Genomic DNA, 57,671 nt, shown 5'->3' on the forward strand with positions numbered 1-57,671 from the left:
AGCTCCAATAAAGCCGATCAAACTAATCAGGAGCATAACCATATGGCATCTACCACTTGGACCTGTTCAATGCATCCTCAAATTCGTCAAAATGAACCAGGAGATTGTCCGATATGTGGTATGGAGCTTATTTCGGTTTCAATGGATAATCTCCACGAGGATCCAGCGCTTGTTGTAATGTCAGAATATGCTCAAAAATTGGCAAATGTTCAAACGATGGTAGTTGGGGAAAAAAATGATGCTGGCCAAATTCGTCTTAATGGGAAAGTAGCGGTGGATGAACGTCGCTCCTATGTTCAGTCAAGTCATATCGCTGGAAGAGTAGAACAATTAATGGTCAATTTTACAGGAGAAACCGTATCTAGGGGGCAGGCCTTGGCACGGTTATATTCGCCAGAATTAATGACAGCTCAAAAAGAGCTTTTACAAGCATATTCGATTCGAGCGAGTAATCCAGTATTATTTGAAGCGGCTAAAGAGCGACTTAAGCAATGGAAAATTACCGACAGACAAATTAACAACATTATTGAGCGAGGCCAAGTGAGCGATCAATTTACTATTTATGCCGATGTTGGAGGAGTTGTTACTGAAAAACTTGTGGAGCTAGGGGATTATATTAAGCAAGGTGAGGCGATCTACCAAATTGCAAACCTGGAACAATTATGGGTGCAATTTGATGCTTATGAGAGGAACATCAATTGGATCAAAGAGGGTAGTACCATAAGCTTTACAGTGGGGTCACTTCCAGGGGAAACCTTTGTGGGTAAAGTGGATTTCGTTGATCCCCTTTTAAATGATCAGACGCGGGTATCTTCGGCCAGGGTAGTGGTGGATAATTCAGAGGGTAGATTAAAGCCTGGCATGTTTGCCACTGGAATTTTGGAAATACCTGTGCAAGAAGAAGGGCAGTTAAGTGTACCTAAAAGTGCGGTTTTATGGACAGGAGAGCGCTCTATCGTTTATGTAAAAGAACATGGCGGTTTTAAACTGCGAAATGTTGTTTTAGGAGCAGAACTCGGGGGGGCTTATATGATTGCTCAAGGTCTTAACCCAGCGGAAGAAATTGTGGTCAATGGGACCTTTACGGTTGATGCCGCAGCTCAGCTTGCAGGTAAACCCAGTATGATGACGGCACCGAAAAACCAGGCTTTAGGAGCTACAGAAAGCACGCTTTTTGAACTTCCCAGTGTTGAACATAAAATGGATTTAAACCAGCGGAATCAAATGGCCATTAAACAACTCATAGATACCTATTTAAAGCTAAAGGATGCTCTTGTTGAGGATGATTTCCAGAATGCCAAAGCCTTTACCTCCCAACTATGGGAGGCGGTGGAGAAGGTAAATCTACCTCAAGAAGATGCGAAAACGCAACAGGTATGGGAGGAGGTGGTTTCCCAGTTTGACAAGGCCAAAAAAATGACCTTAGCAAAGGACATTGATGGGCTACGGGCTTATTTTGAATTAGTCTCCGAACTGATGATCTATACCCTTGAATCCTTTGAGTTAAGTATACAAACCATCTATCTACAGCATTGTCCGATGGCAAATAGCGATCAAGGCGCCAATTGGCTTAGCCGTTCTAAGGAGGTTATGAATCCATATTTTGGGAGCCAAATGCGCTATTGTGGTGAAGTGGTAAGAGCGATTAATTAATCACTAATTTTTAATTATAATACGATGAAAAATTTAAATGTTATCAAGGTTGTATCACTGTTAATGATAGGGATTATGATCCTATCAGCCTGTAATTCTGAGCCTAAAGAAAGCAATACGAAGAACCAGGTAGTCAAATCGGAAGAAGCTTCAAGCAAGCCCGAACAAGCCACTGAGAATCAGTCTGGAGAAGTAATCGCACAATACTTGGAACTAAAAGATGCTCTAGTTGCCGATAATCCAGAGGCGACTGCCTTCTTATCCAAGGAACTATTAACTGCTCTTGAAGGCTTTAATCTAAATCATTTTAAAGCAGATGACAAGGTTGGGTTAACTAAAATTATTGAACAGTCTAAGGAGCTAGCAAAACAGCTATTAACAAGTGATATTGCAAGGCAAAGAGCTCAATTTCTTCACCTGAGCAAAAATTTAATTGAATTGGTTGGTTTAACTGGTACCCCTGGGCAGCTTTATCAGCAGTATTGTCCAATGTACAACAATAACCAAGGAGGGGTGTGGTTGAGTGCTCAAAAAGAAATTAAAAATCCTTATTTCGGAGCAAGCATGCTACATTGCGGGGTAATACAGAAGGAGATTAGGGGGTAAGGTTTACTTTCGTAAAGGAGGCTACTGTCTTTTTTATTCCCTTTATTTTGGTAGGTAATTGTGTTGAAATCAGTACCTTTGTAAGGAAGCCTAGGAAAAATTATGGAATCGCAATGGATTCCATATAGCACAGGAGCATAATTGTTTTACCTTTTAAATTTACAACGGTTTTTGTGGTTTAAGAATTAAAAAGAATGGTATGGATACAGGCCTTATTGAAGATCGATTACAAGAGAAAAAAATACGTCCAACGGCAATGCGTCTTTTGGTATACAATATTCTAAAAGAGGCTAAAGGCGCCATTTCCCTTACCGATATCGAGACGGTATTTTTAACCAATAGTTCGTTAGAAATTCCAGTGGATCGAACCACAATTTACCGAACGGTAAAAACGTTTGAAAAAAAAGGGGTAGCACATGCCATCGAGCAAGGCAATGGTGTAATGGCCTATGCACTTTGTCAAAGTAATTGTCAGGAGAACCATCACAGAGATCAGCACTTGCACTTCTATTGTGAACGCTGTAAAAAAACAAGTTGCCTTAGGGACCAGCAAATTCCGAATGTTTCATTACCAAACGGGTATGAAATACATGATTTAAACTTTATCGCCAAAGGAATCTGCGATCAATGTGCCTAGATATAACAACCCCAATACATTCTTGAATTAAGAAAGTATTGGGGTGTCTGTCCTCCCGTATATGAGTATTTAAAATCCTAACAATCTTGATAAGGAGGAGGTTGTTATATTGGTTTTAAATTAGAGGTTTGGAGTTGTTGTTTTCCATGTATTCAAGTTTCATTTGAAACATTTCAGCCATTTTGTGAGCTCTCCAACTTGCTTCTTCGGCAATTTCACCGTCAAATTCAGTTTTTAGCGTTTCATTAAAAAGCAGTAACCACTGCTGAAAGTGTTCTTTTTTAATGGGGAGCTTTGTATGTGGAAGAAATGGTGAACCGTAATAGGTGTGTTCCTCTAGTAGCACGGTTTGCCAGAACTGATACATCTTGTTTAAATGAGTATCCCAATGATCTCCTATAGCCTTTTCGAAGATGGGAGAAAGCAGCGTATCTTTACGAACTTTTCCGTAAAATACATCCACTAATCGCTTTACATCATCGAGGTTTGTAATATCAGATTTACTCATAATTTTATTATCAAAAACAATTATAAAAACGCTACTTCTACAATGATAGTTAAAAAATATTCAAAAGTATAATAAGGAGGTTAACTCCAACGCTTCCTAATAAAATATTATAAGTGATCCTGGGTTTTAAATTGGCTAATACAGCGGTGTTATAACCCATCGCTACACATGTGATAAGAAATAATTCAAACATTTCAATTGGTCCACTTCCATTCATTAGTACAAGCATTGCGGCTACCCCTCCAACACAACTGGAGAGTAATATCCCAAATGAAATATACAGGTAAAAGGACTTCTCGAAAATTTTTAGATATTTGTTATATAGTGTCATTGTATCGAATATTAAGTTGGTGTAAAATTAGGATGCATTTACCTCCTTTTTTATGATTTGAATCATAATGAACAATTCCTTAATAATCGCCTTAACTCAAAAATTAATTATCGATAAATCTTTCTTTTTTTAATCTTTATTTCATTTTTCTTTTCTAAGGATTTGGTTGCTCTGATAATAGTTTCTACGCGTAACCCAGTTAGATCCGCAATCTGCTGTCGGGTTAGATCAACTCTAAAAGAAAATGGTTCTGTTAATTTATAAACATCTTCCTTTAGGTAATCCAGGATACGAAGGATACAATGTTCTGGTTCTTGAGAAGAAATCTCTGAGGCCATTATAGCCTTATAATATAGGCGAGATGCAATGGCAGTGGTTACCTCAAGATGTATTTTAGGATTCTCTAGAAGAAGTTCTATAAATCGTTCCTTTTTAAGACATAGTATTTCAGAATCTTCAGTGGCCAAAGCATTTGCGGGATAGGTGATATCTGAGAAAAGTGGTGGTTCTCCGAAGCTTTGCCCAGCAGCGAAAAAGCTTTGTATAAACTCTTTTCCGTTCTCCCGATAGTTGTTCATTTTAACTTCACCTGAAACGATTTGATAATAAAAATGTGCGCGCTGCTCTTGTTGAAAAATGAATTCATTTTTCCTGTATAGTTTGTTGTGAGCACCGTAGCGTATCAACAATTCCTCTGGTATCATAAACAACTATTTTTTTAAGTGTTCGTTTCTTGCTTTTCTTTCCATAGGTAACAGACATTGATAGATCATTTCATTTACGGGTACCGAAATCCCATACTCTTTCGCCTGCTTGACAATGTAACCATTAAAGGTCTCTAATTCTGAAGGTTTTCCTGCCATTAAATCCCGTTGTGTGGAGGCGGTACTTAAGGCATCTAGCGCATCAATAGTCTGAAAAACCTGTTCAATATCCTTTGCTCGTAAATCCACTTGCTTTGCTTTTGCTACCGTAAGGATTTCTTGGGCGGTACCACGCATGAGATTATTAATATACGAACTTTCACGCAGCTCTCCAATTGGAACTCTACATAAACCACCGATAGCACTAATGGTGGTGATGAATAAAAATTTCTTCCAGAGCTCACGATGAATGTCCTTTGGAATGATACTTTTTATTTCGGCCTGTTTAAATACCGCATCAATCTCTTGTATCCTTTTAGAGTTTGTATTATCGAGCTCTCCAAAAGTCAGGGTTGGATTAAAAGCGAAATGACAAACAACCCCAGGGGATTCGATAAAACTAATAAGATTACAAAAACCACTGAGCACATGTTTTTGGTCAATATACTCCATAAGTTTTGTGGGATTGTCTACACCATTTTGAAGTGGTAACACTAAGGAGTTCTCACTGAGTATAGGCGCTATTTGCTTAGCTGCTTGAGCGAGTTGCCAACTTTTCACTCCCATGATCACCAAATCGGGACTGGGTGCTTGTGTGAGATCGTTGGTTACCAGGTTTGGTGTACAATGGAAATCTCCTAAAATACTTTTTACTTTAAGCCCATTCTCTTCAATGGCTTTTAATTGTTTTCCTCTGGCTATAAAAGTAATATGATGATCTGTAAGAGCTAATTTCCCTCCAAAATAACCACCAATTCCTCCAATACCATATATTAGTATATTCATTCTATATTTAATGTTGAGCCGTAAAGTTAACAAATCATTTAGTTTATAGCATTAGGTTGCCCTGCTAGGTTTATTATTCCAGGACTGGAAAGGCTTTGGATCCGGTAAAAAAAAATCAATGGAAAAAGTAAAATAAAACCTCCGCTGAGCGACTGAAAATAGAGATGTTATAGTTTCAAAAAAAATTAATATATTTAGAAAAACAAATAATTCATATGGGAAAATTTGAAATAAACGTAGACAAGGGAGGCAAGTACAGATTTAACTTAAAAGCTTCTAATGGACAAGTGATTCTGAGTAGTCAAGGATATACTACCAAATCTGCTTGCGAAAATGGTATTGAATCTGTAAAGACGAACTCTCAGAACGATGATTTATTCGAACGTCTAGAAGCAAAAGACGGTAGTCCTTATTTTAATCTAAAAGCATCAAATGGACAGGTAATTGGCAATAGTGAAATGTATTCTTCCAGCAGTGCCATGGAAAATGGAATTGCCTCCGTTAAATCCAATGCACCCAGTGCAGATGTGGTAGATAACTCTTAAAATTTACCTCAAAACGTATTGTGAACGCTATTAATTGGGTTGTGTTATGACACCTCAATTGGATAGCGTTTTCTTTTTTTAGCATATTTGAGTTTTGAAAAACTGCTAATCGTTTCTAGATTAGTGAGATATCCTATTGCGCTTTAGCGGGATAGGTATTGATGAGCCTAATTAGGGAATTGACCTAATCCAAAAGAAGATTTGGATTCATAATGGTTATGCAATAGCGCCAAAAAGTTAAAGCTTTGAAAAATATGGATTAATTTCTTTTTTAAAGAGTGCAAAATGAATTTAAAAGAATAATTTTGCAGAAAAAATATCAGCAGTGATTCAAGATATTATAATTGCAATGTTATGGAGTATTTCGCCTTTTGGAGAGGCGAAGGTTGGTATTCCATATGCTATTTTTAATGAAGTTAATATATACGTCGCTTTTTTGATTTGTTTTGGTGCAAACATCCTAGTGTATCCTTTGATGTTGTTTTTCCTTGATTCCATTAATAAATACTTTTTGAAATGGCGGTTCTACAAAAAATCAGCGCTTTATGTAGCTCGCAAAGCAAAGTTTGGGGCCAAGAAAAATGTGACTAAATACGGGTTTTGGGGGCTGCTTATATTTGTTATGTTGCCTGTACCAGGGACAGGAGTATATGCTGGGACTATCGCAACTTACCTGTTTATGTTGGACAGAAAGCAAGCCTTTATGGCCAACACAATCGGAATTTTTCTTTCTTGTGCCATTGTTTGGGGAATGACCATTGCAACAATTCAAGGACTTGATCAGTAATGGTTACTTTCCGTTGATAGGTTGACTGGATTTTTGATACTAATTTTGAGTTGATTTTCATGAGTTTGGCTTAGAGTCGGTTTGACGAAGCATCGATATTTTAATGAGGTATTCCCATAGTATTTGATATTTAATGCAGTAAAAGATTCTCAGATACTTCACTATATTTGAATAATTATTAAAATTTATATGGAACTCATTATTATCTTTATCTTAACATTACTCAATGGTTTTTTTGCCCTATCAGAAATTGCCCTTGTTTCTGTCAATAAAAGCCGAATTCAGCATAGAGCAGATGAAGGTAATAGGAATGCATTATTGGTGCTTAGACTTCTTGATAACCCTGAAAATTTTCTTTCTTCTGTGCAGGTGGGGATTACCTTAATTGGGATTGTAGCTGGTGCTTACGGAGGGGCTACGCTCACAGATGATATGGTTGAATTTTTATCACAATTCTCCTTTTTGAGTGGTGCAGTGGAGTCCATCTCTATGATTGTGGTTATAGGCTCAATCACTTATTTTACTATTGTCCTAGGTGAGTTGGTTCCAAAAACCATTGCTATGAACAGTCCAGAAAACATTGCTCTTTTTTGCGTGCCAATTGTGAATATTTTTACTAAGATAACCTATCCTTTTGTCAAGTTATTATCCCTATCCACCAAGCTTATTCTACGTATTCTTAGAATTAAGGAAAATGATTCGGAAAGAGTAAGTGAAGATGAACTTCGATTTATCCTAAAAGTAGCTGGAAAGCAAGGTGTATTGGAAACAGAGGAAAGTCAAGCGATGCAGAATCTGATTTCATTTACCGACCAGACCGCCAAATCCCTTATGACCCACAGTTTTGAAGTCGAATGGATTGATTACCATTCTACCAAGGAAGAAATTTTTGATAAAATTAAGGAAAGTGCGCACTCTAGGTTTTTAGTAGGAGAGGGTAGTTTAGATGTTTTAAAGGGTGTTGTATATGTAAAGGACTTATTGGATAGTTACACCGATCCAGACTTTGCACTAGATAAAATTTTGACACCTCCTATTTTTATTATTCAAAACACCCCAGCATTTAAAATTTTAAATCAATTCAAGGTTGAAAAACAATACCTTGGTGTTGTAGTTGATGAATTTGGTAGTGTTCGTGGTATTATTACCCTTCATGATCTTATTGAGGCGGTGATGGGGGATTTACCTGATGAGGATGAGCACGAAGAAGAAAAACACATCACCAAGCGTAAAAGTGGTGATTACTTTCTTAGCGGAAGAACTCCAATTTGGGAGCTCAATCAATATTTTTCTCAAAAGGTGATTGAGGACAATACTGGAAGGTATTCTACTATTTCAGGTTTCCTTATAGATCAATTGAAAGCAATGCCACACTCAGGCGATATCGTTGAAACCAGCTCGTATTCATTTGAAATCATCGATATGGATGGTGTTCGGATTGATAAGGTTTTAATGAGCTTAAAATCGGATTCTTCTAAGTCCTTTCTTGAATAAAATTGTTGATGAATATATTTTTGATCAAGGTAGATCATTGGAAATATTTATCACTTTTTATGCCTATTCTAGTCAAAAAATCCTATTTTTAAAGCTATTTCATACCCCTATTGGTTGTTGAACTTGTGTGATATAATGTATCAGTTTACATAAAATTGTTGGGTTTTTTCTAATAAAAAAGATCCATAATTGTACGGCTAGCATCTTATGGTAGGTGTATCAATGGCATGGATTACTATACCCTATTGATATGAACTGTTTTAGCTAAAAAATAGAGTTGATCATAGGAAAAACTAAAATAGTATGCATCCATATTATATGTTAAAAAAAGTGATGTATCTCCATTTAGTTTGAATACTTTATTGGTATTTTTGGCGTAAATTTGAAAACGCAAATTTTCGGAGTAATTGTGATTCTAATGTTAGATAGAAGGGATGTTACTTATTGTAAATAGGCAAGATACTATGATTTAGAGTAGCGTCTAAACTAGTAGTATCTAGGACCCACAGATAAGATGAAGTTTAATCTCGATTTAGGGTTTGCAGAATTTTTTATAGATTTTAAAATTTGATTATATGGGAATATCGGTTGAGCTTGTTTTATTTGGAATTTCAATTCTTTTCTTCTTGAGTATTTTAGCTGGTAAGGCTGGATATAAGTTTGGAGTTCCTGCTTTACTTTTATTTTTGGGTGTGGGAATGCTTTTTGGTAGAGATGGCTTTGGTATAGAATTCGACAACATAGAACTTGCTCAAACTATTGGTACAGTTGCCCTGTGTATTATTTTATTTTCTGGGGGAATGGATACTAAAATTGATGATATAAAACCCATAGCAAAACAAGGAGTGACATTGGCTACAGTGGGTGTTTTATTAACGGCTATTTTTACTGGTTTAGCCATTTGGTATGTCCTTGGATTGACCATGCCTGCCGCTGGGATTGGTCTTTTGGCGTCCCTGTTACTGGGCTCCGTAATGTCCTCGACGGATTCCGCATCCGTATTCTCTATTTTAAGATCAAAAGGATTGCACTTAAAGAACAACCTCCGCCCAATGCTAGAGCTAGAGAGCGGAAGTAACGACCCGATGGCTTATGTGTTAACCATAACTTTAATAGGCATTGTGGGAATGGATTCGGAACCAAATTACTTGTTTGCCTTTGGTAATCTTATTGTACAACTAGCCGTGGGATGCATCGCAGGGTACTACCTTGGAAAACTTGCTGTATTTGCCATTAATAAAATGGATATTGATAACAAATCGTTGTATCCTATTATGGTCTTTACGTTTTGTATTTTTATATTCTCATTTACTTATTTTGTAAAAGGAAATGGTTTTTTAGCCGTATATATAGGTGGACTTGTCCTTGGGAACTCTCGATTTGTTCACAAACGTTCCGCACTTAATTTCTTTGATGGTATGGCTTGGATGAGTCAACTGCTATTGTTCTTAACGCTTGGGTTGTTAATTAATCCCTCAGAATTACTCCAAATTATCGTTCCAGGTCTTATTATAAGTTTAGTTATGATCCTATTGACAAGACCCCTGAGTGTATTTATAAGTTTATTACCCTTTACAAAGATGTCTTTAAAGGATAAAACATTTATTTCCTGGGTAGGTTTGCGTGGCGCTGTTCCAATTATATTTGCTATCATGGTATTGGCTGCTGATGTTCCTAACGCTAGATTGATGTTCAATATCGTTTTCTTCTGTACCTTAGTTTCGTTAATTATACAAGGGACCACACTTTCACCTATGGCAAAATGGTTAGGTCTTGTAGAAGAACCGTCGAGAATAAAGGCTTTGAAAAATTTCGATGTGGAGTTTTCAGATGAAATTAAGTCAATTACTTCTGAGTTAAAGGTGACAAAAGTTGCTTTAGAGAATGGTAACCATTTAATGGATCTACGTTTGCCAGAGAAAACCATCGTAGTAATGGTCAAAAGGGGATCGCTGTTCTTCGTTCCCAATGGTAAGACTCAACTAATGGAAAATGATAAGCTTTTGGTAATTACAGACGATTATCAGGCGCTAAGTGAGACTTATGAGCGATTGGGAATGGTGTAATGGGAACCACATTATAATTTTTCACATCTTTTAGTAAAGCCCTTTAATTAATTATTCTTTTCTAAGTTGTTCAATTTAGTATATAGCCCCTTTAGATTTCAAATTTATGAATCATACTAGGGTGACTTCGTATTGCGTTAACTTTTTTCATTTTCAAAGCCATTTCTATTAATTACTTAGGTTAATTTAGAGGCGGACCTCAGCGGAGGTTCAGTAACCAATCTAAGCGATATGATTCTCAACAAAGAAGAAACAATTACGCTAAAGGAATATGGGAGGGGAGTTATCGGGGGGCTTTTATTCAGCCTCCCTTTATATTATACCATGGAATTATGGTGGGTTGGAATTACGGCTTCTAATGAAAAATTGCTAGTTTTTATAGTATTTACCTTTGTTATGCTACTTGGTTACAACAAATATACAGGGTTGAGGCCAGATAGTAGCTTTAAGGATATCGCGAAAGAGTCTGCTGAAGAAATAGGGATCGCTTTGATAGTCACCATCTTATTTTCAAGACTAGTTAACAAGATAAATTTTCAAATGTCCATGGATGAAATTATGGGTAAAGTAATTGTAGAATCTATGATAGGTGCCATTGGAATTTCGGTAGGTACAGCGCAGTTAGGCCAAGATAAGCAGCGCGATGAGGAACAATCGGATTGGCAAGTAAAAGAAAATAAAAAAGAAAAGAAAAACCAGCCAAAGAATCCTTCAACCCTGCAATTATGGATACTTTCACTATGTGGAGCTATTCTTTTCTCTGCACCAGTTGTTGCGACAGAGGAAATTTTAATCATTGCCATTACCAGTAAAAATTTTCATCTACTACTGATGGTGCTTTTGAACCTATCATTGAGTGTTGTTATTTTTTATTTCATTGATTTTAAAAATACTCAAACTTTCAAAAAGGGTGTTAGGGAAGTATTATTACATCTGGTGATCGCCTGTTTAGCTGCCCTTTTTGTCGCGTTGTTATTGTTATATTTCTTTGAATTTGGCAAATGTGGTCAGTGTAATTTCGATATACTCCTAGCTAAAACCATAGTACTTTCAATACCAGCTACCATTGGAGCTAGCGCAGGAAGACTTTTAATTAAGTAATCTTAAGATGGATGAAAATCATAAAAAAAGGAATCTTGTCAAGGCTGTAACAGTCCTATTGGGAGTAATCGCTATACTGGGTCTAATGGGGTATCTCATTTATAATATGTTCAACCTCAGTAGTGCTCCGCCAAACATTAAGGTAAGTACCTCCTATGATTCGACCACTAAAATGCATAGAGTAGTGGTCGAAAACACTGGGGATACCACAGCACAACAAGTGGTGGTCAGGTGCCAGATAATAAGAGGTAAAAAAGTAATTGATACCATTACCATCACTATGGAATATCTTCCATCCAAGTCAAAAAAAGTGCTACGGTTGCTGCTTTGCCCAATGAGGGTCTTTCCGTTAATATCCAGATTATTTCGATCCATTATCAAACCCCATAGTTTATCTCAAACCCAAGTGCTGTTATAAGTTATATTCAAGGATTTAAATAGATCTCGAGGTGGTTATTAGCTCTTTTGATGACAAAATTAACCTTATACCTTCGAAGGATCAATTTTATAGGTTTGTTAAGATTCTTTTTCTAGTGGTTTTAGTAACTTTTGATAAACTATTGATTTTAAATGTTTTAATTATGGATATTGACACCTACAATAAAAAAAGAGATTTTACTAAAACAAAGGAACCAAAGGGGAGTAAAGCTGATAGCTCTCAAAATGGGCAACGTTTTGTCATACAAAAACATCAAGCGACAAACTTGCATTTCGATTTTAGGCTGGAGGTTGAAGGTGTCTTAAAGTCATGGTCTATTCCAAAAGGTCCCAGTACCGACCCAAATGAAAAACGGATGGCTATCCCAACAGAGGATCATCCATTGGCATACGCTGAATTTGAAGGAACTATTCCTGAGGACCAGTACGGAGGCGGCACTGTGATGATCTGGGATAAAGGAACCTACAGAGATATCTCTGATGACAATAATTCCCTTGCAACGGCCTATAAAAATGGCGTTATGGAAATCTTACTAAATGGTAATAAAATTCAAGGAGGGTATTCTCTTGTGAAAATGAATTCTGGAAGCCAAAAAGGGAACTGGTTGATGATCAAAAAGGATGATATGCACGCTGACGGTCGTAAAAACCCCGTAAGTACCCAAAATAAAAGCGTTGTAAGTGGTAGGACGCTCCAAGGAATAGAAAAAGAGCAATAAAGATGAAAATACACGGTGTAGCGATTACTAATCCTGAAAAAATTCTATTTCCAGCATCTAATGCTTCTAAGCTGGATGTTATTAACTATTATAAAAATTTTGCTGGTCAAATAATGCCTTTCTTGAAAGGACGACCATTGACCCTGCGCCGGTTTCCTGACGGGATTGACCAAAACGGTTTTTTTCAAAAAAATGCATCAGATTATTTCCCAGATTTTATCAAAACGATAGCGATAGAAACCGAAGGTGGAAAAAATACAACGGTAGTCTGTAACAACATAAAAACTTTGCTTTACCTTGCCAATCAAGCTACCATTGAATTCCATATATGGTTATCGAGGATCGATAAACTAAATAAACCAGATAAGGTAGTGTTTGATTTAGACCCTGCAGTTGGATCCTTTGAATCACTTAAAAAAGCAGCAGAGGTTATTCGGGAATTTTTAGGGGAACAAGGAATCCGTTGCAAATTAACCACAAGCGGTAAAAATGGACTTCATTTATGGTATACCAAACGTAGAACCCAAACCTTCGATCAATCAAGGGAAGAAGTAAAGGGCTTTGCAATAGATTTGGCTTCTCGTTATCCAGAGCTTCTAACCATTGCAATGAGAAAAGAAGATAGGGATGGCAAAATATTTATCGATTACCCTAGAAATTCTTACGGTCAAACCGTGATATGTCCCTTCTCCCTACGAGCAACACCCAAAGCGAGTATTGCCACTCCCATATCGTGGAAGGAATTGTCAAACATTGAAAGTGCTCAAGAATTTAATTTAGGAAATATATCCAAATGGAGAAATCACTAAAGTGCTTTCGCGCGTGTTGTAGTTAAGTAATTTGCGGAATGAGTTAAAGGTTGGTCCTGATATAGAATACATTTGAGCAGGTGAGAGCTTAAAATTTCAACAAGTATTAACGTACTTAAAAAAAGTATATTATGAATTCTATTAATCTTCCAAGAAATAAAGTAACAAGAGCCATTAAAGAATTTATTGTTGAAGGAGATCATCCATGCTTAATGGCGCAGTCTGTGATTGAAGAAAATGCGGTGGATACTATTGTACTTCAGGGCAGCTCTTTTAACGAAATCAAAAAATTGTATACTTTTATTGAAAATTCAGTGTTGACCAAAAATCCCAATTCCAATGTCTTTACCTCTTTGATTGCTGTATTTCCGGATCTTGTAATGGAGGATGTTGAAGAATTTGAATTATTTCTTTGGGAAGTGCTTTACAAGCTCAATGCAATGGATGCTTATGATTGGGATCCATCCGTAAGTGAAAAATTACATGATAATAATTATAGTTTTAGTATTGCTGGTGCTGCGTTTTATATTGTGGGAATGTTTCCAAATAGTCCCAGGAAGGCTAGACGAATGCCATTTGTTTCACTGGTATTTAACTACCATAGCCAATTTGAAAAATTGCGAAAAATGGGAGCCTTTGATCATGTAAAAAAGCGTATAAGACAAAGAGATAAAAGACTACAAGGTTCGATCAATCCGATGCTCAAAGATTTTGGAAAAGAGAGTGAAGCCATGCAATACAGTGGAAGAATAGTTGATAAACGATGGAAATGTCCATATTTTGAAAAACCCGTGAAATGACCAATCATTTACCGCCTCGTACCGGGGTCTCTTTTAATTTAAAAAAGGATCAACGTCTTTTGGTTCATAATCCAGAAGGAGAACAAGTTTCTGATATGATATTGATAAACGCCCATGACACGGATGAAAAATTATCCTCGGGTAAAACCTTTGATTATGAAGAAACTATTTTAATTACCAAAGGAAATTATATCTGGAGCAATCGAAGCAATAAAATGGTCTTTATAGTGGAGGACACCTGTGGCAGGAATGATTTCTTATTAGCACCTTGTGATGCCAAAACATTTGCTCATTTTTACGATTCTCATGATCCTTCGCCAAGTTGTTTGGGAAATCTTAGTTACGCCTTGCAAAAGTACGGCATTAAAAAGGATGTTATCCCAACAGCATTCAATCTATTTATGAATGTCGACATAGGTAAGGATGGTTCCATAAGGGTACTACCACCAAAGGCTAAAGCAGGAGACTATATAGAATTTAAAGCAGAAATGGATTTAATTGTCGCATTAACCGCCTGTTCTGCTAAAGATAGTAATGGTGGAAGCTTTAAATCCATTACCTACGAGGTGAGGTCATAATTTGCCAGTGCAGAGAAGGATAGGAAGTAGTTAGTTTAGTTAATTTTTAGAGGTTTATTCTTCCCATGGTCTCATTGTCATTGTCATTTGAAGAATCGGAACTAAATAAATTTTTTAAAAATTCTACAAATTTATTCTGTTTTTTATCCCAGTAAAAAGAGGAGGATGGCTCGACTTTGATTCCAATTAATTTGACATCGTGTACGCCATCGAACCACTGGTCTTCACTGGCGGTGTAAAGTTCTTCCAAAAGCGTTCTATTGGTGTAAATTATGGCATGGCCATAGATACTTAAAAATTGCATTTCATCTGGATGACTAAATACTAATTGCACTCTTTTGTCAGACATTATATTACTGTAATGATCACTCTCAACTGAACTTAAGAACCAAATACCCCCATCGTTATCCACCGTTTTAACTTCCATTGGATTCGCGCCTAAGGGTAGACTTGTTAAGTTCGAAAGCATAACTCCCACTGGTACGTTCGCTACAATTTCTCTGAGCTTGTCAATAGATTCTTCTCTTGTTAAATACGTTGTTTTCATAATTTTTCGATTTATTGTTCAGTCAAAGCTATTGCTTTTATTAGCTTTTTAATGATTCAAATAGCGAAAATATTGACGCTTTTAAAGGCATTTCAAATTAATTTCTCTACCGATGCATCTTAGGTGGAAATACCGCTGACTTGATGAAATACGATCACAATTTTTGGATTAGAGCTAAGGAAGGATGAGCCGTTTTTGTAGCTTATAAAAGAGGTTTGTAATTTAAAAAAAGCTAATTATGAAAATTTTAGTGACCAATGATGACGGTATTTATAGTCCTGGATTGGCTTGTTTGGCAAGAGTAGCCTCTTCCTTTGGGAAGGTTGTTGTTATGGCTCCAGATGTTGAACAATCTTCAATGGGCCATGCCATTACAGCCAATAGGCCAATTTCATATAAAACTTCTCCAATAGTTTTTCAAGACATAGAGGCCTATAGGGTAAACGGCACCCCGGCTGATTGTGTAGCTATGGGGATACATTTGTTTAAAGATTTTGACCTTGTATTATCTGGGATTAATATGGGGGCCAATTTAGGCAATTCGGCATGGCACTCTGGAACATTATCTGCTGCCAGACAAGCAGTGCTATTTAATCAAAGAGGAATTGCATTGAGTGTTTCTCTCAGTAGTAAAGAAGTCGATTTTGCGCACCTAGAGGCCTATGTTCATAAAACATTATCAAATGTGATTCACCTAGAAAAGCCCGATCTACTAAATATAAATTTCCCGTTTGCACCAGATGGGGAGATTATCTGGACCAAACAAGCCGTTCTTCACTATGATGGAAAGGTGATCGCCAGTAAAGACCCAATGGGGAGAAATCACTATTGGTTTACTGTTTCACCTATTGAAGCGGAAGAAAAAGGTTCAGACCGCTGGGCAGTAAAACAGGGAAAAATTAGCATTACTCCTATGCTCTTAGATTTGACAGATAATCGATTTTTAGATAATGAAGAGCGTATCCATTAAGCTTAATTGAAGTAGTTTAGAGGTGTTTATATGTTATAAAATTGCTGTTTGACTTTTTTTAAGGTATGAATATTCGCAATAGGATTAAAAACACTGCAGGGTTGTTTCTATTTTCACATTTAAACCCAATAAAAGCAATATGGATGAGAACGATCAGTGAATTATATGAATATCACCTGCACTATATCTACAGTGCAGAGATACAATTGGTAGAAGGGCTCTCGATTATGGCCAGTAAAGCCACAAACCGACTCTTAAATGAAGTTTTAGAGATACAACTCGAAAAAACCAAGGATAATAAACAAGCCCTTTCTAAATTAGTTCAAGGGTACTTAGAGAATAATAGGGAAGTTACCTGTTTGATGGTACAAGCTTATTTGCGAGAAACCCAAGAATTCATCAAGGGAGCGACCCAGGAAGAGGTACTCAATGTTGGACTGATGGTCGAGACACAACGGTTGGTCCATTTTAAAATTTCAATTTATAGCGCCGCTTTGTATTATACCAATATATTGAACTATCAAGAAGATACTAGAGTACTTAGTGAGATTCTAGACGGAGAGCACCAAAATCTTATTACTGTTGCAAGTTTAGAAAAGGATCAGATTTATTAAATTTTTAAAAAAGGCACTTATATTAAATGATTCGAGCGGAATTAATCTATTTATGGAGCCCTGGCATGTCTACTGGATTAAAATTCTCTTAAAATCGTATAAGTTCCTGTAATTGTGATAATTAATTTGTAACTTGAAAAGCACAGGTCAATTTTGACCTTTAAATTCCCTCCAAAATCTACTATTAATTTAACTTATTTAAGATGAAGACAATTAGATTGTTAGATCATAGTATGGATAGTATATTTAGGCAACTCACCTCCCAATTGGAAGGGGAACTTACGCAAGAAGGTGGAGGCTATAACTTAAAAATCCGAGATTTTGATACACAGGGAATTTTTACAGGAAGCGAGTTTTCAGATTCAATTTCTTTTATACGGTGCCAGATTTCGGTAAAGGAGCGCTTTGCTATGGTTTTACAACCAGTACAATCTTCCACATCACTCTATTTTATATATTGTAATAGGGGAAAAATAACTCATGAAATTCGAGATAGAGGTTTATATCGTCCTATATATGAGAATCAATCCGTGGTTATTAGCCCTGGTTTATCGAATATCAGACTTCATTTTCTGGAAGATTACACACAAGAAATTTTATTTATCAAAATGGATCCTGTCCATTATTTAAAAAACAAATCGATCAATTCTGAATTCAACGATTGTTTAACGGCTATCTACAAAAAGCTTAATAAACGTGATGGAAATGCTCATTATGGAAGTTTAAATTTATATGTGTGTGATCATTTTAAAGAACTGAACGAATTAAAACACGAGGGGTTATTAAGAGAGGTTTTCCTAGAAGGACAAGTAAAACTCATATTAGCAAAACTGCTAAAGCAATGCGATAATGAATTATTTCAGAGTACTAAACCATATGATCTTAATAGTTCAGATTTGAGAAAAGTTAAACAGATTTCAGATTATATCGACCAGAATTACGCCCTTCCTCATACGGTAAAGGACTTAACCGAGAAATTTAAAATCTCACCTTCCAAGCTTCAAAAAGGATTCAAAATTTTATTTAATCGTACGGTATCAAATTACATTAAGAACTTGAGAGTAGAAATAGCCGAAGAGATGATAAAAAGTAGGGAGTGTACGATCTCAGAAATTGTATATGAAATAGGATTTACCTCCCGTAGTTATTTCTCCAAGATCTTCAAGGATAAGTATCATTGTAGTCCTAAGGATTATCAAGACTTAATTAGGTCAAAAAGACAATGTGTTTGATAACTAATTGTATTAAACTTAAAATCATTTATAATGGCTCTTAAAGCACTTTTTTTAAATTGTACATTAAAAAAATCACCAGAGGTATCCAATACTCGGGCATTTATTGATAAATCAATTACTATTTTTAAGGAACTTGACGTTGAAACAGAGGTCATACGAGTCATTGATTATACTATAAAGTTTGGTAATTCAACCGATATGGGAAGTGGTGATCAATGGCCTGCAATTCACAATAAAATTAAACAAGCTGATATTGTTATTATCGCAACTCCAGTTTGGAGAGGTGATAGAGGTTCCATTGCTAAGATGGTATCGGAGCGAATGGATGGCTTGTTTTCAGATGATCACAACCAAAATGATCAGTACATGACCTACAACAAAGTAGCTGGTGCGCTAGTGGATGGCAACGAAGATGGAGCTAAAAAGGCTATATCAAGCATTCTTTTTGATCTATCAGAACATGGCTTTACCTTAGCGGTAAACCCTTTTAGTTATTATGTGGGCGAAGCAGGACCTGGGCCTAGTTATATAGAGGCAGAAGGAGACAAACATGAGTTTACAAATAATATGCTCCTCATTATGGTGCACAATATGGTACATTTGGCCAAATTACTCAAAGATAACCCTTATCCAATTAAACTTTCCCAGGTTAACCAGAAGGCCAAAATAATGAGTAAGTAAAAGCTAAAAAATGGCATTATTTATTTTATGTAAGGAGGCCATCCAAAAATATAGGTTAATATGCAATAGTTAGAAGTTGGATAATTTCAACTTCTCCTGATAGTGCTTCGGGCTACACTTGTATTTTTCTTTAAATATTTTAGAAAAGTAACTCCTACTACTAAACCCGATGTCGTAAACGATTTCAGAAATGGTGCAATTTCTGTTCTTAATCATATTTTCCGCCGCTTCAACACGGACATTTTTTATATAATCGGCCACGGTTCGATTATATAAAATTTTGAATCCTTTTTGAAGTTTTGATGGTGATATTACGAATGTTTTTGTTAACTTTTTAATAGAGTAGCAGGCCGCTGGGTTCTCTTTAATGTGCTCCGCTACCGCTGTTATCGTTTTTAATTCATGAGTGGTGAGACCTTTTATTTTTTTGCGATTTTTAAGATCATCTTTGTACTGTTTGATTAAAACGGCCAAGAGAAGTTTAATTCTACCTTCCAACATGATATCTTTAATAGAACCTCGTTCTTGGATATTGTCTATTTCATTAAAATAATCCCCAATTTTAAGGTTGTAATTTCCATAATGGGAATAGTCTTCTCTGGCGTCGAATTCTTGATAAATGTTCAGTAGTTTTTGATTGAGCTTGTAATTGAATTTTTCCTTTTTTAAATATAGTCTTGGATGAATTTTAAGAATAATGAGCTGGGTATTCGGACTCTTTGGAATTAAGAATTCAAGTCCATGTTTGTTAGGTTTTATAACAGCCGTTTGATGCTGGTAAATCGGGCTGAATGCGCTCTCGGTGGGATTACGATGCATTAGATTTCCCTGGTTGCAAAAGACAAAATACAAAAAGGAAGGACAGTGATCGGATGCGATTTTAAATTGAAACTCCTGGTGAACCCTTATGGAACATTTAATAAACGATATGGCATTGGAATAGCTCTTACCATTAATAGTTCCTTTGATTTTTTCAGACAGCGTACTTAGTTGAAATTCACCCTGTTCTGAGGTCAATTCTCCAGAGAAGCGTTTAAGAAGAAGGCTAAATATTTCATTTATGTCATTGTCATTTAAAATCGAACTTTTCATAATAAAGCTTTTTAAAATTTCTATATACATCGGTTTAAATAGGTCATATGTTACCATGACCAATAACTAACTATATTAATAAAGTAACAGTTTATGGCTGTTACAAAAAAGCTTCGTTGTTATTAATTACCATCTATTTACATGCCTTTTATTCAGTAGCTGGGAGGACGGATGGTATAGATTATATCTATCTAAGTCAACAAGTTAGTGAAAATTATATTTATTTCTCTTTTAATTTGCTTTAATTTAACAATTGTCAATTCCTTCTTTTTATGGAGTAAATTCATAATCACTACATATTTGGATGTAAAAGAATTCGCTAAGTCGCCTCGAGTAAATTTTTCAGAGGACAACTTTTGGTCATAATTTGGGTGTATTCCAAGTTTTTTACAAAGATCATCTACCTGTCTATGATGCTTTTCGAATTGCTCCATGTTATAATGCTGGCCCACTTCGGACCAAGACGCACCATAATGCTGCATGATAATTTTAAAGATATCTCTTAAGGGTTTTGTTTTTCCTTCGCGCTGATAGTTGTGGTGTAAATTTCCCATAAACCAAATTTTATGTTTAAAGTACTTTACTCCACTAGGAGTCATTACCCCATTTGGAAAAAATAGTGACCATAAACATACCACAAGGATTTTTTAATTCATTTAGACTTATTGTTAACCCTATTAAGGGAAACGTTCAATTTCAGAAACACATTTTAGTAAATTCCCATGGAATACACATCGAGATGTTAACCTTAAAAAAAAAGCAATTATGAAATATCCTAAAGTTTTTCCAAAAGAAGATTTAAAAAAGCAACCCGGTCTTCAGTCTGATATGAAGACCCAACCCATTATGGTTCGAGAGGGTTATAAGGGAAGTGATAAGTTAAAGGGAAAAGTAGCCCTGATTACAGGTGGTGATAGTGGTATAGGAGCAAGCTGTGCATTGCATTTTGCTATGGAAGGGGCAGGAGTTGCTATTTTATATTTTAATGAGCGGCAAGATGCGCTCAAGCTTCAGCGTGACATTGAACAAATGGGCGGAGCGTGTTTCCTAATTAAAGGAGATATCAAGGATTCACAGTTTTGTCGTGACGCCATTGAAAAAGTAGTGGACAGGTTTGGCGGACTCAATATACTTGTTAACAATGCAGCCATGCAATTTCAAGAAGAGGATTTCCGGGAAATGGATTTAATTAATATGGAAACTACGTTTCAAACCAACGTCTTCCCACTTTTTTACCTCACTCAAGCAGCCCTAGAATATCTAAATGAAGGTGATACAATAATCAACACAACCTCCATTACAGCATTCCGTGGGAATCCTACGTTAGTTGATTATTCGAGCTCTAAGGGAGCAATTCTATCCTTTACACGTGCACTTTCACGTTCACTGGCAGAGAAAGGTATTCGGGTCAATGCTGTGGCACCAGGCCCCATCTGGACACCGCTAATCCCTGCTACATTTGAATCTTATGAAAAATTTGGACAAAATACCCCCATGGGTAGAGCTGGACAACCTGCAGAATTAGGTCCTGGATATGTCTTTTTAGCCAGTGAGGATAGTTCCTATATGACGGGTCAAACCATTCATTTAAATGGAGGTACTATTGTAGGTGGTTAGTTATTGGGAGTGAATACGGATAATTACACGCAAACAAGATGGGATGTCTCACCACAAAAATCATTTAGTATGTTTGGTTTTAGAAATAGGTGTTTTAAAAATTACTGCAAGCATGGGAGTTTAAGCATGGCAAAAGCTCAATTTGAACATGCTCGATCACGACTGTTTAAAGTAAATGACTGGTCAGATTTGGGTTTTTTTACTGCTAAATTTGAGTTATATGATCCTAATCTAATTCACTCCTCCACACTATTAGAACTAGGAAGTTATATCAAGATCATATTTCCTTTGGGGATGCCAGAGAATTGGGTGCGGGTGACAGAAATTTATACGGACGATTCTAAAGCGTACTTTATTGTTCATCCTATGAGCAATCCTCTGGAAGATTCCCCTTATGAAGTAGCTCATTTTTTACAGGAAAAAGCCAGTAGCATTTTTAAGGTAGCCATTGAAGGGACAAGGGTATATGGTTATGAAATTGGCCGAAATGAAGTGATTAATAATACCGGAACAAAGGCTGGAAATCGGAAATTTATAAACACGCTCATGGCTTGGGGTGGATGGTTAGGAATGCAACGCTATCAATGGGGAAAACTTACCAGTTATTTTGTGCGAACCGAACCCTTATTGACAAAAACGTAGCACGATCATTAGAGCATGATAAAAACGATACAAATTATACATAATCCCAATGCAGGCATGGCAAACCATAGTAAAGAATGGTTAATTGGGATGATGGCAAGATTTTCAAGCAAAGTGCAGTATATCTCCACAAAGGCTCAACGGTGGAATACTTTTGAGTTCAATCCAACACATCCTATTCTACTAGCTGGTGGTGATGGCACCGTACGTAAGGTGTTTAAGAAACTTATGGCATCTTATGACAAGAAGGTTGATTTTATGAGTCCTATTATTTTATGCCCTTGCGGTAAGGCTAATAATATTGCGAAATCCGTTTATATTCAGGGCAATCCTACTGGTGGTAGGATTGAGTTTGATCTAAATAAGGTTGAGTACTACCATCATGGGGCGATTGAAAATATACAAGACCAGCAATTCTTTATAGAAAGTTTAGGTTTTGGGGTGTTTCCAAAACTATTAAAAAGGAAGCCTGGTAAAGGAAAAACGACGTATTCATCTAAGGTAAAACTACAGCTGGCACTCCATAGACTCATTGATGTAATTGGGCAAGCTAAAGCTCAAAGGTTAAAGGTTAAAACAGATAAACTTACCATTGAAGGTTCCTTTATTTTGGCCGAGGTGATGAAAGTAAAGCATATGGGACCAAATATCCCACTAGCGCCCTCTTGTGATATTGGCACTGCTTTCTTTCATTTGGTTTTAATTTCTGAAGACCGAAGAGATGACTTTTCAAATTATCTTCGAAATCTGCTACAAGGGGTCAAAACTGCCTCCCCCGTATTAGATTTTATAATTTCCATAAAGACCCCACATTTAAACATTAAAAGTAGTGGAAAGTATTGTCACATAGATGATCAGTTTATTGGAAATTATCATGGCGATCCGATACAACTCATGGTGCGGAATTCTAGGATTCCTTTTGTTAAAAATATCACCTATACTTAAAATAAGGCAAAAATATAGGGTTTTGATGATAGCCTCTGGTAGAAAAAAAATCACTCTTATCCCGTGAAAAAGATAAGAGTGAAATCTGCGTTAAATTCAATGGATAGTTTCTTTTATAATTATCCTGTTAGGAGGCGCTTTTGGCCTGCTCATTTAGTCTTTCTTCGGCGATCTTAGTAAGCTTGTCATCTGCGCTATACTCTTCATCTAGGGTGCTCTTTAAAGTGTCAGCTATGTCCTGGTAACCTAATTCTTTCGCAAAACGAGCCGCAGTTCCATAGGCTGAAATTTCATAGTGTTCAATGCGTTGTGCCTCAGCAACAATCCCAGCATCGAGCACATCTTGATCCATATCTTCTTTCATAAAATGCTCCGCTTCTCGGATAAGGCCTTCCATGGCAAGACACTTTTCTTCCTGTCCATTTATGCCAAGACGATCACAGATTGATTTTAACCGGTTTAAATGGTTTTTGGTTTGTTCCAAATGCTCGTTGAGAGCCTTTTCTAAATTGCCATTATTGGACTTTTTTGCCATTTTTGGTAGCGCTTGAATAAGTTGCTCTTCAGCACTGTACAAGTCTTGAATCTGATGTTCGAATAAATCTTCTAATGTTTTCATGTCTTGAAGTTTTTTGTTAATACGAAAGTGATTTTACAAATTTTGTGGTATTTCAAAATTCTGGGTAACCAAAGTTGTTGCCTATAAGAGCTTTATGATAAGTCCTTTGTAGGTTTCTATTGGATACAACTAAAGGTAAACTGCGCTACAGAGTTTTTTTAGCTCAAACCAATTTATATTTGACCCTTTAAGGAAAAGTTTTCCTTACACTACAGTATCGATTATAAAAAAACCATCATCTCCTAAAGGTTGATACAAAGGCATAAAAATATATGCATCCCAACTGCTACGGATTTCAGCGCCATTCTCCATGGCTAAAAGCTGACCTTTTTTAATTTTACTAAAATTCTCAAACCCTGGCTGCATTTCAAACAAGTCACTCTTTTTTAATTCATGACGGTAAAGAATCTTAAAGGTCTTTTGCTTTGATCGATGTTGGTTCACCATGGTGGTGACAGACTCTGGAAATTTTGATAACTGTTCAAAATGCAATCCGCAAGCTTCTTTTAAAGCTAACCAAATTATCGCTTTATGATTGACTACAGCATCCTGGCTGGTGTGCTGCCCAGCTTCAAACACAAATCCGGTGAGCCCAATATCACTTAGGTAGTGATCGATATCTCCAGTGATGATATCGCTAAATCCAATCACCATGGGGGTGGGAAAATGTTTCGCCCAAGTAAAATTATCATTCACATCTTGAACCGAAATATAGGGAACACTCGCAGATGAGGTCGTATGACAATCAAGGAAATATTGCTTTTCGTGATTGTTTTTTTGATGGTGTTTTAACACCGAAATTATCGCCCGCATTTCCTTTAGCTCATGGGGGAAAACTGCGTCGGTTGAAAGGTTTGATTTGGTCCAGGTACGATTTAAATCACGATCGATGTATCGTTGATCTTTTGACAATGCCAGTTGATTTCCACAAACGCCAACAATAGTACCATTTATCTGTGGTTTGCTACGATGAAGCTCTGTAAAAATCTCTTGTAAAGCGATCACCCCACTTGGCTCATTACCATGAATTCCTGCCGTCACAAATAAAAGTGGTCCATTTATTTTGCTACTATAAGACCCTATAATTCTTTCTACCTCCATATTGTTGGGTTTTTATGGTTATTATTCCATGGTAGCTAAAATTTTATTTTCAATTTGCCCCATGTATTTAAGTTTATAGTACAGTTTACGCTCAATGGCCTCTATAACCGAAGTGGTGAAATCTGTTAATCCGATATCAGCGAAACGATCGAGTCCACCCGGACTAAGTATGTTAATCTCTATTAACTTGTCTTCAATAATATCTAACCCTACGAAAAACAAACCGTCCTTTATTAATTTAGGAGCGGTAAGATCCACGATTTTTTGCATAGCTTCCGTAAGCTCACTCCTATCTGCAGTCGCTCCTTGTTTAAAATTACTTCGGAATTCACCTTTGTTACACACTCGTCTAATGATGGCCTGGTCACCGTGTTCAGTTAGAATTCTACCATTCATAAGTAGCACTCTAACATCTCCTTTTTTCACCCCTGGGAGGTATTCTTGGGCAATGACATAGCCATCTTTGCTTATGGTTTCGATGATTTGATTAAGGTTCTTTTCATGTTTATCAATTAAGAACACATTTTTACCTCCTGAGCCCTCTAAAGGTTTCAACACGATTTGTTTGTTGTTTTTTTCCCAAAAGTTTAGGATGTCGTCCTTCTTTCGAGTAATCAGGGAAGCAGGTTTTATCTCTTGCGGTAATTCTTCAAAATAAAGTTTATCGATAAATCCATAGGAAAGTGCATTGGCGTCGTTGAGCACTAGCACTCCTTGTTGTTGTATCATTCTACCAAAGGCCAATCCCGATTGCTCCGCCCAGTGGCGTGAAGCACCTTCTTCAGTGGGATTGTTGCGTATAAATAAAACGTCTAAATCGGTCGATTCTATGGTGCTCTGTTTCGCCGAGTTGCTTTGCAATACCTTGAGGTATTTCTTTGGAGTCTCCATCTTTGTAGAAGGATCTACATATTTAGTATACAAAAAGATAGTGCCTTGATGTTGAAATTTAAAATCACCCACCCCCATGGCGTAAACTTCGTGACCCATATTATGGGCTTTTGTCATAAGTGCAACTGATGTTCCTGCTTTCTCAGTTGAAATTTTATTTAATACGAAACATATTTTCATTTTTTCTTTTTTTAGATTAAGAATGATTTGAGGTTGAAACAAGGCGTCTTGCCATTTGGTGTATAGGCATACCATTTTTTATTTGTTGAAGTCTTTCTTCATACATTTGATCGAAAACGTAACTTGGCTTTATGAGCCCTTTAACCAGTACGTTACGCTCGATGAGTTCCTCAATTATATGGATGTGATTGAAACCAAATTTACCTGCAAAGAGTAATTCGTAATCGCCTCCATCCATTAAATATTCACGTAATGCAATAAGGCCCTTTAGGTATATAGTATCCTTCAAAAAACCACCTCCTTGCATAATTCGGGAAGTGATATTAAACGCGTGTTCTTGTGAAAATCCATGGTGATCAAACAACAATTGGAAAATGGTGTTGAAATTGCCCCCTTCTAGCAATGCTTTACCCGCAACGACTCTCCCGGCAAGGGTACGTAGCCTATTTACGGACAAACAGCCTGAAAAAAATTCGGACATCACTGCCACACCTTCCTGTAGGATGTCATAGTCGCTTAATCCTGTAGATAATTGTGTTAAGGGCTGCTGTGATCCATTGAAATATGTAAGCACATGGGTACCTAATTCATGTTGTATAAGTGCTTTTGCCTCCAATTTTTGAGCAGTATAATCCGCTGGGATGTAGAGCTCTCCTTGGTTGACCATCATAATATTTACATCCTTTCTTAGGTGTATTTTACTTTTAAATTCAGGGTGTTGGGATTTGAAAAATTCAAATTCTTTTCGTGCATACGCGCTAAATTCTAGTGCAGTGATCTTTTGATCTAAATCTTGCTCAATTTCCTGATCAAGTTCCGACAGGATCAGGGTAGCGGTTTGAAAAAGGTTGTTATCAACCTCACCATAGAGTCGTATGCTGTTATGGTAGAACTTTGTGGTACCACGAGTGTTAAGCATTGATATTTGTAGGTCTAATTCCTCTCTTTTTTGTCTAAAAAGATGAGACATGGATGGATCATCAATCTCTTCAATCTTTAAATTGTATAATTCTCGTTTTAGGATATCAGGGTCAATTGGAAGTAACCTATAGTGATATGGGATCACTTTGTGATACTTTGATTCGAAAAACTCTTTTTTTATAGTATAGATATTCGAAGGGGAAATTAACCATAGAAATTTGTATGATTCTTCAATGCTGGTTAATTTTTGATCTATCTCAAAAACTTTATGTTTTAATGAACTTCTTCCAAGAGCACGGTAACTCTGAATTCCACAAGTGGTCTGCACCCTGATATACTCATAGATAGCTTTGTGAATAGACTTAACTAATGAATCTCTAAACTCCCTAAAAAAGACGGGATAAAAGCTACCTTGCTTATCATAAAATACGGCAGGTATTTCCAATCCAACTAAAAGAGCACCACATTGTTTGGCTTTATCAGTGGTCATTAAGGACTCGGTACCTTCAGGCTGTCTTTTGGTAGTATTTTCAATTTGGGTGGCGGTAAGGAGTAGTGAATTTCGTTCACTTAATTTATTTAACTCTAATTTTAAGGCCTTTAGAAAGGAAGGTAATTTGTCTTCTGGACCTTTTATTTTAAACAATTGACTTGTTTTAGAACAATAGAGCTCAAGAATAAGATAGGACTTATAGATCGAAGATAATACATCCGAAATAGCCAGAATTAATTTCTTATACTTTTTGAATTTCACATCTGCAATCAGGAGATAACTCGCCTGATTGATTACTACCCGAGCAATAGGATCTTCACTTACAGATCTTCTACAAACCATTAAAAATGGTAAACCTGGTTCTATATGTAATAAACCACCACCAGGAAGTGCACAGTTTACTTCTTCTGATTGTTTGAGAAGTGTAGTAATCTTTGCTATTTCTCTTTTACGGATATTTTTAAAGGTAAACATACTCGATTGTTTTCTTGATAAATAAAAGGGGGATGGTACTTAAAGTTATATATAATATCAGGTATTAGAGCAATGATCCATTGTATTTTGGCATTAATTTAATAGGTTGATTAGTAATTTGTTAAATCATTCCTAAAACCACGCTATACGACCATTACCACATTTGGTTACAGAATACTAAAATGTTGTATTTCAGTTAACTTTACATTGGATAGGGTTAATTTTTTATAAAAAAGTAGTGGAAATTGCAGTATCAGATTAGGGTTAATAATTTTAAAATAATTTGGTATGAAACTCAAAAGTTCAATATTCTTTATGGCTATTATTTTTGCACTTGTTATCTCCTGTAGAGAAAAACGACAAGATCCAACAAGAGTTGAAAATACAACTGAGTCCATAAATGAAAGCAAACAAAAAGCAGTTCAGAGGGAAGAGCAGTGGCAAGGTGAACGCCGAGAAATTGAGGATACTGCTTCCTATGAACGCAGACAAGTAAATCCTAAAGGGAGTAACCCCAAAAGTGACTCTCTTGTTCGATAAACCATAATTTGCCCCGTGAATAAAATTTAATTCCGCCAAGACTATGGACTCGTTGCTAATAGGAGCTTTAGTGGATTGTGATCGTCTAAACTTCTTTAAATAGTAAGCGAGTCCATTTTATTTTGTGCTGTTTTTTGAGTGCTAATAGATATTGGCCTGCAGATATTGTTCAACTTGTTAAACAGGAATGTGCTGAACTTTAGGCTCCCTTTCCCAATTCCTATGTTTTGCAATAGCTCTAATGAATTGGGAGGGTTCCTTATTTATAAAAATAGCTTGATCTTCGATAAAATCTTTTACATAGGTTAATTCTAGTAGGCGCTGCGCTTGATCATTAGCTGCTATGGCTTTACAATGTTTGAGCGTTTCATTGATAAACTTAATCGCCTTACCCTGTTTGGATAGTATTTGCACCGCTTCTTGTCCCCCTGGAATAAATAACGCATCATACAACACACTTTCTGTGGTAAGTAATGTAGCATCGATTTTGTGTTGTTTTTGTGCATTGCAGGTGATCTCACCACCGGTGGGTGCTATTAAATGCACTACGGCATTTTCTTGTTCTAACTGCTGTTTCATCTTCATATGATTTTGGTGGTCGAACCCAGGGGCTACTAAAAACGCAATTTGTCGTGATGCGATCGTATCGGAACTCAGAAATGTTTGACTCAAAGCAGCAGAGGACTCTAAATAATGTATAGGATCTCCAGGTTGTTGAGCAATGGGGGCCATATTCGCTCCTATGGCTTGGTTGATGGGCATATCAATTGTATCTGGGACTTTAAGGCCCATTTTTTTGGCAACGTTTTGTCCTAGTGTTTGATCGATCTTGCTTACAATCCATAACATTCTTAACTGAATATGCTCATAGGTGCACTTTCCTAGTTCAAAGGCATACGCACTCACTAAATGTTCTTTTTCGTGGTCTTTTAGACTCCTATAGAATAATGCTGGTTGTGAAAAATGATCACTAAAGCTACTGCTTCGACTTCGAATTTTGTTTCCACTTACATGTTCTTGATAAGTAGAAAACCCTCCTTCGGAAATTTGAGATAAAAAGGGACATCCTCCTGCGATGGAGTTCGGGAAATATGCGGTCTTTCCTTTGTTTATGGTCATTCGCATTTGGGCATCCCTTTGATTGTTATAAGGATTTTCCAATGGACGATTAATGGGGATTTCATGGAAATTTGGTCCTCCTAAGCGAGAAAGTTGTGTATCAGTATAGGAGAAAAGACGTCCCTGTAGTAAAGGATCATTGGTAAAATCTATTCCTGGTACAATATGTCCAGGATGGAAGGCGACCTGCTCGGTTTCAGCGAAGAAGTTATCGGGATTTCTGTCAAGAGTTAACTTTCCTATACGCTTTACAGGTACCATTTCTTCTGGAATTAATTTGGTGGCATCTAAGATATCGAAGTCGAATTTATGTTCATCTTTTTCAGGGATCACTTGAATACCTAATTCCCATACTGGATAATTTCCTGCCTCGATAGCTTCCCATAAATCCCTGCGGTGGAAATCAGAGTCAGCACCAGAAATTTTTACGGCTTCATCCCAAGTTACAGAATGCACTCCCAGAAGTGGCTTCCAGTGAAATTTTACAAAATTTGACGCTCCTTGCTCATTTACAAATCTAAAAGTGTGAATCCCAAAGCCCTCCATCATTCGAAGACTTCGTGGGATGGCGCGATCACTCATGAGCCATATTTGGTTGTGTAGAGTTTCTGTAGCATGTGAAACAAAGTCATAAAACGTGTCATGGGCGGAGGCGGCTTGAGGAATCTCGCGATCGGGTTCAGGCTTTACAGAGTGGATCAGATCTGGAAACTTCATGGCATCCTGAATGAAAAATACAGGCATATTGTTTCCTACTAAATCAAAAATGCCTTCCTCGGTATAGAATTTAACGGCAAATCCTCTTACATCCCTAGGTAAATCCGTGGATCCCTTTGAACCCGCTACAGTGGAGAATCGAACAAATACAGGAGTTTTCCTACTAACATCGGTTAGAAATCCAGCTTTAGTGATTTCCTGTTGACTCTCGTATAATTCAAAGTAGCCATGCGCACCACTTCCTCTTGCATGGACAATTCTTTCTGGAATTCTTTCGTGATCAAAATGTGTTATTTTTTCGCGTAATATGAAATCTTCTAGTAAAGATGGCCCTCTTTGACCAGCAATGAGTGAATTATTAGTGTCATTGATTTTGACACCTTGATTCGTGGTCATTGGTTTTTGATCGCCAGATTGGATGTGCGCTCTGATAGAATCTATTTTTTTGTTCTCTTTGCTCATAACTTATTAGGGTTTAATTACAATTCCCATAAAATTAGGCATCCACTAGAATGAACTTAGTTCAAATGATTCTAATGTTGATTCGAAAACGATTCAACTGGCTATAATAGGCTGGCTTTTATATCCTATGGCTAAATAGCATATAGTTCAATATTAATCCGCTAAGGATGGCCAATCCAAAACTAAGTAATGTTCCAATTAGAATGTATTCGGTGAGTTTTCTATCCTTGGCCTGGGTGAGATCACTAAATCGAAATATGGATTTTGCGGCAATTAAAAAACCAACTCCTTCCCAGTGGTTACTCGCGATAAAAACAAAGACTAAAAGACGCTCTAGCATACCGATGTATTTGCCAGCATGTTGTAAGGAGTCTTCTTTTTCCATTTCAGTGTTAGGAGTGTATACTGATATGAGTGTTTTGATAATTACCGATGAGGGCTGAGTTAAAAAAATTACTAATATGATAATCAATAGTGATTGTGGGCTTAAAGTAAGGTTTACCAGTGCTGCACCACTTAAATATACACTAGCGCCATATAGGATCATAAGATGAACACCTTGGTCTATAAAAAACAGTAGGCGGCTGTTTATTGAGTTTTGCAGGTACAACTTTCCTAGGTCTATTAAATAATGTGATAGCCCAATTAAAAGTGGGATATACCACCACTGTAGATCCCATAATAATAGGTAATAACAAAGAATGTGAAAAAGGATATGAAGGTACAAGCGTTTTGAAGCTATTTTCTTTTCCTGTTTCTCTTTTACCATCTTATTGGATTGTAAGAGAAAATCCGCTAAAAGATGAGCCAATAGAAGACGTAGGAAGATCAGTATCATATGAGCTGTTTTATTTTGGTTTGGTACATTTGGTCTAATTCGATTATCTCACTATAGAATGCTCTTTTCAAATGCTCACTGACCGTGTTCTGTTTCACACCAGTTAGCGCGCCAATTTCTTGTTGAGAGAATTCTGGATGCTCCATAGTTAATTTTACAATTTCCGATGAATTCGGGGTCCAGTGGTCCATAGCGATTAACGCCAACTTAAAATACAGGTTCAGTTCCTGGTCTAAGATGTGATTGTTTGTTTTAATAGCTAAATTCACTTTTTTCTTCCTTAGCATCTCAAAGGCCTCTCCAGAATAGATAAAGGCTGGGCCGTTGGATTCTGTTACTTTTAAACCCTGATGCGTCTTCTCGCCAAGGCCAATAGCCATTCGAACATCCAAACCTTTGATCATTTTAACGGTGGCCTTTATTAAAACGGCTGTATGGAAGGCTTTGTTGTTTTGCTGCAATTCTATCTGAAAGCTATCCCCTCTATAAAACTCCCAATAACGCTCTGGTGAGCCTATTTTTTCAAATACTTTTTTCAGTGGTTGTAACCAAAGGTTAGGGTCTTTTAAATGCCGAGAATTTACAATATCTCCAGTGATGACACTTACCATGCGTAACGTTTTTAATAATGAATAGATTCAAATATCGTTTATTTTACCGATATACACAAATATCGTCTAAATAGGCGATAATTATTAAAATCGCTTTAAATAACGATATTAAAGGGAGATTTTGACATTATGTCCTTCTAATTCATGAATAAGTTCACCTACCGAATAATCCAATTGATTGGAATAAGCTTCACGTTCTTTTCTAAGGGAGATCCTTTTAACACTGTTAAAGAAGCGCTTTAGTTCTTTCTCAGTCTCTAGAATGAGTCCAGGAACTTTAACACTATTACCTTGCTCATCCTTAGCAACCATGGTGAAGTAGGATGAATTGCAGTGTTTAATCACCCCAGTTTGAATATGTTCGGCTTCCACTCTTATCCCTACCACCATGGAGGTTTTTCCAACATAGTTGATCGAAGCTTTCATGGTGACTAATTCACCTATTTCAATGGGGTTTAGAAAATCAACGGTATCTACCGAGGCGGTAACACAATAGGTGGCCGAGTGTTTAGAGGCACATGCAAAGGCTATTTGGTCTAAAAGCGAAAGTATAAAACCTCCGTGTATTTTTCCACTAAAATTGGAATGGGAGGGAAGCATTAATTCGGAGAGTTGAACTTTGGAGGATTCTACGGTTTTAAATTTCTGATCCATATATTGGTGTAAAGGTTGGTTATATATTCAAATAAGGTATTATTCTTCTTCTTCTAGCTGATCTTCAGAGGCCCTTTTAAGCCATTTCTGATCAATTTGTTTACTAGCTTTGGCACCAAGGGTTTTCAAGCGTTCAACCCGAGTAATTAAATTGCCTTTTCCTGTTAATTTAGTAATGGAGCTACTATAAGTGCTCTGAACAGTATTGAGTTGTTTTCCAATTTTCTCCAGATCTTCCAAAAGGTTTCTAAATTGATCGTAAAGTCGCCCTGCTTGCTTTGCAATATCGACGGCATTCTTGTGTTGTCTGTCATTCTGCCAGATACTATCAATGGTTCTCAGGGTGGCCAAGAGAGTAGAAGGGGTGACGATGACAATGTTCTTTTCAAATGCTACATTGTACAATTGTGGTTCTTGCTGAAGTGCAACCGCAAAAGCCGGCTCAAGAGGAATAAAGAGTAGAACGAAATCAGGACTTTCCATCTCATAGAGGCTATGGTAATTTTTGGCACTGAGTTGATCGACATGTTTTTTAATTGAATTCACATGTTCTTTTGCCCAAATCGATTTTTGGACCTCGTCCTCCTCATTAACAAAACGCTCAAATGCAATCAGGGAGACTTTGGAGTCAACGATCATTTTCTTATCTCCAGGTAGATGAATGATCACATCAGGAAGAACCCTTTTACCATCCGCTGTAGAAAAACTGTTTTGGACCGAATATTCGCTACCCTTTTTCAGTCCAGATTTCTCCAGAACACGTTCTAATACCATTTCGCCCCAGTTTCCTTGCATTTTGGTATCTCCTTTTAATGCTTTGGTTAAATTGGAGGCCTCTTTGGTGATTTGGACATTTAATTCTTGTAGGTTTTTGAGTTGTTCTACCATGGCAGAATGCCTAGTAATACTTTCTTTATTACTGTCTTCGACACGTTTTTCAAAACTCTTGATTTTTTCTTGTAGTGGGTGGAGGATGTTTTTAATGTTTGTTTCGTTTTGGTCGGTAAACTTTTTAGATTTCTCCTCTAAGATTTTGTTGGCAAGTAGCTGAAAATCTTTGCTGAATTTCTCCTGCAATTTCTCAACCTCCTCTTTTTGTTCTTTATTTCGCTGAAGAAGATTGTCAAAATCCACCTCCTTTCGAGTCAACCGGATCGCAAAATCATCTTTAAGTTTTCTGAGCTCTTCTTTGGTTTGTCGCTCTTGGCTAATTTCTTGCTTATACTCTTGAATTTGCTTTAACAACTGAGCTTCTCTGTCCTTGATAATCTGTTGTACCGAAGCGTGTTTTTGTTTTTGGAAATAGCGTCCAATAAAAACCCCTAAGATAGTGGTGATCAGTGGAATTAGGATAAAGATTAGATTATCAGCCATTAATATGTATTTTCGTTGTAAATTATGAGTTAATTAATATTGTTGTAAAGATAAGAGATTCAAGCAGATCTAAAAGGACTATTCTCTAGAATCAAAACAGTGCTAATAAGGTGAATAAAGCAAACTCGATAGTGATAAAAAGCAGTAGGCTTCTTTTTTTTATAGCTTTTGGATGGTTATGCCTACAGGCAGGGATAGCGCAAAACCGCCCCCCAATTCATAATTTCTCTCTGAACGATTATAACGCCGGTATTCAAAATTGGGGAATAGCATATGGAGAGAATAAGGTCTTTGTTGCTAATAATGAAGGACTGTTAGAGTTTGACGGAGTTAAATGGCGATTATATCAGCTCCCCAATCAATCGATTATCCGCTCAGTGGCCTACTTTGATGGTAAGGTCTACACAGGATCTTATGAAGAATTTGGCTATTGGGAAAGACAACCCACCGGAATTCTTAAGTATCGTAGTCTGAGTAAACTCATCGATGCGAAATCCTATGAAACGCAATCTATTTGGGGAATTTACCAGAGAAATAATCAAATTATTTTTAAGTCCTTTAGCAGCCTTTTTATTTATACCGATGGGGCTATTCAGGTTATTGATCCTCAGATGACGCTCCTGGGTGCGAATGTGATCGATAATTCCTTTTATATCTTCGGTAGAAATCACGGAATATTCGAGTTAAAAGGTTTTGAATTACAGCTGGTTAAATCGAGTGAATCTCTTAAAGATTTCAAGGTGCAATCCATGGTTGCATTAGATAGGAATCACATACTAATTGGAACGTCTTTAAATGGAATCTTCCTTTGGGATAAAAATGGAGCCATAAGGAGGTGGGATCATCCACTGAGCGAAATTGTTAGGCAAAATCAGCTTAATAAAATAAGCGTTAACGCCTCCAATGTTTTTCTGGGAACTATAAAAAATGGGCTGTATGTAATGAATCGAACCACGGGCGGTTACTACAATATCAATGCGCTTTCGGGTCTTCAAAATAATACCATATTGGGGAGCTTAGTTAATGATCGAGGGATTGTTTGGCTTGCCTTGGATAATGGTATTTCAGCAATCCCAATGCACTTTAATGCGTATTATTTGAATCCTTCCAATTATGATATCGGTGGGGTTTATGATATGGTGAACTACAAGGGAGAAACTTATATAGCCACTAATACTGGAATGTATATTAGCAATCATCAAGGAATGCATTTTGTTCAGGGGTCACAAGGTCACATTTGGGATCTCACTTTAGTGGATGACCTTATAGTATGTGGTCATAACTTAGGCACCTATCAAATAAAGGATAAACAATGGGAACTTATCTCACCTAATAACGGGGGATATGATTTTAAGGCTGTTACAGGAATGCCTAATACCTATATTCAAGGAAATTATACAGGGTTATCGCTCTATGAAAAACTTGGAGATCACTGGCAGGTTGATCAGGTACAAGGACTTGAATTTCCCGTAAAGAAGATCGTATTTGAAAAAGAGAATATTGCCTGGGTGGCGCATCCGTATAAAGGAATTTTCAGGATTCACTTTTCTGATGATCACAAAAGGATACTAAACATAGAACGAAAGTATAATGATTTCTTTAAAAATAGCTACACCATTCAGCTCTTTAGTATTGAAGGGCAAATAGCATTCTATCACGATCAACAGTGGTTTGTGTATAATCCTTTGGAAGATAGAATCAAAAGTTTTGATTCCTTAAATACCATCTTAAAGAACGACCAACAGGCCTATCCAATTACCGAGCCTAATTCCACTCCAGTGGTATTTAAGAAGCAGGACGGGACCTTGTTTGTAAGAAAAAATTTAACCGATGAAGATTCTCAATTTTATATTCCCAAGAGTTATTATGGGGGCCATTTGATTAAAGGGGAGGAGCGAGCTGTGGTATTGGACGATTCGATCGTACAGATTGCCCTATACAATGATATTTTGGTTGTCAACAATGAGAAGTTAACCAGTAGTATTCTTTCTTATAAACCAAAGATCAATCGCATACTAAAAAATGGCGTACCTCAGTTAATCGACTCATCGCTAAAGATTCGTAAACGTGATACGCTAGCCATCGAGGTGTCTACACCATTTCTATCCAATAATACCATGGCATATGCCCTTGGGGAAAAACATACAAATTATAGAAAAGTAGAAGATGGTACCATCTTTATCACAAATCAGAATTTTGGCAGTTTGCCTATCAGTATTCAGTCCATTGTAAAGGGAAAGTTATCCGATAAGGCTACTGTATTAAAGGTGGAGGTAGAGAAACCGTGGTTCTTGGGGGTTTGGGGTGCAGTATTACTCATCGTCACTATACTCTTACTGACAGCTTTTATCTTAAGAATTAATAAATATGTGTTAATACGGCATAAAAAGTATTTAGAAGTGCAATTCGAGCACCAAAAGGAACTCAACCGTAAAGAAGAGGCTTTAAGGCACGAAAAGAAGCTGAACGAACTGCAAAAACATCAACACCAGTTAGAATTAAAAAATAAGACGAAGCAACTCGCCAATACGGCCATGGAAATGACTCGTAAAAATGAAATGCTGTTGAAACTCAAGGAGGATTTAAATTATTTTAAATCTGAGATTATTGATAAATCCAGGTACAATAAGCTTTTAACTAGGATTGATAAGCATTTGAAAGATTCAAAAGACTGGGAACTTTTTGAATCCAATTTTAATGAAATTCATGACTCCTTTTTCAAACAGCTACACAAACTACACCCTGAAAAACTCACGCCTAAGGATTTGAAATTATGCGCCTATTTAAAAATGAATCTCTCAAGTAAGGAGATTGCGCCACTAATGGGAATTTCCATAAGAGGTGTGGAGATCCATAGGTATCGTCTGAGAAAGAAATTGGAACTCAGTAAAGATCAAAACATGAGCGAATATTTGATTAATATTTAATAACAATGAACTACCGCTTTTGATAGTCTACAATTTTAAGAGCATTGCAACATTTTTAAGGGGAGTTAACAATTTTCGCTTCAATAAATCGTAAAATTTTAAGATTGACCTAGTAGAACAACAAATTAGGCGGATGAGAAATGATCCGTATAATAGGAAGATAACTCATCATTACTACATCAATTGCAGTTTCATGGATATTTCTCACGTATTCAATTAAATAATAATATTCTCATTTTCAATTATTTATATGTTTCTCATTATCTGATGTAATTAAGTTGTGGCAATTTATAGCTACATCGTTATAGTTTGTGATAATTTTAAGAAGCTAACTTTAATATGAAAAACATGAAAAATCATTTGCTAACACTATTATTGTTTTTTTGCTTGAGTGCTTTTGGGCAACAGACCATTACAGGTGTGGTTTCAGATGATCAAAATATGCCGCTTCCAGGAGCAAGTGTTTTGATCAAGGGAACCACCACTGGAACTCAAACTGACTTTAATGGGAACTACTCCTTAGAAGCCAACCAAGGAGATACGTTGGTCTTCTCCTATGTCGGGATGGAGACGCAAGAAGTAGTGGTCGGCTCCAACTCCACCATAAATGTTCAATTAGCCATTAGCGCTAGTGAACTCGAAGAAGTAGTGGTGGTAGGTTACGGTACACAGAAAAGTAAAGATCTAACCTCTGCAATTTCCACCGTTCAGGCAGAGGATATCGAAAAGACTCCTGCAGCTCAACCCATGCAAGCCTTGCAGGGTAAAGTAGCAGGACTTCAAATCGTTAATAATGGCTCACCTGGGGAGTCTCCGACAGTTAGAATTCGTGGTGTGGGATCCTATAATACAGGCGAATCAGGACCTTTGTATGTGGTCGATGGCGGTTTTTATGATGATATTAATTTTTTGAACCCTTCTGATATAAAGACCATCTCAGTTTTAAAGGACGCATCTGCGGCGGCAATATATGGCGTTAGAGCAGCAAATGGTGTCGTTCTTATCGAAACTAAAGGAGGAACCTTTAATCAAAAACCAGAATTCAGGTATGATGGCTATACGGGGTATCAAATTGCTCAAAATGTTGTAAAGATGGCCAATACGCAGCAGTTTGTTCAATATATAAATGAAACAGGGCTCGCTGCTGATAATCAGTTTGTAGACAATGCTATAGCACGTTATGGACGAAGCCGATTGGATCCTAATCTTCCAGATGTGAATACGGATTGGTATGATGAGATTATTCGACCTGCAGTTATTACCAACCACAATATCGCCATGTCAGGGGGAGGAGAAAATGCGAAATATTCCATTGGCGTGAACTATTTTAGTCAAGAAGGCCTATTAAACATGAAAAACGAATACGAACGTTTTAATCTTCGTAGTAATATCGATTTTAATGTAACTGATTGGCTAACCGTTGGAGGAAGTATGGTGCTAAGTAATGCCTCTAAATATCGACCAGAAGCTTCGGCATGGCGAAAAGCTTATTATGCGGTACCACTACTCCCTGTACATGATCCTCTAAATACGGAGGCTGTTCCAATAGATTATGCGAACTCACAAGATCTTGGGTATCGCAGTAGTCAAAATCCATTTTCCTTACTTTCCTTTAGTGAGAACAAGGATAAGATCAGGAATGTAATGGCTAATTTTTATGCCGAGATTGCTATTATACCAGATCGATTAACATTTCGCACAGCTTACAATCACAATTTTGAAACCATAGAAACCAGAGAGGTACGTTTTCCGTATACCATGGGGGGAAATGAAGTTCGTGTCAATTCTGAATTGGTGAAAAGAAATGCCACTATTTCCAATCAAATATGGGATAACACATTGACCTATGACAACAGCTTTGGAAAACATAATGTAACCCTGTTAGCTGGAGCTTCTTTCCGAGATGAGTCATTTGAAATGTTACAGGCTAAAGGAATTGGTTTTCCATACAACAATGGTGAGCAAGCATATTACCTGGACCAATCCCAAACCATTGATGTGGATGCAGTAGGGGATGATGGTAGAAGAGAATACGGATTATCCTATTTTGGTAGGATTGCCTATAATTTTGATGGGCGGTATTTGTTATATGGAACCTTTCGTGCTGATGGAACGAATAAGTACCAAGAGAAATGGGGATATTTTCCCACAGTTGGTGCTGGATGGGTACTTAGTGAGGAATCCTTTTTTCCACAAAGTGACGTGGTTAACTTTTTGAAACTTCGTGGAAGTTGGGGGAAATTAGGTAACGACAATGTAGCCTCAAGTGATGGGGCCTTTACCTCTAGTGTAGTTACTACTGCTTTTGGGGATGTGATGTACTCAGGAATTCAGACCTCTAGTGCTTTTACATATTTGCGTTGGGAGGTCACCGAGGAGTATAACCTCGGATTATCTGCAAGACTCTTTGATAGTAATCTATCAGTAGAATTTGATTATTTTAGAAGGGACACCAAGGATGCTGTGATTCCAGTGGCAAGGCCACTAGTTCCTGAGAGTCTAAGACAGAATGTAGGTCAAATTCGAAACCAAGGATTTGAGGTGGCTCTTAATTGGAATAAAGTAGTTTCTGATGACTTCAGTTATAGTATTGGGGGTAATTTTTCTACCTTGGATAATGAAATCCTCGACCTTGGAGGGCAGCAATATTTAAACTTTGGAAGTTCTGATTTCCAGCGAAGAAGTATTGTTGGGGAAACGCTTTTTGCATTCTACGGCTTGGAAACAACTGGAGTTTATCAGAATGATGCCGAAATCCAAGCAGACCCAATTGCTGTGGACAATGCGCTAGTTCCGGGTGATTTTAAATTTAAAGATCGAAATCAAGATGGTGTTATAAATGGAGATGATCGTACCGTCTTAGGTTCGTTTATACCGACGTTTAATTACGGATTTAATGTAAATTTAAATTACAAAAATTGGGATTTCTCCTTGGCTGCACTTGGACAAGGAGGCAATAAGATCTTAAACAGAAAACGTGGGGAGTACCGTTATACACCCGATACAAATATTGACAGGGACTTTTTTATAAATCGTTGGCATGGAGAGGGAACTAGTAATAGTTATCCGTCTTCTCTTGGACTTCGAAAACCGTGGAACTACCAGCTTAATAGCTTTTATATCGAGGATGGAGACTTTTTTAGAATCCAAAATATTACCCTTGGATATACCATTAAAAACGATAAGATTCCACAGACGAGAGTATATGTAACGGCTGAAAAACCATTAACGGTTTTTAGTTACAATGGATTTAATCCAGAGGTTGCCGATGGTTTTGATAATCAAACCTATCCAGTACCTGCGGTCTACACATTAGGGGTTAACATTAAATTTTAAGAAATTATGAAAGGACACGATAAATATATAGTATTGAGTTTATTATTGATACCATTGTTATTTGGGAGTTGTGATAAGCTTGATGAGCCAGAATTGAACAACAATTTCACTGGTGGTACGGATTATACCCAGACCCAGGACATGCTATTGTCGCTGATAGGGGTTTACGATGCCCATAACGATACGGGTTGGGAACTTCCGCTTTTAATAGGCGTTCGAGGGGATGATGTGAATGCTGCTGGTGATCAGGCCGTTTATCAAGACACAGACCAGTATAAATACGACAGCAATAACTGGATGTATAACAGTGTATGGAAAGCATACTATGATGATATTGTAGTTTCCAATACTGCTATTGAGAACATCGACAAATACATTGCCGAGGCGGATGATTCTGGTAAAAAACAAGGAGAGCAATACAAGGCAGAAATTAAAATAATGCGTGCCATGGATCACTATTTCCTTGCCAAGACTTGGGGGAGGGTTTTTATACTGGATACTTCGGATCTGTCAACTTTAGCAGAAATTCAGACATTGCCCACGCGAGAAGAAGTGATGCAATTTGTGTCTGACCAGATGGATGAGGCTATTCCAGCTTTGCCAAAGATACGCCCTAATCAAAGAGAAGATCTTCCTGGGGCTTATACAGCTTATACCGCCTATGCTGTCAAGGCATTGGCCAATCAGGAGTTAGAAAATTACCAAGCAGTGGCCGATGCCACCGGAGAAATAATAAAATCAGGATTATTTGATCTTTACCCTGATTTTTATGAATTGTTTAAAACTCCTGGTAAATTAAGCGATGAAAGCTTGATGGAATTGCAATATTCAGACTACGGTCAAGGTTCCGGAGAACGGGAAGCTCATTTATACGCTCCTTATGGTCCCTCTTCATGGACACCTGCGGTTAGTGATGCTTCTTCCGGTTGGGGATTTTATGAACCTAGTTTAAAGTACATCCACTTTATGTTGGATCGCGGAGAAACCACCCGATTACTAACCAGTGTATTGTTTACCCCAGATGGGATCGCGGAAATTCAACAAACACCTGGTTATGAGACGCTTCCTGATTTTGTTTCCAATACAACCCCTGACGGAGATGTGATTAACAATAATGTGAGGGCACTGTTTTCCAGTGGAAAACATTATTTGCCATCCAATCAGTTAATTCCGGGTCGTACAGATTATGGTAGTAATAAGAATTACATTATGATCCGTTATGCCGAGATCTTACTTATGTATGCAGAGGCACTAACTAGAGGAGCCACTGGAGTAGGTCTAACTGCGGACCAGGCAGTAAATCTTGTGAGGGCACGTGCTGATATGCCACCACTCTCGGGAGTGACTACTCAGGATGTTTTGGATGAGAAATTTGCTGAGTTGGCCATGGAATGGGGAGTTCGTTTCTACGATATGATTCGTGTTGACAATTACCAAGAATTAAGCTATCAGGGCCGAAGTTTTAATGCTGACATGGAACTATTGCCTTATCCTCAGCAGCAAATCGATGAATTACCTGTATTATCAAAGTAGACTAATGTTTAAACTAACAAGATATGAAACGTATTATATATCTAATGGGTCTTGCCTTTGCGTTGCTTGCCTCTAGCTGTGACCAAGGTATCGACCCTATTAAGGAGGTTGCTCCAGGGCCTGATATGGCTCCACCTAAAATTCAGATCAACTATCCTGCAGCTGGATTGGAAATCCAGGTTAAAGAAGATGTGGTTCCGATCACTATTAAATTTTCTGTAGAAGATGATATTGAACTGATTTCAGTAGATGTCACAATGGATGGTACAGAAATTGCTAATTATAACGACTTTAAGGATTATAGAAAAGTGACCATAGAAGACTTGGTGTATCCTAACCTAGAAAACGGCAGTCATAGCCTTTCTGTTCACGCCACCGATATTCAGGGTAAAGAAACTACACAAACTATCACTTTTGAGAAAAAAGAAGCATACAAGCCCATCTATGATGGGGAGATTTTTTATATGCCCTTTAACGGGGATTTTGCGGAATTAGTGAGTGTAACAAGTGGTACTGTTGTGGGTTCTCCAGGATTTGCCGATCAGAGTGTAGTTGGACCTAATGCCTTTGCTGGCGCCACAGATTCTTATGTTACCTTACCAACTGAAGGATTATTAGACTCGGAGTTTAGTGCTACGTTTTGGTATAAATTAAATGCGGTACCTGATCGGGCAGGTATTTTAGTTATTGGACCTGAGGATACCGAGAATCCCGATGCTCAAAACAACAGAACCAGTGGATTTCGATTCTTTAGAGAGAACGCTGGTGGAAATCAACGATTTAAATTAAATGTTGGTAATGGAACGGCGGATTCATGGGTGGATGGTGGTGCTGCTGCCGATCTTGCTCCTGGTACAGATTGGGTTCAAATGGCCTTTACTATTTCTCAAAGTTCAGCTAAGGTATACATTGACGGTAGCCTAGTAGCGGAGACAGCTATTTCTGGTGTAGACTGGACTGGATGTGATCTGCTATCTATTGGGTCAGGTGCGCCTAGGTTCACTGGATGGGATCATCTTTCTGATTTGAGTTTTATAGATGAACTTCGATTATATAATAAAGCGTTGAGCATGGAAGAAATTATAGAAATCCAAAATGCTGATTTAGAATAACTATTAACTTAAAAAAAAAATAATATGCGTTTATGCACAATTTTTATATTGTTGTTTACACTGGTAATTACCTCGTGTGACAATAAAACAAAAAAGGAAACAGAAACCTCGAAATCTACTCCTGAAACACAGGATGAGCAAGGAGCGTTTGTTCCAACTGATAATGATCTCGCCCTTTTGGATAAGGTACAGCGACAAACCTTTGATTACTTTTGGGATGGAGCATTGCCTAATTCAGGATTAGCAGCTGAGCGTATTCATATGGATGGTGAATATCCATCTAATGACAAACATATTCTAACAACAGGTGGGAGTGGTTTTGGCTTGATGGCTATTTTAGTAGGCGTTGAGCGAGGATATATCACAAGAGATCAGGCTTTAAAGCGCTATATTAAAGTTGTTGACTTTTTAGCCAAAGCGGATCGCTATCACGGTGCTTGGCCACATTGGTTGGATGACAATACTGGTAAGACCAAAGCCTTTAGTACCTATGACGATGGTGGTGACCTTGTGGAGACAGCTTTTTTGATCCAAGGTCTTTTAACGGTAGCAGAATATTTTAGGGGTGGTAACCAACAGGAGCAACAGCTTGTCAATGATATTCAAAAGTTATATGAGGAGGTTGAATGGGACTTTTATACCAAAGGCGAAAATGTATTGTATTGGCACTGGTCGGAAAATTATCAATGGAAAATGAACTTCCCAGTTGGTGGATACAATGAATGTCTTATTATGTACATTTTAGCCGCTGCCTCACCGACACATCCAATTTCTAAAGAAGTGTACGAACAAGGTTGGGCTAGAAATGGTGCCATAACAGAAGATACGATCTTTTATGATTTGCCTACTATACTGGATCATTATGAACATGACGGTGACCCTGTAGGTCCGATGTTTTGGTCTCATTATTCATACCTAGGGTTAAATCCAAAAGGTTTAAAAGATCAATATGCTGATTATTGGGCGTTGAATCGCAATCATGCGTTGATTCAATATAGGTATTGTGTTGATAATCCCAAGGGGTATCAGGGGTATGGTGAAAACTGCTGGGGGATGAGCTCGAGTTATTCCATGAAAGGCTATGCTGGACATCGCCCTGGGGATATGGATCTTGGTGTTATAACGCCCACTGCAGCCTTAGCTTCTATGCCATATACCCCGAAAGAAAGCATGCAGTTTTTAAGATATATGTATACCGAACAGGATTCCCTAATTGGAAAATACGGTCCCTATGATGCCTTTAGTCTGGAGAACGACTGGTATGTTCCTCGCTACTTGGCAATTGATCAAGGACCGATACCAGTTATGATTGAAAATTATAGAACGGGGTTACTTTGGGAGCTTTTTATGAGAAATAAGGATGTTCAAAACGGATTGGACAAATTAGGTTTTACCTATACAACTATGTAGTCATGGTCATTAATAGGCATGTTATATTGATTGTTTTTTTCGTCATGGTATTTGGGTGTCGTCCTGAAAAAACTAGTTTTGAGTTCGTTGTTCTGCCAGACACACAGTCATATATGGAAACTTATCCCGATATTTACTTAAAACAAATGCAATGGATTGCAGATTGTGAAAAGCGTTTTTCCTTTGTAATACACCTGGGGGATATCACGCAAAATAATAGTGAAAAGGAATGGATCCTGGCCAAAGAGGGCTTTAATAAGCTGGAATCAAAGGTTCCTTTTACTTTTAGTTTAGGGAACCATGATATGGGGAGCGCTCCAGGTAAATTTGCCGATGAGCGCAATACGGAAATGGCGAATGCGTATTTTGATCTTCAAGCATTAATGGACAAGAGTAATGTCATGGCTTCCTTTCCTGAAGGAACCGTTGATAATCTCTGTAGTAAGTTTAAAATCGCTGGTTCCACTTGGTTGGTATTTTCCTTGGAGTTTGGTCCTAGGAATAAAACAATTGATTGGGTAGATCAAATAATAGCCAAACATCCTGAAGCTAAAATTATTATTAATACCCATGCGTATTTATTTGAGGACAATACCTTACATGGAGGCGATCATTGGTGGCAGCCACAAGACTATGGAATAGGTAAGGAAACAGGGCGAGAGGCGGTAAACAATGGCGAGCAGTTGTGGAATAAACTAGTTAAAAAACATCCTGGAATACGAATGGTCTTTAGTGGACATATATTAAAATCAGGTGTAGGGAGGCTCGTCTCAGTAGGAGATCACGGAAATAAGGTGTACCAAATGTTGGCTAACTATCAAAAAGGAGTAGTGGGATCAAAAAATGGCGGTAATGGGTTTTTGAGAATTGTGAAGGTTGATCTAAAAAAGGAAGAGATCTCTGTTAGTACCTATTCCCCTTGGCTAGATGCATATAAGGAAGATCCTGAAAATGATTTTAGTTTTGAAAACGTAAAATTTTAATACCATGAGATATATAAAACACTGGCTTAACAGCTTACTTCTATTTCTTCCTGTGCTTATATTTGCACAAGAACAACATTATAAACAGGCACAACTGGTAAGGCAAAATGATACGTTAAACTATCGGATTTTATGGCCTGAAAATTTCTCAGAAGATGCGTCTTACCCCTTAGTGTTGTTTCTGCATGGTGCTGGTGAGCGCGGGAGTGATAACCAGTCGCAACTAGTCCATGGCAGTTCCCTTTTTATCAATTCAGAAAACAGGTCTAAATTTCCAGCAATTGTCATTTTCCCTCAATGTCCCAAAGGTGATTATTGGGCGAATGTAGCCGTGGATCGTTCAGAAAAAGGAGTGGAATTGGAATTCGATACGGATAAAGGACCAACGAGGCCTTTAAGTCTTGTTATGGAGCTTCTAAAAGAACAATTGGAGAAGTCTTATGTGGATAAAGAAAGGGTATATGTTGCTGGTTTGTCTATGGGAGGTATGGGAACCTTCGAGATCCTTAGCCGAATGCCCAATACCTTTGCAGCTGCTATTCCAATTTGTGGTGCGGGCGATGAAGGTTTGGTTGGCAAATACGCCCACATACCAATGTGGATTTTTCATGGAGCCAAGGATAATGTTGTAAGTCCACTTTACTCTATAGAAATGGTTGAGGCTATTGTAGAGGCCGGAGGATTTCCAAATTTTACGCTTTATGAAAACGCCAATCACAACAGTTGGGATCCAGCATTTGATGAGCCTGATTTTTTAAACTGGTTGTTTTCCAAACGACGTACCCTGCAGTAATAAGGGGGGGCGTACATCGAATTGATAATTCGATGCTATTAGATCGTAAAATGTAGTAAATTGTAGTAAAATGGAACGATTAAGAATACTTGTAGTCGGATGCCTTTTTGGTAGTCTTAGCCTGATGGCTCAAAATACTGCGTCCATACCAGAGGTGGAGGCGCTTTTGAGTAAAATGACCGTGGAAGAGAAGATAGGGCAACTTAACCTAGTCACCCCTGGAGGTGGCATTGCTACGGGAGAGGTAGTCAGCCAGAATGTAGAGGAAAAAATAAAAGCTGGTAATGTGGGAGGATTATTTGGTGTCTCTGGGCCAAGAAAGGTACGCATCGCTCAAGAGCTCGCTGTAAAGAAAAGTCGTTTAGGAATTCCGTTGTTATTTGGCTTTGATGTTATTCATGGTTATAAAACCACTTTTCCAATTCCTTTAGGGTTGGCTTCGAGTTGGGATATGGAGTTGGTTGAACGAACCGCTGAGATTGCTGCAAAAGAAGCTACTGCCGATGGTATCAACTGGAACTTTTCTCCTATGGTTGATATTAGCAGGGACCCAAGGTGGGGGCGGATGGCTGAAGGTGCTGGAGAAGATCCTTTTTTGGGTGCTGCCATTGCAAAAGCTATGGTTAAAGGATACCAAGGTGATGATCTCGCCGCTTCAAATACCATGCTGGCAACGGTAAAACATCTTGCGCTTTATGGGGCCTCAGAATCTGGTCGGGATTACAATTCTGTTGATATGAGCCATCTCAAAATGTTCAATCAGTTTATGGCACCTTATAAAGCCGCTATTGATGCTGGAGCTGGCTCTGTGATGACTTCGTTTAATGATATTGATGGTATACCAGCCACAGGAAATAAATGGCTTTTGACAAAGGTATTACGGGATTTTTGGAACTTTGATGGATTTGTAGTCTCAGATTATACATCTTTAAACGAAATGGTAGCACATGGTGTAGGTGATTTACAGACAGTCGCTGCTCAAGCTTTAAATGCTGGATTAGATATGGACATGGTGGGGGAAGGTTTTTTGAATACTCTTAAAAAATCCCTTGAAGAAGGAAAAGTGACAGAACAAGCTATTACTAAGGCTTGCAGAAGGATCCTTGAGGCCAAATACAAACTTGGACTTTTGGATGATCCTTATAAATACATTGATCAGACTAGACCACAGCGGGATATACTTACCCCTGGAAATAGAGCCGTGGCACGAAAGGCTGCTGCCGCCTCAGCAGTACTTTTAAAAAATGAAAATAAAACCCTGCCGCTTTCAAAAACTGACAAAATTGCACTCATTGGCCCCCTGGCGGATAATCGCCATAATATGCTGGGCACTTGGGCACCTACTGGGGAGATCAAGTATGCCGTAACTATAAAAGAGGGGATGGAGAATGTGGCACCTTCTGCCTCGGTGCTTTATGCCAAGGGCTCGAATATTGTAGATGATCCTGAAATGGCTGAAAAGATTAATGTATTTGGACCTCGGGTAACAATTAGTGAAACTGCACCTGAACAATTGCTCGATGAGGCCCTAGAGAAAGTCGCACAATCGGATGTGATCGTTGCAGTAGTTGGAGAAGCTACCGAGATGAGTGGTGAGGCTGCTAGCCGTACTGACATCCGTATCCCTGAACCACAAAAAAAACTAATTCGAGCTTTAGAGAAAACCGGAAAACCGTTGGTGTTAGTGCTGATGAGTGGCAGACCTCTGGATATCAGTGAGGAATTTGCTATGCCCATAAGTATTTTGCAAGTTTGGCATCCTGGAGTTGAGGCTGGTAATGCTATTGCTGATTTATTGTTTGGTGATTATAACCCGTCTGGGAAATTAACTGCTTCATGGCCGAGATCAGTAGGACAGATTCCAATATACCACAGCATGAAATATACCGGTAGACCTGCAGGAGACACCAATGAATTTCAAAAGTTTAGATCCAACTATTTGGACTCACCTAACACCCCTTTAATACCATTTGGTTATGGACTGAGCTATTCCACTTTTGAATATTTTGATTTAAAATTGAGTACCGATCAGATTACTTCAAAGCAGTCGGTTGAGGTTTCAGTAACGCTTAAAAATACAGGGGATTATGATGGAGCAACCGTAGTGCAATTGTACCTAAGGGATGTGGTGAGAAGTATTACTCCTCCCAAGCGCACCTTAAAAGGATTTAAAAAGGTGTTCCTTAAAAAAGGAGAACAGAAAACCATTACGATTACGCTAAAACCTGAGGATTTAAAATTTTACAACAATCAATTGGAATTTATTGCAGAACCAGGAGTCTTTGAAGTATTTGTAGGTGCAGATTCTAATGCGACCTTAAAAAAATCCTTTGTTTTACAATAAAAATCTAACCATGCTACTACGAACTTTACTTTTTTCATGTACTTTTTTTGTTTTGATTTCTTGTGCTCCAAAAGATGATAACCGTTATTCCGAAGTCATTTTCAAGCAGGTCCAAAAACAGACATTTATCTATACGGATACCCTAAAACTAGATTTTTATGATATCAAGAATGACCCTCTCGATAAGCGGCCCTTATTGATTGTGGTTCATGGCGGCGGTTTTTCTGTGGGAAAACGCGATAACTCGACGGAGGTTAATTTCTCCAGGACTATGGCTAAGATGGGCTATGCAGTGGCTTCTTTGAGTTACCGATTAACTAGAAGGGGTAAAGCCACTGGATTCGGATGCGATTGTCCAACTCAAGAAAAAATTAAAACCATCAGAATGTCAGGTGAAGATATATTAGCTGCCCTGCATTTTATAAAAAATAAAAATGATCTGTTTAGAGTAGACTTTGATCGTGTGGTACTTATTGGAAGTAGTGCGGGGGCTGAAGCTGTAGTTAATTTGGCCTACATGCGTGGTAGCGATCTGTATCGGGACTTGAACTACGGGGATTTAGAGTTCGCAGGAGTCATTTCTTTTGCAGGCGCATTGTTGGAGCTTGATAACTTAAAGGCTGAAAATGCTATTCCTGGGATGTTTTTTCATGGTATCAAGGACCAATTAGTTCCGTATGACGCGGCACCACATCACTATTGTCCAAAAGATGCACCTGGATATTTAAAACTCTATGGCTCTAAAGCCATAGCGGATAAATTAAGGGAATTAGACATGTCCTATAATCTAGGAACGGATCCAGAAGGGACCCATCAGTGGGCTGGAATTCCGTTTTCCCGGACAGACACGATAGCCTCTTTCATCAATGATGTCATTATAGAGGGGCAATTTTTACAAATCAATAGAACACTTAAAGCAACAAAATGAGATATTCAATTACCAAAAGAACCTTCATCTTTATTATTTTAGCTGGGCTAATGAATTTTGTGAGCTCTTGTCAAGCGAACCAAAAAGAAAACAATGCTACTACTACCTCTGAAGGTGCCAAGGCGAGTCGACCAAACATCCTCTTTATAATGTCGGACGACCATGCCTATCAAGCCATAAGTGCATATGGTAGTGAGTTAAGTCAATTAGCACCAACGCCAAACATCGACAGAATTGCTCAGAATGGTGCTTTGTTTACCCAAATGTATAATACCAATTCCATTTGTGGACCAAGTAGGGCAGTAATCCTAACTGGAAAGCATAGCCATATGAACGGTTTTCGTCAAAATGGAGAACGATTTGATGGGAACCAGCCAACCTTGCCAAAAAAGTTAAAAAGCATAGGATATCAAACCGTACTAATTGGAAAGTGGCATCTATATGGTTACCCACAAGGATTTGATTACTGGAATATTGTTGAGGATCAAGGACATTATTACAACCCTGATTTTATCAAAATGGGAGATACGATACGTATTGCTGGATATGCAACTGATATTATCACTGAGGAAGCCTTGAACTGGCTAGAAAAAAACGGCCGCCAAGAGAAGCCATTTTTTATGATGTTACATCATAAAGCACCACATAGGAACTTTATGCCTGCGCTTAGGTATCTCAACGCGTTTGATTCTATTACCTTTCCTGTTCCGGACACTTATTTTGACAAGCATGAAAACCAAATTGCTGCACAGCAGCAATTACAAACGATTTACAAAGATATGTATGAAGGACATGACCTGAAATTAAGCAAAGGTTATGGTAGTACCAACTTAGCAAACAATCCCTGGACCAACGATTTTGATCGAATGAGTACCGAGCAAAAAACTATATGGAATAAGGCATACCTAGAAAAAAATAATGCCTTCTGGAAAGCCGATTTAAAAGGAAAAGAGTTGGCAATTTGGAAATTTCAGCGCTATCTACAGGAATATCTAGCCACAGTAAAAGCTGTTGATGACGGGGTTGGAAAGGTGCTTGATTATCTTAAAGAAAGTGGGCTTATGGAAAACACCATTGTAGTGTATACCTCAGATCAAGGTTTTTATCTTGGAGAGAAAGGATTTTTTGATAAGCGATTTATGTATGAGGAGTCCTTTAGAATGCCTTTTATGATTCAATATCCAGGTAAAATTAAAGCAGGGATCAAAGTGAGTGCGCTAACCCAAAACTTAGACTTTGCTCAAACATTCTTAGATTACGCAAACGCTGATGACTCATTAACTGTTGGGATGCAGGGTAAATCGTTTAAACCACTGCTAGATGGGAAGATCTCCCAGGATGATTTTAGGGAGGCTATTTATTATCATTATTATGATTATCCGGCATTTCATATGGTGAAAAAACATTATGGTATCAAAACCAAACGCTATAAATTAATGCACTTCTATGACGATATTGATACCTGGGAGTTTTATGATCTTAAAGTAGATCCGAAAGAGCTTCATAATGCCATAGACGATCAAAACTACCAAGAGGTCATAGCACATCTGCATAAGAAACTTGATTCGCTTCAAAAGGTCTACAAAGTGACAGAGAAAGAATTTGAAAAAGCACCGAAATCTAAGGTAAAAAACGCTTACGAAGTTTTTGAGCGTTTAAGAGGGAATCCTATTGAATAAATGAACCTATCTATTGTTTGTAAATCGGAACGTTAAACTCTCCAGTGCCACTGATTAGTTGGAATATATACGACAAAACAGTAACTAAGAAATATTCCTATTGGTTGGTGCCAAATAAGACACAGCAAATACTACTTGCTAAAAACCTTGTATGCCTGCATGTTGTTTATAACCATATTCTTTAAGCATATAATAAGCAGTATCAGGAGGTTTAATACTCCCCAAATTTAGGATCACAAATTAAGTGGTAACTTTAAATCTTCGCGGCTGATCGACACTTATACCGTGATTGATACCTAGCGAAGATCCATGTATTACAAAAATGAAAATATTCCATGGAGCGTTCAGATGGAGGCACGCAATCTATTGAATGTCTGATTTAAAAACCAAAATAGTTTTAATTCCTATGTGATATCTGATAGGAGCACTTTTGTTCTCCTTAGAATTGTTGTATTTTTTTGTTGTCTACACCATTAATGTCTAAACAAAATTAGTAGATCATATACAATCTAAATTTTGGTTTGGTATATTTGACAGATGAATTTTACTAGCTGTAATACAAGAATCATGAGAATTTTAAATTTACTCTTGGCTGCGTTTTTATGCAGTGCCACCTATGCACAAGATCTTCAAGTAATGTCATACAACATTAAGTATGACAACACCTCTGATTTGGTCAACAATTGGGAAAATCGTAAAGCTTTTCTTATCTCTCAACTGAACTATTACGATGCTGATATTATTGGAACCCAAGAAGGACTACACCATCAGCTTGAGGATATTAAAGCGTCTTTGGATCGATATGATTATGTAGGGATAGGTCGGGATAAAGGAAATACGCAAGGGGAATATTCAGCCATTTTTTATAATACTCAAGAAGTGGAAATGCTAAAACAAGGAACTTTTTGGCTTTCTCCAACCCCTGATGAGCCTTCTAAAGGATGGGACGCTGCTTTAAATAGAATTTGTACCTACGCCTTGTTTAAGGACAAAGACACTGATCTGCGCTTTTGGGTGTTCAACACTCATTTTGATCATATAGGAGAAGTGGCACGTTTGGAAAGTTCCAAATTAATATTACAGAAAATAAAAGAAGTAAATACGGATAATAAAGCGGTCATTCTTACTGGTGACTTCAACTTAACGGATCAAGAAAAAGGTATACAGATCATTACTGATCAAATGATTGATACCCATAAGGCCGCTGGTGAGAATGCCTTTGGTCCAAAGGGTACTTTTAATGGTTTTCACTTTGAAAAACCTGTTACTGATAAAATTGATTATGTCTTTATCTCAGAAGGTGATTTTAAGATACTTAAAAGTGGTATTTTAAGTGATTCCCAGGATTGTAAATACCCTTCCGATCACTTACCAGTACTGGTAGATCTAGATTTTAATTAATACTCAGTTAAATGATTTTGAAACTAGCAGTTTGCGGATCAAAACTGATTAGATCGCTGCCAAATAAATTAGAAAAAATTCCTTGATTTATGAGTTCTTCGGGTGTTCCAAAGAGGGATCTTTCTTTTTGAATAATTATAATTTTATCACAAAGTTGTAAGGCCAATGCAATTTCATGGGTTGAAAATACAATGGATTTATTTGTTGTTTTGACAATATTTTTAAGCATCTTAAGAACATAGGCTTTATGATAAATATCCAAATGCGTAGTAGGTTCATCTAGTAGAATTAACGCGGTATCCTGAGCAAGTGCCCTTGCAATCATCACTCTTTGAAACTGGCCATCACTGAGTTGGTAGCATTTTTTATCCTTTAGCTCAACGAGTCCAGTGTCGTGAAGGATGTTTTTAATAATCTCGATATCTTTGGCAGTTAAACTACCGATCCAATTCGTATATGGCTGTCTTCCCAAGGCAATTACCTCTGATACACTTAGGTTTTTAGTGGGGATACCTTCAGTAAGTACAATACTAAGGGATTTCGCAAGTTGATTGGACTTATAATTCGATAGTGGGGTGTTGTTGAGTAGAATCTCACCAGAGAGCTTCATTTGTATTGCTGAAAGCGTCTTCAGTAGGGTGGACTTCCCGATACCATTGGCACCGACCACGGCAACAAGTTCATTAGAATGGACATCAAAATTGATATTTTCTGCCACTTTACTTACCACCGATTTATGTCGGTAACCAATGGCTAGATCCCTTGCTTTTATGATGCTATGTGTTGTTTTAGTCTTGATAGGATTGTAATTTAAAAAATCATTTTACGTTTTCTAACCAACAGCCAAATAATTACTGGAGCTCCTACTAAAGATGTTATGGCGTTAATGGGCAGTGTTAAAGTACTTCCAGGTAGCTGAGCTACTGTATCACAAAGAAGCATGATGATGGCACCCAAACAAACAGTTGCTGGAATCATTATTTTATGATTCAGTGAAGGAAAGAGTTGCCTGCTAAGATGTGGAACGGCCAGTCCTATAAATGCAATAGGACCAGCAAAAGCCGTGATACTTCCCGCCAAAAGGCTTGTAGAGACGATAATGAAGTATCTAGATGTCTTTACGTTAATTCCTAAGCTAGAAGCATAATGTTCTCCTAATAAAAGTGCATTGAGCGGTTTGATGCAATAGATGGCAATGAGTATCCCTAATACAACTAATACACTTAATAGCACTAATTGACTCCAAGATAGATTACCTAAACTTCCAAAAGACCAAAAAATGTATTGCTGTAGCAATTCTTTCTGGGTGAAATAAGATAGTACACTTACCACAGAAGAGGTGATGCTCCCAAACATTAAACCAATTATTAATAGGGTCATCGTATCTTTAACCGCGCTAGCTACAATCATTATAGCTAATAAAACCAAAAAGCTTCCTATTGTTGCTGCAATAATGGTGCCGGCAGCGTAGCCAAGTCCTATGCCTATGACCCCACCAAATAGAGAAGCTCCCATCACTAATATAGCAACACCAAGGCTAGCACCTGAACTAATCCCTAATACAAAAGGTCCGGCTAGTGGGTTTCTAAATAAGGTTTGCATTAGTAGACCACTTAGCGAGAGTCCACTACCTACTAAAATGGCGGTCAGTGATTTTGGAAGCCGATAATTTACAATGATATACTTCCATGATTCATTGGTAATAGGACCGTCGAAAAGGGCATAAATCACCTCTTTAGGAGGAACACTCACTGACCCTAAACTTAAATTAAGTACAAAGCTTATTAATAGAAATGCCCCTAAAATTAGAAAGGAAGCATAGTATGTCTTTGTGGTATTCAAGATTGTAATGGTTTAAAGAATACAGTGCTGTATTCTGGTAACAAATCGGGATGTAAAATATGAATTATATCTTTTAAAACCATGTCTGGCCTACTGGGTGCAAGTTCGTAATATAACATACCACCTTTGTCCCCGGTGCTTAGACCATAGGTATAAATTTTTTTATGCTTGAAAAAATTAAATTGTTGGTAATGGGGGTTGGCCTGTTTTAACTGGTTATAACTAATGAATTGTCCTGACCCTATCCAGTACTCCGTTTCACGAGCTTTCATTAGTACGGTCTCAAAATTCAGTGAAAGGCTACCAGTGCCCTTGGTATCCTTCCATAGATAATTCGCATTGGCATCCTTAAAGAATTGTGCAAGCCAACTTTCTCCCGCTGGAACGTACCAAATATCCTTAAACATGGATCCACTAATTACGGTTGGTTGAGAGCTGGCTTTTAAGGCTAATTTTTTCGCTTTATTATATTCTGAAACAATGGTATTAAAAATCTGATTTGCCTGCTTTGATTTACCAATGAAAGCACCCATGAATTTAATCCATTCAGCTTTACCAAGGGGAGTTTCTTCTACCCAATCTCCATTATATACCACTGGAATTCCAGCTTTGGAAATTGTATTGTAACTCTTATTTTCATTGGAGACACCAAAACCTATAAACAGGTCGGGTTGTAAGGCAATTACAACCTCCTCATTGATGGATTCATTGACGCCTAATTCAACTATCTGGCCACTTTCAACGCGCTTTCTTAAAACTGGTGAAGATATAAAATCTGTTTCAGCAAAGCCGATTAAATAATCGGACACTTCTAAAAGTTGGAAGGCAGGTATATGGGTGGTCGATGTAGCTGCAATTCTTTTAGCAGGGGTAAATACCACAGCATCAAAGTTTTTTCTCAGGTAAATTAAACTATCCTTTAATTCGTTTTTATGCCGCTTGTCAATTAAGACGTACTTATAGGGTACATTGGCATTTGGCCATGGAGAATTCACCTCTACATAGGTTAAATGGCCTTGTTTTTTTATAGTAAATCCTTGTGCATATTGAACGGCAACTTCTGAGTTCGGAATGCTTTGCACTGCTTCGATTTGTTGAGAAGAAAGGGGAGCTTCCTTTTGCTTGGATTCTTTACACCCTATAAAAACAAGCATTAAAAGGCAAAGGTATTTCATTATGACAAGTTTAATTGTGTGTGTTTTATCATTGATTCAAGGCATAAAATTAAGATTAATTTATTGTGTGAGGCTTCTGTTGTCTAAAATGTTTACTTTTGCCCTTGAATTTATGGTTCCTAAGTTGTATAATTCAAATAGGATGAAAAGGGAATACGGTGTAAATCCGTAGCTGTTCCCGCAACTGTAAGCTTTATGTAGTGAATCTAGTAACTACAAACGTACTTTTTTGGTGTTTTAACTATGCCACTGTTCAAATCTTCTAAGGATTGGATGGGAAGGCGAATCAAAATAAAAGCAAGCCAGGAGACCTGCCTAAATTCAAAAAAACATTGTCAAACTTTCGGGATAAAAGTTGGCGTATGGTTTTTCCATACTTTTTTCCCTTTTTACAACATTAAAATATGAACAAAAGAGTACTTTCTTTTTGTGCTTTAGGTATTCTATGTACCCTTGGCTACTCTCAAGAAATGAGTGTATTGGATGAAACTGAAATTCAGCAATTAGATGCTGTTGTGGTAAGTGATTCCAGATTTGAATTAAAACGTGAAAACTCTGGTAAAACGATCATTACCATCACCTCCGAAGAGCTTCAAAGAAATCAAGGACGAAGTCTTTCCGAACTGATCAACACCAAGAGTGGTATAGAGATCAATGGAAGTCGAAGTAATGCTGGACAGAACTTATCCTATCTGATTCGAGGTGGTAATAACCGGCAAGTACTATTTCTAATTGATGGAATTGTAGTAAGTGACCCATCCCAGATAGCGGGTGATTTTGATTTAAAACTCGTTGATCTAGCCAATGTTGAGTCGGTAGAAATTTTAAAAGGAGCCGCAAGCACCTTATATGGGAATGGTGCTGCTACCGCTGTTATTAACATTCGAACCAAACAAGCAGAGCCTGATAAGATTTCGGCCACTTTTCAAAGTAGTATAGGTAGTAATCAATCTTCTGATGAGCATTCTTTTTCCCCTGCAGACTTTCGAAACAATCTCAATGTCAATGGGCAGCTAGATAAATTCAGCTATCTAGTTGGATTTGGCCAACAATATACCAATGGACTTTCCGCAGTAATAGGGGAGGAAGAGGATCCCTTTAACCGAATCAACACCAATGTTAATTTTGGATACCAGTTCTCGGATCGATTTTCTGTAAATGTGTTGGGATACTACGATAAATTTAAGGCTGATTTTGATTCATCCTCCCCAATGGTTGATAGTGATAATTATTCTCAAAGTGAGCAATTCAGGGTGACGTTATCCCCTGAATACCGTTATGCACAAGGACAACTCAATGTCAATGCTTCATTCAATGAGATCCATCGCGATATTTATTCGGAATTTCCCAATGCCTATGAGGCTAAAAGTACGGTTGTAGATGCCTACAACAGGTATAAATTTGGTGATCAACTTTATACCATTTTAGGATTGAACTATGTTCGCCAGCAAGCAACTTTAGGAGCTGATACTGATTTTTCAACTACTGATCCTTATGCCAATGTGGTTTGGGTATCTGATTTTGGTTTAAATCTTAATCTTGGTGGTCGATTGAATAATCACAGTGAATATGGAAGTCATTTTACTTATAATTTCAATCCTTCCTACACTTTAAAGCTCAATGGCAGTTATTTAAAATTCCTTGGTTTTTATAGTAGTTCCTATATTGCACCAACCTTACCACAGCTTTTTGGAGCTTTTGGGGCGAATCCAAATTTAAAGCCCGAAGAAAACCAAACTTTTGAAGCAGGGATAGAATTTAAAAGTGATCATTTTAGATGGAGTGGGCTATATTTTAATCGCAAGGAAGAAAATTTTATTGATTACCTCCTTGATATAGAAACAGACCAGTGGCGTTATACCAATATTGAAGACCAATTTACGGTCCATGGGATGGAGCTCGAGGCCGCTTACAACTTGGGGGATAAACTAGGTATTACTGCAAACTATACCTTTACAGAGAATCGAGATAAGGTAGTTCTTAGAATTCCAAAACATAAAATAAATGCACATGTGAACTACCAGTTATTTTCAAGCACTGCTTTTAGCCTCGGATATCAATACACAGGGGAGCGTTTAGATACTGATTTTAGCACCTTTGAAAATGTAAATTTGAAGGCTTTTTCGCTTCTTAATTTTTCTGCTAATCAC

General features: G+C 37.6%; 53 protein-coding genes and 1 riboswitch (1 of these 54 running past the window's edge). Of the genes, 34 read left to right on the forward strand and 19 right to left on the reverse strand.

Annotated elements, in window-relative coordinates; translation table 11 throughout:
* The 3 genes from VKY50_RS05070 to VKY50_RS05080 all read left to right on the forward strand — a co-directional run.
* Window positions 1-1,653 (forward strand): efflux RND transporter periplasmic adaptor subunit (locus VKY50_RS05070; protein ID WP_324299516.1); only part of this gene is annotated, 1,653 nt, incomplete at its 5' end.
* 24 nt (window positions 1,654-1,677) lie between these two features.
* Complete coding sequence (locus VKY50_RS05075) at window positions 1,678-2,259, forward strand: DUF3347 domain-containing protein (protein WP_324299518.1); 582 nt, start codon at window positions 1,678-1,680, stop codon at window positions 2,257-2,259.
* A 199-nt stretch (window positions 2,260-2,458) separates the two neighbouring features.
* Window positions 2,459-2,896, forward strand: a complete 438-nt coding sequence (locus VKY50_RS05080; RefSeq protein ID WP_324299520.1) for a Fur family transcriptional regulator — start codon at window positions 2,459-2,461, stop codon at window positions 2,894-2,896.
* 115 nt (window positions 2,897-3,011) lie between these two features.
* Here VKY50_RS05080 and VKY50_RS05085 read toward each other — a convergent pair whose 3' ends face one another.
* The 4 genes from VKY50_RS05085 to VKY50_RS05100 all read right to left on the reverse strand — a co-directional run bounded on the left by VKY50_RS05085 (window position 3,012) and on the right by VKY50_RS05100 (window position 5,384).
* Entirely contained in the window at window positions 3,012-3,404 is a 393-nt protein-coding gene (locus VKY50_RS05085) for a group III truncated hemoglobin (RefSeq protein WP_324299522.1), read from the reverse strand.
* A gap of 49 nt (window positions 3,405-3,453) precedes the next feature.
* Complete coding sequence (locus VKY50_RS05090) at window positions 3,454-3,735, reverse strand: hypothetical protein (RefSeq protein ID WP_324299524.1); 282 nt, start codon at window positions 3,733-3,735, stop codon at window positions 3,454-3,456.
* Between the two features lie 107 nt (window positions 3,736-3,842).
* Window positions 3,843-4,439: a Crp/Fnr family transcriptional regulator gene (locus VKY50_RS05095; RefSeq protein WP_324299526.1), complete on the reverse strand. Its 597-nt coding sequence runs from the start codon at window positions 4,437-4,439 to the stop codon at window positions 3,843-3,845.
* 6 nt (window positions 4,440-4,445) lie between these two features.
* Window positions 4,446-5,384 (reverse strand): ketopantoate reductase family protein, encoded by a 939-nt coding sequence (locus tag VKY50_RS05100; RefSeq protein WP_324299528.1) that lies wholly within the window; start codon window positions 5,382-5,384, stop codon window positions 4,446-4,448.
* Window positions 5,385-5,599: 215 nt separating this feature from the next.
* On the opposite strand from VKY50_RS05100, the gene VKY50_RS05105 reads away from it, so the two are divergent.
* From VKY50_RS05105 to VKY50_RS05150, 10 genes are all read left to right on the forward strand, one after another.
* Window positions 5,600-5,929 carry a YegP family protein gene (locus tag VKY50_RS05105; protein WP_324299530.1) on the forward strand — a complete coding sequence of 110 codons (330 nt, stop codon included), beginning with the start codon at window positions 5,600-5,602 and terminating at the stop codon, window positions 5,927-5,929.
* A gap of 325 nt (window positions 5,930-6,254) precedes the next feature.
* Window positions 6,255-6,716, forward strand: a complete 462-nt coding sequence (locus tag VKY50_RS05110) for a COG2426 family protein (RefSeq protein WP_324299531.1) — start codon at window positions 6,255-6,257, stop codon at window positions 6,714-6,716.
* Window positions 6,717-6,905: 189 nt separating this feature from the next.
* On the forward strand, window positions 6,906-8,210 hold the full coding sequence (locus VKY50_RS05115; RefSeq protein WP_324299533.1) for a hemolysin family protein: 1,305 nt from the start codon (window positions 6,906-6,908) through the stop codon (window positions 8,208-8,210).
* A 575-nt stretch (window positions 8,211-8,785) separates the two neighbouring features.
* Entirely contained in the window at window positions 8,786-10,276 is a 1,491-nt protein-coding gene (locus VKY50_RS05120; protein WP_324299535.1) for a potassium/proton antiporter, read from the forward strand.
* 231 nt (window positions 10,277-10,507) lie between these two features.
* On the forward strand, window positions 10,508-11,377 hold the full coding sequence (locus VKY50_RS05125; RefSeq protein ID WP_324299537.1) for a DUF2391 family protein: 870 nt from the start codon (window positions 10,508-10,510) through the stop codon (window positions 11,375-11,377).
* Window positions 11,378-11,384: 7 nt separating this feature from the next.
* Window positions 11,385-11,795, forward strand: a complete 411-nt coding sequence (locus tag VKY50_RS05130; RefSeq protein ID WP_324299539.1) for a hypothetical protein — start codon at window positions 11,385-11,387, stop codon at window positions 11,793-11,795.
* A 163-nt stretch (window positions 11,796-11,958) separates the two neighbouring features.
* Window positions 11,959-12,534 (forward strand): DNA polymerase ligase N-terminal domain-containing protein, encoded by a 576-nt coding sequence (locus VKY50_RS05135; RefSeq protein ID WP_324299541.1) that lies wholly within the window; start codon window positions 11,959-11,961, stop codon window positions 12,532-12,534.
* Between the two features lie 2 nt (window positions 12,535-12,536).
* A complete protein-coding gene (gene ligD, locus VKY50_RS05140; RefSeq protein WP_324299543.1) occupies window positions 12,537-13,343 on the forward strand; it encodes a non-homologous end-joining DNA ligase in 807 nt (268 codons plus the stop codon).
* Between the two features lie 131 nt (window positions 13,344-13,474).
* Complete coding sequence (gntA, locus tag VKY50_RS05145) at window positions 13,475-14,143, forward strand: guanitoxin biosynthesis heme-dependent pre-guanitoxin N-hydroxylase GntA (RefSeq protein WP_324299545.1); 669 nt, start codon at window positions 13,475-13,477, stop codon at window positions 14,141-14,143.
* A complete protein-coding gene (locus VKY50_RS05150) occupies window positions 14,140-14,721 on the forward strand; it encodes an urea carboxylase-associated family protein (protein ID WP_324299547.1) in 582 nt (193 codons plus the stop codon). The genes gntA and VKY50_RS05150 overlap by 4 nt, the downstream gene beginning before the upstream one ends.
* A gap of 46 nt (window positions 14,722-14,767) precedes the next feature.
* Here VKY50_RS05150 and VKY50_RS05155 read toward each other — a convergent pair whose 3' ends face one another.
* Window positions 14,768-15,268 (reverse strand): pyridoxamine 5'-phosphate oxidase family protein, encoded by a 501-nt coding sequence (locus tag VKY50_RS05155; RefSeq protein ID WP_324299549.1) that lies wholly within the window; start codon window positions 15,266-15,268, stop codon window positions 14,768-14,770.
* 238 nt (window positions 15,269-15,506) lie between these two features.
* On the opposite strand from VKY50_RS05155, the gene surE reads away from it, so the two are divergent.
* The 4 genes from surE to VKY50_RS05175 all read left to right on the forward strand — a co-directional run bounded on the left by surE (window position 15,507) and on the right by VKY50_RS05175 (window position 18,768).
* A complete protein-coding gene (surE, locus tag VKY50_RS05160) occupies window positions 15,507-16,238 on the forward strand; it encodes a 5'/3'-nucleotidase SurE (protein ID WP_324299551.1) in 732 nt (243 codons plus the stop codon).
* 143 nt (window positions 16,239-16,381) lie between these two features.
* On the forward strand, window positions 16,382-16,852 hold the full coding sequence (locus VKY50_RS05165; RefSeq protein ID WP_324299553.1) for a DUF892 family protein: 471 nt from the start codon (window positions 16,382-16,384) through the stop codon (window positions 16,850-16,852).
* A gap of 203 nt (window positions 16,853-17,055) precedes the next feature.
* On the forward strand, window positions 17,056-18,084 hold the full coding sequence (locus VKY50_RS05170; RefSeq protein WP_324299555.1) for a helix-turn-helix domain-containing protein: 1,029 nt from the start codon (window positions 17,056-17,058) through the stop codon (window positions 18,082-18,084).
* A gap of 33 nt (window positions 18,085-18,117) precedes the next feature.
* The gene (locus VKY50_RS05175) at window positions 18,118-18,768 is read left to right on the forward strand and encodes a flavodoxin family protein (protein WP_324299557.1); all 651 of its coding nucleotides are present in this window, start codon (window positions 18,118-18,120) and stop codon (window positions 18,766-18,768) included.
* Between the two features lie 69 nt (window positions 18,769-18,837).
* Here VKY50_RS05175 and VKY50_RS05180 read toward each other — a convergent pair whose 3' ends face one another.
* Window positions 18,838-19,860, reverse strand: coding sequence for an AraC family transcriptional regulator (locus tag VKY50_RS05180; RefSeq protein WP_324299559.1), 1,023 nt, complete (start codon window positions 19,858-19,860; stop codon window positions 18,838-18,840).
* A 191-nt stretch (window positions 19,861-20,051) separates the two neighbouring features.
* Window positions 20,052-20,414 carry a hypothetical protein gene (locus VKY50_RS05185; protein ID WP_324299561.1) on the reverse strand — a complete coding sequence of 121 codons (363 nt, stop codon included), beginning with the start codon at window positions 20,412-20,414 and terminating at the stop codon, window positions 20,052-20,054.
* A gap of 211 nt (window positions 20,415-20,625) precedes the next feature.
* Between VKY50_RS05185 and VKY50_RS05190 the strand changes: the two genes are divergently transcribed.
* The 3 genes from VKY50_RS05190 to VKY50_RS05200 all read left to right on the forward strand — a co-directional run bounded on the left by VKY50_RS05190 (window position 20,626) and on the right by VKY50_RS05200 (window position 23,064).
* A complete protein-coding gene (locus tag VKY50_RS05190) occupies window positions 20,626-21,477 on the forward strand; it encodes an SDR family oxidoreductase (protein ID WP_324299563.1) in 852 nt (283 codons plus the stop codon).
* Window positions 21,478-21,603: 126 nt separating this feature from the next.
* Window positions 21,604-22,119 carry a hypothetical protein gene (locus VKY50_RS05195; protein ID WP_324299565.1) on the forward strand — a complete coding sequence of 172 codons (516 nt, stop codon included), beginning with the start codon at window positions 21,604-21,606 and terminating at the stop codon, window positions 22,117-22,119.
* A gap of 15 nt (window positions 22,120-22,134) precedes the next feature.
* Window positions 22,135-23,064 carry a diacylglycerol/lipid kinase family protein gene (locus VKY50_RS05200; protein WP_324299567.1) on the forward strand — a complete coding sequence of 310 codons (930 nt, stop codon included), beginning with the start codon at window positions 22,135-22,137 and terminating at the stop codon, window positions 23,062-23,064.
* A gap of 127 nt (window positions 23,065-23,191) precedes the next feature.
* Here VKY50_RS05200 and VKY50_RS05205 read toward each other — a convergent pair whose 3' ends face one another.
* The 4 genes from VKY50_RS05205 to VKY50_RS05220 form a co-directional block, all read right to left on the reverse strand.
* The gene (locus VKY50_RS05205; RefSeq protein WP_324299569.1) at window positions 23,192-23,683 is read right to left on the reverse strand and encodes a YciE/YciF ferroxidase family protein; all 492 of its coding nucleotides are present in this window, start codon (window positions 23,681-23,683) and stop codon (window positions 23,192-23,194) included.
* 204 nt (window positions 23,684-23,887) lie between these two features.
* Window positions 23,888-24,784: a succinylglutamate desuccinylase/aspartoacylase family protein gene (locus tag VKY50_RS05210; RefSeq protein WP_324299571.1), complete on the reverse strand. Its 897-nt coding sequence runs from the start codon at window positions 24,782-24,784 to the stop codon at window positions 23,888-23,890.
* A 21-nt stretch (window positions 24,785-24,805) separates the two neighbouring features.
* Window positions 24,806-25,855 (reverse strand): glutathione synthetase, encoded by a 1,050-nt coding sequence (locus VKY50_RS05215; protein ID WP_324299573.1) that lies wholly within the window; start codon window positions 25,853-25,855, stop codon window positions 24,806-24,808.
* Window positions 25,856-25,871: 16 nt separating this feature from the next.
* On the reverse strand, window positions 25,872-27,743 hold the full coding sequence (locus tag VKY50_RS05220; protein ID WP_324299575.1) for a peptidase MATCAP family protein: 1,872 nt from the start codon (window positions 27,741-27,743) through the stop codon (window positions 25,872-25,874).
* Between the two features lie 288 nt (window positions 27,744-28,031).
* On the opposite strand from VKY50_RS05220, the gene VKY50_RS05225 reads away from it, so the two are divergent.
* Window positions 28,032-28,283 (forward strand): hypothetical protein, encoded by a 252-nt coding sequence (locus VKY50_RS05225; protein WP_324299577.1) that lies wholly within the window; start codon window positions 28,032-28,034, stop codon window positions 28,281-28,283.
* A 177-nt stretch (window positions 28,284-28,460) separates the two neighbouring features.
* On the opposite strand, the gene VKY50_RS05230 is transcribed toward VKY50_RS05225, so the two are convergent.
* The 5 genes from VKY50_RS05230 to VKY50_RS05250 form a co-directional block, all read right to left on the reverse strand.
* Window positions 28,461-30,581, reverse strand: coding sequence for a catalase (locus VKY50_RS05230; protein ID WP_324299579.1), 2,121 nt, complete (start codon window positions 30,579-30,581; stop codon window positions 28,461-28,463).
* Between the two features lie 118 nt (window positions 30,582-30,699).
* A complete protein-coding gene (locus VKY50_RS05235; protein ID WP_324299580.1) occupies window positions 30,700-31,419 on the reverse strand; it encodes a DUF3307 domain-containing protein in 720 nt (239 codons plus the stop codon).
* Window positions 31,416-32,030: a SatD family protein gene (locus VKY50_RS05240; RefSeq protein WP_324299582.1), complete on the reverse strand. Its 615-nt coding sequence runs from the start codon at window positions 32,028-32,030 to the stop codon at window positions 31,416-31,418. Before VKY50_RS05240 ends, VKY50_RS05235 begins: the two co-directional genes overlap by 4 nt.
* Window positions 32,031-32,138: 108 nt before the next feature.
* On the reverse strand, window positions 32,139-32,684 hold the full coding sequence (locus VKY50_RS05245; protein ID WP_324299585.1) for an acyl-CoA thioesterase: 546 nt from the start codon (window positions 32,682-32,684) through the stop codon (window positions 32,139-32,141).
* Window positions 32,685-32,723: 39 nt separating this feature from the next.
* Entirely contained in the window at window positions 32,724-34,058 is a 1,335-nt protein-coding gene (locus VKY50_RS05250) for a DNA recombination protein RmuC (protein ID WP_324299587.1), read from the reverse strand.
* A 110-nt stretch (window positions 34,059-34,168) separates the two neighbouring features.
* Here VKY50_RS05250 and VKY50_RS05255 point away from each other — a divergent pair, with 110 nt between their 5' ends.
* The 12 genes from VKY50_RS05255 (at window position 34,169) to VKY50_RS05305 (ending at window position 52,504) form a co-directional block, all read left to right on the forward strand.
* On the forward strand, window positions 34,169-36,985 hold the full coding sequence (locus VKY50_RS05255) for a helix-turn-helix and ligand-binding sensor domain-containing protein (RefSeq protein WP_324299589.1): 2,817 nt from the start codon (window positions 34,169-34,171) through the stop codon (window positions 36,983-36,985).
* Between the two features lie 348 nt (window positions 36,986-37,333).
* Entirely contained in the window at window positions 37,334-40,321 is a 2,988-nt protein-coding gene (locus VKY50_RS05260; RefSeq protein ID WP_324299591.1) for a SusC/RagA family TonB-linked outer membrane protein, read from the forward strand.
* Window positions 40,322-40,327: 6 nt separating this feature from the next.
* Window positions 40,328-41,854: a RagB/SusD family nutrient uptake outer membrane protein gene (locus tag VKY50_RS05265; RefSeq protein WP_324299593.1), complete on the forward strand. Its 1,527-nt coding sequence runs from the start codon at window positions 40,328-40,330 to the stop codon at window positions 41,852-41,854.
* A gap of 23 nt (window positions 41,855-41,877) precedes the next feature.
* Window positions 41,878-42,966, forward strand: coding sequence for a LamG domain-containing protein (locus VKY50_RS05270; protein ID WP_324299595.1), 1,089 nt, complete (start codon window positions 41,878-41,880; stop codon window positions 42,964-42,966).
* A 24-nt stretch (window positions 42,967-42,990) separates the two neighbouring features.
* Window positions 42,991-44,376: a glucoamylase family protein gene (locus tag VKY50_RS05275; RefSeq protein WP_324299597.1), complete on the forward strand. Its 1,386-nt coding sequence runs from the start codon at window positions 42,991-42,993 to the stop codon at window positions 44,374-44,376.
* 113 nt (window positions 44,377-44,489) lie between these two features.
* The gene (locus tag VKY50_RS05280; protein ID WP_324299599.1) at window positions 44,490-45,359 is read left to right on the forward strand and encodes a metallophosphoesterase; all 870 of its coding nucleotides are present in this window, start codon (window positions 44,490-44,492) and stop codon (window positions 45,357-45,359) included.
* Window positions 45,360-45,363: 4 nt separating this feature from the next.
* Window positions 45,364-46,152: a carboxylesterase family protein gene (locus VKY50_RS05285; RefSeq protein ID WP_324299601.1), complete on the forward strand. Its 789-nt coding sequence runs from the start codon at window positions 45,364-45,366 to the stop codon at window positions 46,150-46,152.
* A gap of 124 nt (window positions 46,153-46,276) precedes the next feature.
* A complete protein-coding gene (gene bglX, locus VKY50_RS05290; RefSeq protein ID WP_414652300.1) occupies window positions 46,277-48,496 on the forward strand; it encodes a beta-glucosidase BglX in 2,220 nt (739 codons plus the stop codon).
* Between the two features lie 10 nt (window positions 48,497-48,506).
* On the forward strand, window positions 48,507-49,424 hold the full coding sequence (locus VKY50_RS05295) for an alpha/beta hydrolase (RefSeq protein WP_324299604.1): 918 nt from the start codon (window positions 48,507-48,509) through the stop codon (window positions 49,422-49,424).
* Window positions 49,421-51,103, forward strand: coding sequence for a sulfatase family protein (locus VKY50_RS05300; protein ID WP_324299606.1), 1,683 nt, complete (start codon window positions 49,421-49,423; stop codon window positions 51,101-51,103). The genes VKY50_RS05295 and VKY50_RS05300 overlap by 4 nt, the downstream gene beginning before the upstream one ends.
* Window positions 51,104-51,147: 44 nt before the next feature.
* Window positions 51,148-51,288 (forward strand): helix-turn-helix domain-containing protein, encoded by a 141-nt coding sequence (locus VKY50_RS12725; RefSeq protein WP_414652299.1) that lies wholly within the window; start codon window positions 51,148-51,150, stop codon window positions 51,286-51,288.
* Window positions 51,289-51,670: 382 nt separating this feature from the next.
* Window positions 51,671-52,504 carry an endonuclease/exonuclease/phosphatase family protein gene (locus VKY50_RS05305; RefSeq protein WP_324299608.1) on the forward strand — a complete coding sequence of 278 codons (834 nt, stop codon included), beginning with the start codon at window positions 51,671-51,673 and terminating at the stop codon, window positions 52,502-52,504.
* Between the two features lie 7 nt (window positions 52,505-52,511).
* Here the strand turns inward: VKY50_RS05305 and VKY50_RS05310 are convergent, their stop codons facing one another.
* The 3 genes from VKY50_RS05310 to VKY50_RS05320 are packed head-to-tail and all read right to left on the reverse strand — an operon-like array spanning window position 52,512 to window position 55,521.
* Window positions 52,512-53,303: an ABC transporter ATP-binding protein gene (locus VKY50_RS05310; protein WP_324299721.1), complete on the reverse strand. Its 792-nt coding sequence runs from the start codon at window positions 53,301-53,303 to the stop codon at window positions 52,512-52,514.
* An 11-nt stretch (window positions 53,304-53,314) separates the two neighbouring features.
* A complete protein-coding gene (locus tag VKY50_RS05315) occupies window positions 53,315-54,346 on the reverse strand; it encodes a FecCD family ABC transporter permease (protein ID WP_324299610.1) in 1,032 nt (343 codons plus the stop codon).
* Window positions 54,343-55,521 (reverse strand): ABC transporter substrate-binding protein, encoded by a 1,179-nt coding sequence (locus VKY50_RS05320; RefSeq protein ID WP_324299612.1) that lies wholly within the window; start codon window positions 55,519-55,521, stop codon window positions 54,343-54,345. Before VKY50_RS05320 ends, VKY50_RS05315 begins: the two co-directional genes overlap by 4 nt.
* A 95-nt stretch (window positions 55,522-55,616) precedes the next feature.
* A riboswitch (cobalamin riboswitch) is annotated at window positions 55,617-55,854 on the forward strand.
* Window positions 55,855-55,925: 71 nt separating this feature from the next.
* On the opposite strand from VKY50_RS05320, the gene VKY50_RS05325 reads away from it, so the two are divergent.
* Window positions 55,926-57,671 carry the 5' portion of a TonB-dependent receptor plug domain-containing protein gene (locus VKY50_RS05325; RefSeq protein WP_324299614.1) on the forward strand. The gene runs 126 nt beyond the window's last position, so only the first 1,746 of its 1,872 coding nucleotides appear in the window; it begins with the start codon at window positions 55,926-55,928; its stop codon lies off the right edge, out of view.

It is taken from the genome of Galbibacter sp. (genome assembly GCF_035306585.1).
In the GTDB taxonomy this organism is placed as follows: domain Bacteria; phylum Bacteroidota; class Bacteroidia; order Flavobacteriales; family Flavobacteriaceae; genus Galbibacter.

What these genes read in the sequence shown, in the direction of transcription:
- VKY50_RS05075 (WP_324299518.1), top strand. Translation starts at nt 1,678, where the DNA reads ATGAAAAATTTAAATGTTATCAAGGTTGTATCACTGTTAATGATAGGG.
- VKY50_RS05080 (WP_324299520.1), top strand. Translation starts at nt 2,459, where the DNA reads ATGGATACAGGCCTTATTGAAGATCGATTACAAGAGAAAAAAATACGT.
- VKY50_RS05085 (WP_324299522.1), bottom strand. Translation starts at nt 3,404, where the DNA reads ATGAGTAAATCTGATATTACAAACCTCGATGATGTAAAGCGATTAGTG.
- VKY50_RS05090 (WP_324299524.1), bottom strand. Translation starts at nt 3,735, where the DNA reads ATGACACTATATAACAAATATCTAAAAATTTTCGAGAAGTCCTTTTAC.
- VKY50_RS05095 (WP_324299526.1), bottom strand. Translation starts at nt 4,439, where the DNA reads ATGATACCAGAGGAATTGTTGATACGCTACGGTGCTCACAACAAACTA.
- VKY50_RS05100 (WP_324299528.1), bottom strand. Translation starts at nt 5,384, where the DNA reads ATGAATATACTAATATATGGTATTGGAGGAATTGGTGGTTATTTTGGA.
- VKY50_RS05105 (WP_324299530.1), top strand. Translation starts at nt 5,600, where the DNA reads ATGGGAAAATTTGAAATAAACGTAGACAAGGGAGGCAAGTACAGATTT.
- VKY50_RS05115 (WP_324299533.1), top strand. Translation starts at nt 6,906, where the DNA reads ATGGAACTCATTATTATCTTTATCTTAACATTACTCAATGGTTTTTTT.
- VKY50_RS05120 (WP_324299535.1), top strand. Translation starts at nt 8,786, where the DNA reads ATGGGAATATCGGTTGAGCTTGTTTTATTTGGAATTTCAATTCTTTTC.
- VKY50_RS05125 (WP_324299537.1), top strand. Translation starts at nt 10,508, where the DNA reads ATGATTCTCAACAAAGAAGAAACAATTACGCTAAAGGAATATGGGAGG.
- VKY50_RS05130 (WP_324299539.1), top strand. Translation starts at nt 11,385, where the DNA reads ATGGATGAAAATCATAAAAAAAGGAATCTTGTCAAGGCTGTAACAGTC.
- VKY50_RS05135 (WP_324299541.1), top strand. Translation starts at nt 11,959, where the DNA reads ATGGATATTGACACCTACAATAAAAAAAGAGATTTTACTAAAACAAAG.
- ligD (WP_324299543.1), top strand. Translation starts at nt 12,537, where the DNA reads ATGAAAATACACGGTGTAGCGATTACTAATCCTGAAAAAATTCTATTT.
- gntA (WP_324299545.1), top strand. Translation starts at nt 13,475, where the DNA reads ATGAATTCTATTAATCTTCCAAGAAATAAAGTAACAAGAGCCATTAAA.
- VKY50_RS05150 (WP_324299547.1), top strand. Translation starts at nt 14,140, where the DNA reads ATGACCAATCATTTACCGCCTCGTACCGGGGTCTCTTTTAATTTAAAA.
- VKY50_RS05155 (WP_324299549.1), bottom strand. Translation starts at nt 15,268, where the DNA reads ATGAAAACAACGTATTTAACAAGAGAAGAATCTATTGACAAGCTCAGA.
- surE (WP_324299551.1), top strand. Translation starts at nt 15,507, where the DNA reads ATGAAAATTTTAGTGACCAATGATGACGGTATTTATAGTCCTGGATTG.
- VKY50_RS05165 (WP_324299553.1), top strand. Translation starts at nt 16,382, where the DNA reads ATGAGAACGATCAGTGAATTATATGAATATCACCTGCACTATATCTAC.
- VKY50_RS05170 (WP_324299555.1), top strand. Translation starts at nt 17,056, where the DNA reads ATGAAGACAATTAGATTGTTAGATCATAGTATGGATAGTATATTTAGG.
- VKY50_RS05175 (WP_324299557.1), top strand. Translation starts at nt 18,118, where the DNA reads ATGGCTCTTAAAGCACTTTTTTTAAATTGTACATTAAAAAAATCACCA.
- VKY50_RS05180 (WP_324299559.1), bottom strand. Translation starts at nt 19,860, where the DNA reads ATGAAAAGTTCGATTTTAAATGACAATGACATAAATGAAATATTTAGC.
- VKY50_RS05185 (WP_324299561.1), bottom strand. Translation starts at nt 20,414, where the DNA reads ATGGGAAATTTACACCACAACTATCAGCGCGAAGGAAAAACAAAACCC.
- VKY50_RS05190 (WP_324299563.1), top strand. Translation starts at nt 20,626, where the DNA reads ATGAAATATCCTAAAGTTTTTCCAAAAGAAGATTTAAAAAAGCAACCC.
- VKY50_RS05195 (WP_324299565.1), top strand. Translation starts at nt 21,604, where the DNA reads ATGGCAAAAGCTCAATTTGAACATGCTCGATCACGACTGTTTAAAGTA.
- VKY50_RS05200 (WP_324299567.1), top strand. Translation starts at nt 22,135, where the DNA reads ATGATAAAAACGATACAAATTATACATAATCCCAATGCAGGCATGGCA.
- VKY50_RS05205 (WP_324299569.1), bottom strand. Translation starts at nt 23,683, where the DNA reads ATGAAAACATTAGAAGATTTATTCGAACATCAGATTCAAGACTTGTAC.
- VKY50_RS05210 (WP_324299571.1), bottom strand. Translation starts at nt 24,784, where the DNA reads ATGGAGGTAGAAAGAATTATAGGGTCTTATAGTAGCAAAATAAATGGA.
- VKY50_RS05215 (WP_324299573.1), bottom strand. Translation starts at nt 25,855, where the DNA reads ATGAAAATATGTTTCGTATTAAATAAAATTTCAACTGAGAAAGCAGGA.
- VKY50_RS05220 (WP_324299575.1), bottom strand. Translation starts at nt 27,743, where the DNA reads ATGTTTACCTTTAAAAATATCCGTAAAAGAGAAATAGCAAAGATTACT.
- VKY50_RS05225 (WP_324299577.1), top strand. Translation starts at nt 28,032, where the DNA reads ATGAAACTCAAAAGTTCAATATTCTTTATGGCTATTATTTTTGCACTT.
- VKY50_RS05230 (WP_324299579.1), bottom strand. Translation starts at nt 30,581, where the DNA reads ATGAGCAAAGAGAACAAAAAAATAGATTCTATCAGAGCGCACATCCAA.
- VKY50_RS05235 (WP_324299580.1), bottom strand. Translation starts at nt 31,419, where the DNA reads ATGATACTGATCTTCCTACGTCTTCTATTGGCTCATCTTTTAGCGGAT.
- VKY50_RS05240 (WP_324299582.1), bottom strand. Translation starts at nt 32,030, where the DNA reads ATGGTAAGTGTCATCACTGGAGATATTGTAAATTCTCGGCATTTAAAA.
- VKY50_RS05245 (WP_324299585.1), bottom strand. Translation starts at nt 32,684, where the DNA reads ATGGATCAGAAATTTAAAACCGTAGAATCCTCCAAAGTTCAACTCTCC.
- VKY50_RS05250 (WP_324299587.1), bottom strand. Translation starts at nt 34,058, where the DNA reads ATGGCTGATAATCTAATCTTTATCCTAATTCCACTGATCACCACTATC.
- VKY50_RS05260 (WP_324299591.1), top strand. Translation starts at nt 37,334, where the DNA reads ATGAAAAATCATTTGCTAACACTATTATTGTTTTTTTGCTTGAGTGCT.
- VKY50_RS05265 (WP_324299593.1), top strand. Translation starts at nt 40,328, where the DNA reads ATGAAAGGACACGATAAATATATAGTATTGAGTTTATTATTGATACCA.
- VKY50_RS05270 (WP_324299595.1), top strand. Translation starts at nt 41,878, where the DNA reads ATGAAACGTATTATATATCTAATGGGTCTTGCCTTTGCGTTGCTTGCC.
- VKY50_RS05275 (WP_324299597.1), top strand. Translation starts at nt 42,991, where the DNA reads ATGCGTTTATGCACAATTTTTATATTGTTGTTTACACTGGTAATTACC.
- VKY50_RS05280 (WP_324299599.1), top strand. Translation starts at nt 44,490, where the DNA reads ATGGAAACTTATCCCGATATTTACTTAAAACAAATGCAATGGATTGCA.
- VKY50_RS05285 (WP_324299601.1), top strand. Translation starts at nt 45,364, where the DNA reads ATGAGATATATAAAACACTGGCTTAACAGCTTACTTCTATTTCTTCCT.
- bglX (WP_414652300.1), top strand. Translation starts at nt 46,277, where the DNA reads ATGGCTCAAAATACTGCGTCCATACCAGAGGTGGAGGCGCTTTTGAGT.
- VKY50_RS05295 (WP_324299604.1), top strand. Translation starts at nt 48,507, where the DNA reads ATGCTACTACGAACTTTACTTTTTTCATGTACTTTTTTTGTTTTGATT.
- VKY50_RS05300 (WP_324299606.1), top strand. Translation starts at nt 49,421, where the DNA reads ATGAGATATTCAATTACCAAAAGAACCTTCATCTTTATTATTTTAGCT.
- VKY50_RS05305 (WP_324299608.1), top strand. Translation starts at nt 51,671, where the DNA reads ATGAGAATTTTAAATTTACTCTTGGCTGCGTTTTTATGCAGTGCCACC.
- VKY50_RS05320 (WP_324299612.1), bottom strand. Translation starts at nt 55,521, where the DNA reads ATGAAATACCTTTGCCTTTTAATGCTTGTTTTTATAGGGTGTAAAGAA.